The 56589-nt window shown below is 51.5% G+C and carries 55 protein-coding genes and 6 pseudogenes (1 of these 61 only partly in view); 26 read left to right on the top strand and 35 right to left on the bottom strand.

Annotated features, from left to right (window positions below; translation table 11 throughout):
* Both ftsH and rlmE read right to left on the bottom strand, forming a co-directional pair.
* Positions 1 to 1098 carry the 5' portion of an ATP-dependent zinc metalloprotease FtsH gene (gene ftsH, locus BFF42_RS13745; protein ID WP_001107475.1) on the bottom strand. The gene continues 837 nt to the left of window position 1, outside the view, so the window shows 1098 of its 1935 coding nt (coding positions 1–1098); the start codon lies at positions 1096 to 1098; the stop codon falls past the left edge of the window.
* A gap of 99 nt (positions 1099 to 1197) precedes the next feature.
* On the bottom strand, positions 1198 to 1827 hold the full coding sequence (gene rlmE / locus BFF42_RS13740; protein WP_000145975.1) for a 23S rRNA (uridine(2552)-2'-O)-methyltransferase RlmE: 630 nt from the start codon (positions 1825 to 1827) through the stop codon (positions 1198 to 1200).
* A 125-nt stretch (positions 1828 to 1952) separates the two neighbouring features.
* On the opposite strand from rlmE, the gene yhbY reads away from it, so the two are divergent.
* The gene (yhbY, locus tag BFF42_RS13735; RefSeq protein WP_001054420.1) at positions 1953 to 2246 is read left to right on the top strand and encodes a ribosome assembly RNA-binding protein YhbY; all 294 of its coding nucleotides are present in this window, start codon (positions 1953 to 1955) and stop codon (positions 2244 to 2246) included.
* A gap of 156 nt (positions 2247 to 2402) precedes the next feature.
* Here yhbY and greA read toward each other — a convergent pair whose 3' ends face one another.
* On the bottom strand, positions 2403 to 2879 hold the full coding sequence (gene greA / locus BFF42_RS13730) for a transcription elongation factor GreA (protein WP_001148001.1): 477 nt from the start codon (positions 2877 to 2879) through the stop codon (positions 2403 to 2405).
* 247 nt (positions 2880 to 3126) lie between these two features.
* On the opposite strand from greA, the gene dacB reads away from it, so the two are divergent.
* Positions 3127 to 4560 (top strand): serine-type D-Ala-D-Ala carboxypeptidase, encoded by a 1434-nt coding sequence (dacB, locus tag BFF42_RS13725; RefSeq protein ID WP_001212655.1) that lies wholly within the window; start codon positions 3127 to 3129, stop codon positions 4558 to 4560.
* Between the two features lie 39 nt (positions 4561 to 4599).
* On the opposite strand, the gene cgtA is transcribed toward dacB, so the two are convergent.
* The 4 genes from cgtA to rplU all read right to left on the bottom strand — a co-directional run bounded on the left by cgtA (position 4600) and on the right by rplU (position 7469).
* Positions 4600 to 5772 carry an Obg family GTPase CgtA gene (cgtA, locus tag BFF42_RS13720; protein ID WP_000673561.1) on the bottom strand — a complete coding sequence of 391 codons (1173 nt, stop codon included), beginning with the start codon at positions 5770 to 5772 and terminating at the stop codon, positions 4600 to 4602.
* A 15-nt stretch (positions 5773 to 5787) separates the two neighbouring features.
* A complete protein-coding gene (locus BFF42_RS13715; protein WP_000813016.1) occupies positions 5788 to 6753 on the bottom strand; it encodes a DMT family transporter in 966 nt (321 codons plus the stop codon).
* Positions 6754 to 6879: 126 nt separating this feature from the next.
* Positions 6880 to 7137, bottom strand: a complete 258-nt coding sequence (gene rpmA, locus BFF42_RS13710) for a 50S ribosomal protein L27 (RefSeq protein ID WP_000940595.1) — start codon at positions 7135 to 7137, stop codon at positions 6880 to 6882.
* 20 nt (positions 7138 to 7157) lie between these two features.
* The gene (rplU, locus tag BFF42_RS13705; protein WP_000271401.1) at positions 7158 to 7469 is read right to left on the bottom strand and encodes a 50S ribosomal protein L21; all 312 of its coding nucleotides are present in this window, start codon (positions 7467 to 7469) and stop codon (positions 7158 to 7160) included.
* 258 nt (positions 7470 to 7727) lie between these two features.
* Between rplU and ispB the strand changes: the two genes are divergently transcribed.
* Both ispB and sfsB read left to right on the top strand, forming a co-directional pair.
* On the top strand, positions 7728 to 8699 hold the full coding sequence (ispB, locus tag BFF42_RS13700; RefSeq protein WP_001047335.1) for an octaprenyl diphosphate synthase: 972 nt from the start codon (positions 7728 to 7730) through the stop codon (positions 8697 to 8699).
* A gap of 228 nt (positions 8700 to 8927) precedes the next feature.
* Complete coding sequence (gene sfsB, locus BFF42_RS13695; RefSeq protein ID WP_000445420.1) at positions 8928 to 9206, top strand: DNA-binding transcriptional regulator SfsB; 279 nt, start codon at positions 8928 to 8930, stop codon at positions 9204 to 9206.
* A 47-nt stretch (positions 9207 to 9253) separates the two neighbouring features.
* Here the strand turns inward: sfsB and murA are convergent, their stop codons facing one another.
* From murA to mlaF, 7 genes are all read right to left on the bottom strand, one after another.
* Positions 9254 to 10513, bottom strand: a complete 1260-nt coding sequence (murA, locus tag BFF42_RS13690) for a UDP-N-acetylglucosamine 1-carboxyvinyltransferase (protein WP_039060374.1) — start codon at positions 10511 to 10513, stop codon at positions 9254 to 9256.
* Positions 10514 to 10567: 54 nt separating this feature from the next.
* Positions 10568 to 10822 (bottom strand): BolA family iron metabolism protein IbaG, encoded by a 255-nt coding sequence (gene ibaG / locus BFF42_RS13685; protein ID WP_000429656.1) that lies wholly within the window; start codon positions 10820 to 10822, stop codon positions 10568 to 10570.
* Positions 10823 to 10981: 159 nt separating this feature from the next.
* On the bottom strand, positions 10982 to 11275 hold the full coding sequence (gene mlaB / locus BFF42_RS13680; RefSeq protein WP_000004488.1) for a lipid asymmetry maintenance protein MlaB: 294 nt from the start codon (positions 11273 to 11275) through the stop codon (positions 10982 to 10984).
* Positions 11275 to 11910: a phospholipid-binding protein MlaC gene (gene mlaC, locus BFF42_RS13675; RefSeq protein WP_000476487.1), complete on the bottom strand. Its 636-nt coding sequence runs from the start codon at positions 11908 to 11910 to the stop codon at positions 11275 to 11277. Before mlaC ends, mlaB begins: the two co-directional genes overlap by 1 nt.
* 18 nt (positions 11911 to 11928) lie before the next feature.
* Complete coding sequence (mlaD, locus tag BFF42_RS13670; RefSeq protein WP_001296448.1) at positions 11929 to 12480, bottom strand: outer membrane lipid asymmetry maintenance protein MlaD; 552 nt, start codon at positions 12478 to 12480, stop codon at positions 11929 to 11931.
* Between the two features lie 4 nt (positions 12481 to 12484).
* Positions 12485 to 13267, bottom strand: a complete 783-nt coding sequence (gene mlaE / locus BFF42_RS13665) for a lipid asymmetry maintenance ABC transporter permease subunit MlaE (RefSeq protein WP_000925795.1) — start codon at positions 13265 to 13267, stop codon at positions 12485 to 12487.
* A 7-nt stretch (positions 13268 to 13274) separates the two neighbouring features.
* Positions 13275 to 14084: a phospholipid ABC transporter ATP-binding protein MlaF gene (gene mlaF, locus BFF42_RS13660; protein ID WP_000438245.1), complete on the bottom strand. Its 810-nt coding sequence runs from the start codon at positions 14082 to 14084 to the stop codon at positions 13275 to 13277.
* Positions 14085 to 14293: 209 nt separating this feature from the next.
* Here mlaF and BFF42_RS13655 point away from each other — a divergent pair, with 209 nt between their 5' ends.
* From BFF42_RS13655 to yrbL, 12 genes and pseudogenes are all read left to right on the top strand, one after another.
* Positions 14294 to 15271, top strand: a complete 978-nt coding sequence (locus BFF42_RS13655) for a calcium/sodium antiporter (RefSeq protein ID WP_000922867.1) — start codon at positions 14294 to 14296, stop codon at positions 15269 to 15271.
* Positions 15272 to 15284: 13 nt separating this feature from the next.
* On the top strand, positions 15285 to 16271 hold the full coding sequence (gene kdsD / locus BFF42_RS13650; RefSeq protein WP_001295557.1) for an arabinose-5-phosphate isomerase KdsD: 987 nt from the start codon (positions 15285 to 15287) through the stop codon (positions 16269 to 16271).
* A 20-nt stretch (positions 16272 to 16291) separates the two neighbouring features.
* Positions 16292 to 16857, top strand: a pseudogene (gene kdsC, locus BFF42_RS13645) (3-deoxy-manno-octulosonate-8-phosphatase KdsC).
* A complete protein-coding gene (gene lptC, locus BFF42_RS13640; RefSeq protein WP_039059592.1) occupies positions 16854 to 17429 on the top strand; it encodes an LPS export ABC transporter periplasmic protein LptC in 576 nt (191 codons plus the stop codon). Before kdsC ends, lptC begins: the two are co-directional and overlap by 4 nt.
* Positions 17398 to 17955 (top strand): lipopolysaccharide ABC transporter substrate-binding protein LptA, encoded by a 558-nt coding sequence (lptA, locus tag BFF42_RS13635; protein WP_000669785.1) that lies wholly within the window; start codon positions 17398 to 17400, stop codon positions 17953 to 17955. Before lptC ends, lptA begins: the two co-directional genes overlap by 32 nt.
* Positions 17956 to 17961: 6 nt before the next feature.
* Positions 17962 to 18687, top strand: a complete 726-nt coding sequence (gene lptB / locus BFF42_RS13630) for an LPS export ABC transporter ATP-binding protein (protein WP_000224099.1) — start codon at positions 17962 to 17964, stop codon at positions 18685 to 18687.
* Between the two features lie 47 nt (positions 18688 to 18734).
* Positions 18735 to 20168 (top strand): RNA polymerase factor sigma-54, encoded by a 1434-nt coding sequence (gene rpoN / locus BFF42_RS13625; RefSeq protein WP_000809051.1) that lies wholly within the window; start codon positions 18735 to 18737, stop codon positions 20166 to 20168.
* A 22-nt stretch (positions 20169 to 20190) separates the two neighbouring features.
* Positions 20191 to 20478, top strand: a complete 288-nt coding sequence (gene hpf, locus BFF42_RS13620) for a ribosome hibernation promoting factor (protein ID WP_001176593.1) — start codon at positions 20191 to 20193, stop codon at positions 20476 to 20478.
* A 117-nt stretch (positions 20479 to 20595) separates the two neighbouring features.
* Complete coding sequence (ptsN, locus tag BFF42_RS13615) at positions 20596 to 21087, top strand: PTS IIA-like nitrogen regulatory protein PtsN (RefSeq protein WP_000183676.1); 492 nt, start codon at positions 20596 to 20598, stop codon at positions 21085 to 21087.
* Positions 21088 to 21132: 45 nt separating this feature from the next.
* Entirely contained in the window at positions 21133 to 21987 is an 855-nt protein-coding gene (gene rapZ, locus BFF42_RS13610) for an RNase adapter RapZ (RefSeq protein ID WP_039059591.1), read from the top strand.
* On the top strand, positions 21984 to 22256 hold the full coding sequence (gene npr / locus BFF42_RS13605; RefSeq protein ID WP_000216791.1) for a PTS phosphocarrier protein NPr: 273 nt from the start codon (positions 21984 to 21986) through the stop codon (positions 22254 to 22256). The genes rapZ and npr overlap by 4 nt, the downstream gene beginning before the upstream one ends.
* A 213-nt stretch (positions 22257 to 22469) precedes the next feature.
* Complete coding sequence (gene yrbL, locus BFF42_RS13600) at positions 22470 to 23120, top strand: PhoP regulatory network protein YrbL (RefSeq protein WP_039060373.1); 651 nt, start codon at positions 22470 to 22472, stop codon at positions 23118 to 23120.
* Here the strand turns inward: yrbL and mtgA are convergent.
* The 4 genes and pseudogenes from mtgA to mnmL all read right to left on the bottom strand — a co-directional run bounded on the left by mtgA (position 23117) and on the right by mnmL (position 28086).
* Positions 23117 to 23845, bottom strand: a pseudogene (gene mtgA / locus BFF42_RS13595) (monofunctional biosynthetic peptidoglycan transglycosylase). The gene yrbL and the pseudogene mtgA overlap by 4 nt on opposite strands.
* Positions 23842 to 24495: an isoprenoid biosynthesis glyoxalase ElbB gene (gene elbB / locus BFF42_RS13590; RefSeq protein WP_001299134.1), complete on the bottom strand. Its 654-nt coding sequence runs from the start codon at positions 24493 to 24495 to the stop codon at positions 23842 to 23844. Before elbB ends, mtgA begins: the two are co-directional and overlap by 4 nt.
* 229 nt (positions 24496 to 24724) lie before the next feature.
* A complete protein-coding gene (gene arcB, locus BFF42_RS13585) occupies positions 24725 to 27061 on the bottom strand; it encodes an aerobic respiration two-component sensor histidine kinase ArcB (protein WP_000809774.1) in 2337 nt (778 codons plus the stop codon).
* 95 nt (positions 27062 to 27156) lie between these two features.
* Complete coding sequence (gene mnmL, locus BFF42_RS13580; protein WP_012421360.1) at positions 27157 to 28086, bottom strand: tRNA modification radical SAM protein MnmL/YtqA; 930 nt, start codon at positions 28084 to 28086, stop codon at positions 27157 to 27159.
* 674 nt (positions 28087 to 28760) lie between these two features.
* On the opposite strand from mnmL, the gene gltB reads away from it, so the two are divergent.
* From gltB to BFF42_RS13560, 4 genes and pseudogenes are all read left to right on the top strand, one after another.
* Positions 28761 to 33221 (top strand): glutamate synthase large subunit, encoded by a 4461-nt coding sequence (gltB, locus tag BFF42_RS13575; protein ID WP_012421658.1) that lies wholly within the window; start codon positions 28761 to 28763, stop codon positions 33219 to 33221.
* Positions 33222 to 33233: 12 nt separating this feature from the next.
* Positions 33234 to 34652, top strand: a complete 1419-nt coding sequence (gene gltD, locus BFF42_RS13570) for a glutamate synthase subunit GltD (RefSeq protein ID WP_000081674.1) — start codon at positions 33234 to 33236, stop codon at positions 34650 to 34652.
* A gap of 183 nt (positions 34653 to 34835) precedes the next feature.
* Positions 34836 to 35240, top strand: a pseudogene (locus BFF42_RS13565) (DUF1016 N-terminal domain-containing protein); the annotation flags it as partial.
* Between the two features lie 91 nt (positions 35241 to 35331).
* Complete coding sequence (locus BFF42_RS13560; protein ID WP_000639208.1) at positions 35332 to 35637, top strand: transposase; 306 nt, start codon at positions 35332 to 35334, stop codon at positions 35635 to 35637.
* 75 nt (positions 35638 to 35712) lie between these two features.
* Here BFF42_RS13560 and nanQ read toward each other — a convergent pair whose 3' ends face one another.
* From nanQ to nanR, 6 genes are all read right to left on the bottom strand, one after another.
* A complete protein-coding gene (gene nanQ / locus BFF42_RS13555) occupies positions 35713 to 36177 on the bottom strand; it encodes an N-acetylneuraminate anomerase (RefSeq protein WP_000979883.1) in 465 nt (154 codons plus the stop codon).
* Positions 36174 to 37049, bottom strand: a complete 876-nt coding sequence (gene nanK / locus BFF42_RS13550) for an N-acetylmannosamine kinase (RefSeq protein ID WP_000209049.1) — start codon at positions 37047 to 37049, stop codon at positions 36174 to 36176. The genes nanQ and nanK overlap by 4 nt, the downstream gene beginning before the upstream one ends.
* Complete coding sequence (locus BFF42_RS13545) at positions 37046 to 37735, bottom strand: N-acetylmannosamine-6-phosphate 2-epimerase (RefSeq protein WP_000054239.1); 690 nt, start codon at positions 37733 to 37735, stop codon at positions 37046 to 37048. The genes nanK and BFF42_RS13545 overlap by 4 nt, the downstream gene beginning before the upstream one ends.
* A 47-nt stretch (positions 37736 to 37782) precedes the next feature.
* Positions 37783 to 39273 (bottom strand): sialic acid transporter NanT, encoded by a 1491-nt coding sequence (gene nanT / locus BFF42_RS13540; RefSeq protein WP_000108459.1) that lies wholly within the window; start codon positions 39271 to 39273, stop codon positions 37783 to 37785.
* Between the two features lie 108 nt (positions 39274 to 39381).
* Complete coding sequence (gene nanA / locus BFF42_RS13535) at positions 39382 to 40275, bottom strand: N-acetylneuraminate lyase (RefSeq protein WP_000224714.1); 894 nt, start codon at positions 40273 to 40275, stop codon at positions 39382 to 39384.
* Positions 40276 to 40396: 121 nt separating this feature from the next.
* A complete protein-coding gene (gene nanR / locus BFF42_RS13530; RefSeq protein WP_000523845.1) occupies positions 40397 to 41188 on the bottom strand; it encodes a transcriptional regulator NanR in 792 nt (263 codons plus the stop codon).
* 379 nt (positions 41189 to 41567) lie between these two features.
* Here nanR and dcuC point away from each other — a divergent pair.
* A pseudogene (gene dcuC, locus BFF42_RS13525) lies at positions 41568 to 42934 on the top strand (anaerobic C4-dicarboxylate transporter DcuC).
* 42 nt (positions 42935 to 42976) lie between these two features.
* On the opposite strand, the gene sspB reads toward dcuC, so the two are convergent.
* From sspB to zapE, 5 genes are all read right to left on the bottom strand, one after another.
* Complete coding sequence (sspB, locus tag BFF42_RS13520) at positions 42977 to 43474, bottom strand: ClpXP protease specificity-enhancing factor (RefSeq protein WP_000366130.1); 498 nt, start codon at positions 43472 to 43474, stop codon at positions 42977 to 42979.
* Between the two features lie 5 nt (positions 43475 to 43479).
* Positions 43480 to 44118, bottom strand: coding sequence for a stringent starvation protein SspA (gene sspA / locus BFF42_RS13515; RefSeq protein ID WP_000257293.1), 639 nt, complete (start codon positions 44116 to 44118; stop codon positions 43480 to 43482).
* A gap of 394 nt (positions 44119 to 44512) precedes the next feature.
* Positions 44513 to 44905, bottom strand: a complete 393-nt coding sequence (gene rpsI / locus BFF42_RS13510; RefSeq protein WP_000829818.1) for a 30S ribosomal protein S9 — start codon at positions 44903 to 44905, stop codon at positions 44513 to 44515.
* A gap of 15 nt (positions 44906 to 44920) precedes the next feature.
* Positions 44921 to 45349, bottom strand: a complete 429-nt coding sequence (gene rplM / locus BFF42_RS13505; RefSeq protein ID WP_004986574.1) for a 50S ribosomal protein L13 — start codon at positions 45347 to 45349, stop codon at positions 44921 to 44923.
* Positions 45350 to 45566: 217 nt separating this feature from the next.
* A complete protein-coding gene (gene zapE / locus BFF42_RS13500) occupies positions 45567 to 46694 on the bottom strand; it encodes a cell division protein ZapE (protein ID WP_001192305.1) in 1128 nt (375 codons plus the stop codon).
* Between the two features lie 193 nt (positions 46695 to 46887).
* On the opposite strand from zapE, the gene zapG reads away from it, so the two are divergent.
* The 3 genes from zapG (at position 46888) to degS (ending at position 49964) form a co-directional block, all read left to right on the top strand.
* Positions 46888 to 47286 carry a Z-ring associated protein ZapG gene (gene zapG, locus BFF42_RS13495; protein ID WP_001295270.1) on the top strand — a complete coding sequence of 133 codons (399 nt, stop codon included), beginning with the start codon at positions 46888 to 46890 and terminating at the stop codon, positions 47284 to 47286.
* Between the two features lie 153 nt (positions 47287 to 47439).
* The gene (degQ, locus tag BFF42_RS13490; RefSeq protein WP_146759046.1) at positions 47440 to 48807 is read left to right on the top strand and encodes a serine endoprotease DegQ; all 1368 of its coding nucleotides are present in this window, start codon (positions 47440 to 47442) and stop codon (positions 48805 to 48807) included.
* A gap of 89 nt (positions 48808 to 48896) precedes the next feature.
* Positions 48897 to 49964 (top strand): outer membrane-stress sensor serine endopeptidase DegS, encoded by a 1068-nt coding sequence (gene degS, locus BFF42_RS13485; RefSeq protein WP_000497730.1) that lies wholly within the window; start codon positions 48897 to 48899, stop codon positions 49962 to 49964.
* 62 nt (positions 49965 to 50026) lie between these two features.
* On the opposite strand, the gene mdh is transcribed toward degS, so the two are convergent.
* A complete protein-coding gene (gene mdh, locus BFF42_RS13480) occupies positions 50027 to 50965 on the bottom strand; it encodes a malate dehydrogenase (RefSeq protein WP_001295272.1) in 939 nt (312 codons plus the stop codon).
* Between the two features lie 434 nt (positions 50966 to 51399).
* Here mdh and argR point away from each other — a divergent pair, with 434 nt between their 5' ends.
* Positions 51400 to 51870 (top strand): transcriptional regulator ArgR, encoded by a 471-nt coding sequence (gene argR, locus BFF42_RS13475; RefSeq protein ID WP_001257846.1) that lies wholly within the window; start codon positions 51400 to 51402, stop codon positions 51868 to 51870.
* Positions 51871 to 52234: 364 nt separating this feature from the next.
* On the top strand, positions 52235 to 52498 hold the full coding sequence (gene yhcN / locus BFF42_RS13470; protein WP_000695690.1) for a peroxide/acid stress response protein YhcN: 264 nt from the start codon (positions 52235 to 52237) through the stop codon (positions 52496 to 52498).
* 54 nt (positions 52499 to 52552) lie between these two features.
* On the opposite strand, the gene BFF42_RS13465 is transcribed toward yhcN, so the two are convergent.
* The 5 genes and pseudogenes from BFF42_RS13465 to BFF42_RS13445 form a co-directional block, all read right to left on the bottom strand.
* Positions 52553 to 52825, bottom strand: coding sequence for a barstar family protein (locus BFF42_RS13465; protein ID WP_039060372.1), 273 nt, complete (start codon positions 52823 to 52825; stop codon positions 52553 to 52555).
* Positions 52826 to 52916: 91 nt separating this feature from the next.
* Positions 52917 to 54884, bottom strand: coding sequence for a p-hydroxybenzoic acid efflux pump subunit AaeB (gene aaeB, locus BFF42_RS13460; protein WP_000510974.1), 1968 nt, complete (start codon positions 54882 to 54884; stop codon positions 52917 to 52919).
* Positions 54885 to 54889: 5 nt separating this feature from the next.
* Positions 54890 to 55822: pseudogene (gene aaeA / locus BFF42_RS13455) on the bottom strand (p-hydroxybenzoic acid efflux pump subunit AaeA).
* Positions 55823 to 55829: 7 nt separating this feature from the next.
* A complete protein-coding gene (gene aaeX / locus BFF42_RS13450; RefSeq protein WP_000051841.1) occupies positions 55830 to 56033 on the bottom strand; it encodes a p-hydroxybenzoic acid efflux pump operon protein AaeX in 204 nt (67 codons plus the stop codon).
* A gap of 217 nt (positions 56034 to 56250) precedes the next feature.
* Positions 56251 to 56589 (bottom strand): annotated as a pseudogene (locus BFF42_RS13445) (IS1-like element IS1B family transposase); the annotation flags it as partial.

Genomic DNA, 56589 nt, shown 5'->3' with positions numbered 1-56589 from the left:
GTTTACCAGGTTCGCCAGGTCAGCACCGGAGAAACTAGGAGTACCACGGGCAATGATTGCCGCGTCGATATCGGGTGCCAATGGTACGCGACGCATGTGAACTTTCAGGATCTGCTCACGACCGCGAACATCTGGCAAGCCAACCACAACCTGACGGTCGAAACGGCCAGGACGCAGCAGGGCCGGGTCAAGAACGTCCGGACGGTTAGTCGCGGCGATAACGATGATACCTTCGTTACCTTCGAAGCCATCCATCTCAACCAGCATCTGGTTCAGAGTCTGTTCACGTTCATCGTGACCACCGCCCAGACCAGCGCCACGCTGGCGGCCTACGGCGTCGATTTCATCGATAAAGATGATGCACGGTGCCGCTTTCTTCGCCTGTTCGAACATGTCACGAACACGGGATGCACCCACACCGACGAACATTTCTACGAAGTCAGAACCGGAGATAGTAAAGAACGGAACTTTCGCTTCGCCTGCAATCGCTTTCGCCAGCAACGTTTTACCGGTACCCGGAGGACCGACCATCAGGACGCCTTTCGGGATCTTACCGCCGAGTTTCTGGAAGCGGCTCGGCTCGCGCAGATACTCTACCAGTTCAGCAACTTCTTCTTTTGCTTCGTCGCAGCCCGCAACGTCAGCAAAGGTCGTTTTGATCTGATCTTCCGTCAGCATGCGCGCTTTGCTCTTACCAAACGACATGGCACCTTTGCCACCGCCGCCCTGCATTTGACGCATGAAGAAGATCCAGACACCAATCAGCAACAGCATCGGGAACCAAGAGATGAAGATAGAAGCCAGCAGGCTTGGTTCTTCAGGCGGTTCACCGACAACCTTGACGTTCTTGGTCAACAGGTTATCCAGTAATTTCGGATCCTGAACCGGAATGTAAGTGGTATAACGGTTACTATCTTTCTTGGTAACGTTGATTTCACGTCCGTTGATACGCGCTTCACGAACCTGGTCGTTATTGACCTCTTGTAGGAAGGTAGAGTAATCCACCTTACGGCCATTAGACTCGCTGGGCCCAAAGCTCTGGAATACTGACATCAGCACAACGGCAATGACCAGCCAGAGTATTAGGTTTTTCGCCATGTCACTCAAGGGATTAACCTCTTATTACAACTGTGTTAAAAACAGCGTCAGGATACTCTATATCCAGCATCTTTCAAACTTTCGTCTGAAATCTCCCGGTTAGGGTTTACGCCCGGTCGCTACAATATACACTTCCCGCGAACGTGCACGAGAAGAGTCCGGCTTACGAACTTTGACCTTCGTAAACAGGGAGCGAATTTCCCTTAGATACTCATCGAAACCTTCGCCCTGGAACACCTTCACTACAAAACTGCCACCTGGCGCTAATACATCACGACACATTTCTAACGCCAGTTCCACCAGATACATGGCACGGGGGATATCCACCGCCGGTGTTCCGCTCATGTTTGGTGCCATATCGGACATGACAACCTGGACTTTGCTGTCGCCAACGCGCTCCAGCAGTGCTTTCATCACCAGTTCATCACGAAAATCGCCCTGAAGAAAGTCCACACCAACGATAGGATCCATAGGTAAAAGATCGCAAGCGATGATGCGGCCTTTGCCGCCAATTTGGGTGACCACATATTGTGACCAACCACCCGGAGCAGCACCAAGGTCGACAACCGTCATTCCCGGTTTAAAGAGTTTGTCACTTTGCTGTATTTCATCAAGTTTAAACCAGGCACGGGAACGTAACCCCTTTTTCTGTGCCTGTTGAACATATTTATCGCTAAAGTGTTCCTGAAGCCAGCGGCTGGAGCTGGCAGAACGCTTCTTACCTGTCATTTAACTTTCCCATGGGGATAACTCATCGTAACCAATTGCGTAAATTTTTACGCGCCTATTTGGTGATATATGGGAGATGGCGGTAGAATGACCCGTTTTCAATCCCAACGTAAGCAAAAAATACGATGAATCTGAGTACTAAACAAAAACAGCACCTGAAAGGTCTGGCACATCCGCTCAAGCCAGTTGTTCTGCTTGGCAGTAATGGTTTGACCGAAGGGGTGCTGGCCGAGATTGAACAAGCGTTAGAGCACCATGAACTCATCAAGGTGAAAATCGCCACCGAAGATCGCGAAACAAAAACCTTGATCGTGGAAGCTATCGTGCGCGAAACCGGCGCCTGTAATGTACAGGTCATCGGTAAAACGCTGGTGCTTTATCGCCCAACTAAAGAACGTAAAATCTCGCTGCCACGCTAAGATTATCCTAAAGTTACACACATTTGCTGTGTAAAACGAGGGGTTTTCCGCAGGCAGGAGAGCAAAATGCCACGCTCTGTTCGTTGATAAAAGGCCGCATAGCGGCCTTTTTCCTTTCTTTACAATACATCAACATCTTGATGTATTGGGTAATTCTTACAGGTATTCCACCTTAATTACTTCAAATTCTACTTCGCCGCCCGGCGTTTTGATGACCACAACATCATCTTCTTCTTTGCCGATCAGGCCACGAGCAATAGGCGAGTTTACAGAAATCAGGTTTTGTTTAAAGTCAGCTTCGTCATCGCCAACGATGCGATAAGTCTGTTCTTCGTCAGAATCCAGATTCAGCACCGTTACGGTAGCACCAAAAATAACGCGCCCATTGTTGGGCATTTTGGTGACATCAATCACCTGCGCGTTCGACAGCTTGGCTTCGATGTCTTTAATACGGCCTTCGCAGAAACCCTGCTGTTCACGAGCTGCGTGGTATTCGGCGTTTTCTTTCAGGTCGCCATGCTCACGCGCTTCCGCGATAGCAGCAATGATTTCAGGACGGCGCACAGATTTCAGAAAATCCAGCTCTTCGCGTAATTTTTCAGCGCCGCGTAAGGTCATCGGAATAGCTTGCATTTGTTATACCTCTTGAATATTCCTGATGGGGCAAGTCTTCACCCACCCCGGCTGTTCGGCCTGCCCGGCATAACTCCTCACCGGGACCAGAAGCAAAAAAATACCGACCCGGGTACAAGTCCCAGGTCAGCTACAATTCACATTTTGATAGTCATTTTACCCTGAAGTTCCCGAAGGGTCATCGTTTACTTTATAGGGCGTTGCGCCGTAGTATGACGGCTCGATTCCAGGTTGTTAGCGCGAGATTATGCGATTTTCCAGATTTATCATCGGATTGACCAGCTGTATAGCGTTCAGTGTTCAGGCCGCGAATGTTGATGAGTACGTTACTCAACTCCCCGCTGGTGCCAACCTTGCCCTGATGGTGCAAAAAGTCGGCGCGTCGGCCCCCGCTATTGATTACCACAGTCAGCAGATGGCGCTGCCCGCCAGTACGCAGAAAGTGATTACTGCGCTGGCGGCGTTGATTCAACTCGGCCCCGATTTTCGTTTCACCACGACGCTTGAAACCAAAGGCAATGTGGAAAACGGCGTACTTAAGGGTGACTTAGTGGCGCGATTTGGTGCCGATCCGACGTTAAAACGTCAGGATATTCGCAATATGGTCGCGACTTTGAAAAAATCTGGCGTCAACCAAATCGATGGCAATGTGTTGATAGATACCTCCATTTTCGCCAGCCACGATAAAGCCCCCGGCTGGCCATGGAATGACATGACACAATGCTTTAGCGCTCCGCCTGCCGCTGCCATAGTTGACCGCAACTGTTTCTCCGTCTCGCTCTACAGTGCCCCAAAACCTGGTGATATGGCTTTTATACGCGTGGCATCTTATTACCCCGTTACGATGTTCAGCCAGGTACGCACCCTCCCCCGAGGTTCTGCCGAAGCGCAATACTGCGAACTGGATGTCGTACCAGGCGACCTGAACCGCTTTACGCTGACGGGATGCCTGCCACAACGTTCTGAGCCGCTCCCGTTGGCTTTTGCCGTGCAGGATGGAGCCAGCTATGCCGGGGCAATTCTGAAAGATGAGTTAAAACAGGCAGGTATCACCTGGAGCGGAACACTGCTGCGCCAGACTCAGGTTAACGAACCTGGAACGGTAGTTGCCAGTAAACAGTCGGCCCCGTTGCACGATCTGCTTAAGATTATGCTGAAAAAGTCGGACAACATGATCGCCGATACGGTTTTCCGCATGATAGGCCATGCGCGCTTCAATGTGCCTGGAACATGGCGGGCCGGGTCGGACGCCGTGCGTCAGATCCTGCGCCAGCAAGCCGGTGTCGATATTGGAAACACCATTATTGCCGATGGTTCAGGGCTTTCGCGGCATAACCTGATTGCCCCCGCCACCATGATGCAGGTGTTGCAATACATTGCCCAACACGACAATGAACTTAACTTTATCTCCATGCTGCCGCTGGCGGGCTATGATGGCTCTTTGCAGTACCGTGCAGGTCTGCATCAGGCGGGCGTGGATGGAAAAGTCTCAGCGAAAACCGGTTCGTTGCAGGGGGTATATAACCTGGCGGGATTCATTACCACAGCGAGCGGGCAACGAATGGCGTTTGTACAATATCTTTCTGGCTATGCAGTAGAACCGGCGGATCAGCGTAATCGCCGTATTCCGTTAGTGCGTTTTGAAAGCCGTTTGTATAAAGATATTTATCAGAACAATTAGTCAAAAAGAAACCCCGGCACATGGCCGGGGTTTTGCTGATTAACGCTTGTAAATGAACTCAACGCCTTCTTCGTCGTCTTCGTCCCAGTCATCATCCCAGTCCTCATCATCCTCTTCAGCAATCTCTTCAAGCTGCTGGCGATGATAATCATCCCACATGAATTCGACTTTCTCTGGCTGTTTCGCTTCTTCAGCCTGCACGACCGGGTTTTCAATGATAAAGGTCATCACATCCCAGCAGAGATCTTTCACGCCCAGTCCACTCGCCGCAGAGATCAGATAATATTTATCTTCCCAGCCCAGCGCTTCAGCAATCGCTTTCGCTTTCTCTTCAGCTTCTGCCTTATCCAGCAGATCGATCTTATTGAACACTAACCAACGCGGTTTCGCCGCCAGATCCTGGCTGTATTTTTCCAGCTCGCTGATAATAATACGCGCGTTTTCAACCGGATCGGTGCCGTCAATCGGATCGATATCGATGAGGTGCAACAGGACGCGGCAACGTTCCAGGTGCTTCAGGAAGCGGATACCCAGACCTGCGCCTTCCGCAGCGCCTTCAATCAGTCCTGGAATATCGGCAACAACGAAGCTCTTTTCGTTGTCCATTCGTACCACACCCAGACTTGGCACCAGAGTGGTAAACGGATAATCCGCCACTTTCGGTTTAGCCGCCGATACCGCGCGAATAAAGGTCGATTTACCCGCGTTTGGCATCCCCAACATACCGACGTCAGCCAGCAGCATCAGCTCCAGCAGCAGCTCACGCTTATCACCCGGCGTACCGTTGGTTTTCTGCCGTGGTGTACGGTTAACGGACGATTTGAAACGGGTATTGCCCAGACCGTGCCAGCCGCCCTTAGCAACCAGCAGACGCTGACCGTGTTTAGTCATATCGCCCATGGTTTCACCAGTACCCTGGTCGATTACACGCGTACCTACCGGCACTTTAATCGTCACGTCTTTACCGCGCTTACCGGTACAATCGCGGCTTGCGCCGTTCTGACCGCGCTCTGCACGGAAAGATTTTTCAAAACGATAATCGATAAGCGTGTTCAGGTTTTCGTCGGCTTCCATCCATACGTCACCACCATCACCACCGTCGCCGCCATCCGGGCCGCCTTTCGGAATATACTTTTCGCGGCGGAAGCTCACGCAACCATTACCGCCATCACCTGCAACGACCAGAATCGATGCTTCATCAACAAACTTCATTTTATTCTCCGTAAATCATTCGCCTGCGCGGGGTTGCGATACCACCGTTGTATGCTTACGTAATCCGCCCCAAATACGATGACCAATGGTGGAATACATCGCGCCCGCAACCACGACAAACGCACCGAGATAACCTAAAAGGTTTAACATCGGTCTGGCGAAGAAATCGGGCCAGGCCAGTGATAAAAGATCTGAAAAAAACAGCGTAAACAGTGGGGTGAGCGTGATGATCGCGCTCACCTGCGCTGCCTGCCAGCGAGCCATCGCTTCCGCCAGGGCGCCATATCCTACCAATGTATTCAGTCCGCAAAAAATTAAACATGCGAGCTGCCAGTGGCTAAGCTGCGCTATCACTCCTGGCTTTGCCAGAGGGAAGAGCGCAATTGTACATAAAGTGTACAGCAAAAACAGGATCTGCGGTGAGGCCAGCCGACGCAATAAAACCTTTTGCGCCACGCCATAACTCACCCAAACCGTCGCCGCACCGACCCCAAAGATGACTCCCCAGGTGTAATCAGTGAGCTTTGTAAATATCTCGACCAGAGTGGTGTTAAAAAACATCACCAGGCCGCTCAGGAGCATCAATGCCCCTACAACCTGAGTGCTGCGCATTTTCTCTTTCAGGATAAATACGCTGGCAACCATCATGCCAACTGGCGAGAGTTGCCCAATCACCTGCGAAGCGGTCGGACTCAGGTATTGCAAGGATGAGCTGAACAGGATGAAGTTCCCAAACAGCCCGGCGGTCGCCACTGCCAACAAAATCAACCAGCGTAGCTTACGAAACACGCGTAATGGCGGCAACCTCTTCTTCACCGCAAGAATGGCACCCAGGCCAATACTCGCCATCAAGAAACGGTAAAACACGATTGTCGGAGGTTCCATCACCTCCAGCACCTGCTTCATTGCGATTGGCAACGCCCCCCAGCAAATTGCTGTGGTGAGCGCCAAAAGAATGCCAATGCCTGCCTGCTGCTTCATACCGTATTCCCTGCAAAGCGCATTTGCGGATTAACGTCGCACCATGCTCATTTTTACCGGTTATCGAATGTAAAAAGCCCCGCAACGTGTTGCGGGGCTTTCATCCGTTACCGGGACACGAAAAACTTATTCAGCTTCGATGCTGATAAATTTACGGTTTTTCGGGCCTTTAACTTCGAATTTCACTTTACCGTCTGCTTTAGCAAACAGAGTGTGGTCACGACCGCAACCTACGTTAGCGCCAGCGTGGAATTTGGTACCACGTTGACGAACGATGATGCTACCCGCCAGAACGGATTCGCCACCGAAACGCTTAACGCCCAAGCGTTTAGCTTCTGAATCGCGACCGTTACGTGTGGAGCCGCCAGCCTTTTTATGTGCCATTTGAAATCTCTCCTCAGGTCTTAGGCGCTGATGCCAGTAATTTTCACATCAGTGAACCACTGACGATGGCCCTGCTGCTTACGATAGTGTTTACGACGACGAAACTTAACGATTTTAACTTTCTCGCCACGACCGTGAGCAACAACTTCAGCTTTGATTACGCCGCCATCAACGAAAGGAACGCCGATTTTGACTTCTTCACCGTTTGCGATCATCAGCACTTCAGCGAACTCAACAGTTTCGCCAGTTGCGATGTCCAGCTTTTCCAGGCGAACGGTCTGACCTTCGCTTACTCGGTGTTGTTTACCACCACTTTGGAAAACCGCGTACATATAAAACTCCGCTTCCGCGCACACCTTTTCAATGATTCAGAGTGCGCTATAAATATTCACAATAGGGCGCGAATATTACGCAAAACGCACGCCTTTGACAAGTGCTACAGTCAATACACGAAGAAAAAAAACACAACTTGTACGGTAACGTTTATCTGTGCCATTTTTTCAGTACAATCACCCTATATTCCTAACCATAAACCCTAAGTTGCCTTTGTTCACAGTAAGGTAATCGGGGCGAAAAGCCCGGCTTTTGCGATGAATTTAGAAAAAATCAATGAGTTAACCGCGCAAGATATGGCGGGTGTTAATGCGGCAATCCTTGAGCAGCTTAATTCCGACGTCCAACTGATCAATCAGTTAGGCTATTACATCGTCAGCGGCGGCGGTAAACGTATTCGTCCGATGATTGCTGTACTGGCTGCACGAGCTGTTGGCTATGAGGGAAATGCGCATGTCACCATTGCTGCCCTGATCGAGTTTATCCACACGGCGACTCTGCTACACGACGACGTTGTGGATGAATCAGATATGCGCAGGGGTAAAGCTACCGCCAACGCTGCATTTGGCAATGCCGCCAGCGTGCTGGTAGGCGATTTTATTTATACCCGCGCGTTCCAGATGATGACCAGCCTCGGTTCACTCAAAGTGCTGGAAGTCATGTCAGAAGCTGTAAACGTCATCGCAGAAGGTGAAGTTCTGCAACTGATGAACGTTAACGATCCGGACATCACTGAAGAAAACTACATGCGCGTTATCTATAGTAAAACCGCGCGTCTGTTTGAGGCTGCCGCGCAGTGTTCCGGGATTCTGGCTGGCTGTACGCCGGAGGAGGAGAAAGGCCTGCAGGATTATGGGCGCTATCTCGGCACTGCTTTCCAGTTGATCGACGATTTACTCGATTACAATGCCGATGGCGAACAGTTAGGTAAAAACGTCGGCGACGATCTGAACGAAGGTAAACCGACGCTGCCGCTGCTGCATGCGATGCATCATGGCACACCAGAACAGGCACAGATGATCCGTACCGCCATCGAACAGGGTAACGGTCGCCATCTTCTGGAACCGGTTCTGGAAGCAATGAACGCTTGTGGATCTCTTGAATGGACGCGTCAGCGCGCCGAGGAAGAAGCAGACAAAGCCATCGCAGCGTTACAGGTGCTCCCGGACACCCCTTGGCGAGAAGCACTCATCGGCCTCGCGCACATCGCTGTTCAACGCGATCATTAATCCCCTCCCTTCATCCCGCGCAGTGCGCGGGATGATTCCAGTAAATTCCATAAAAACACTAATTCAGCGCTATAACACCTGAAAAAAAAGGGCGATGAATCTTTATATATTCTGAATATTCACACTCTTTACAGGAACTTTTTAGAGCAATAGGCCATCAGGAGTATAGTGATGCCCGACAGAAGAAGTGTTCTGAATGAAAGCGACTAACTTAAGGAGTGAGGAAAGATGGAAAGTAATTTCATTGACTGGCATCCCCCTGACATCATTGCAGGTTTGCGCAAGAAAGGAACGTCAATGGCGGCGGAATCTCGCAGAAATGGTTTGAGTTCCTCAACGCTGGCAAACGCATTATCGCGCCCATGGCCGAAAGGAGAGATGATTATTGCGAAAGCCCTGGGAACTGACCCCTGGGTTATCTGGCCATCACGCTACCATGATCCGCAGACCCATGAGTTTATCGACAGAACGCAGTTGATGCGTAGCTACACTAAACCGAAAAAATGAGTGGTCTGGCGGTAGCCCCGCGAACGGGGCTGCCAGCTCTCAGACGATTACTCGCCTTTCACACGCTTAATATTTGCACCTAAAGCGCGCAGTTTGTCTTCAATGCGTTCGTAGCCACGATCGATGTGATAAATACGATCAACCACCGTCGTCCCTTCCGCAATACAGCCAGCCAGCACCAGGCTTGCTGATGCACGCAGATCGGTTGCCATAACCTGTGCACCAGAAAGTTTTTCAACACCATGACAAATAACGGTATTGCTTTCGATTTCGGCATGCGCGCCCATACGGCTAAGCTCCGGCACATGCATAAAGCGGTTTTCAAAGACCGTTTCGGTGATGAATCCGGTCCCTTCTGCCACCAGGTTCAACAGCGTGAACTGGGCCTGCATATCGGTCGGGAATGCCGGATGCGGCGCGGTACGTACGTTAACAGTCTTCGGACGTTTGCCATGCATATCCAGGCTAATCCAGTCTTCGCCGACTTCGATGTCCGCTCCAGCGTCACGCAGTTTCGCCAGCACGGCGTCGAGAGTATCTGGCTGCGCGTTACGGCAGATAATTTTGCCGCGAGAAATCGCCGCCGCCACCAGGAAAGTACCGGTTTCGATACGATCCGGTAGCACGCGATAGACACCGCCGCCTAAACGTTCCACACCTTCGATGACGATACGATCGGTGCCCTGACCGCTAATTTTCGCACCCAGCGTAATCAGGAAGTTCGCGGTATCGACGATTTCCGGTTCACGCGCTGCGTTTTCAATAATCGTGGTACCTTCCGCCAGGGTTGCAGCACACATGATGGTCACCGTTGCGCCAACGCTGACTTTATCCATCACGATATGTGCGCCTTTCAGACGACCATCGACGGAAGCTTTAACGTAACCTTCTTCCAGTTTGATGGTCGCGCCTAATTGTTCGAGGCCAGAAATGTGTAGATCAACCGGACGCGCACCGATCGTACAACCGCCAGGCAGTGAAACTTGCCCCTGACCAAAGCGCGCTACCAGCGGCCCCAGTGCCCAGATAGAAGCACGCATGGTTTTAACCAGATCGTAAGGTGCGCAGAATACATTAACGTCGCGGGCATCAATATGCACAGAACCATTACGTTCTACTTTCGCACCCAGCTGACTTAGCAGCTTCATTGATGTATCGACGTCTTTCAGTTTCGGGACGTTCTGGATCTCTACCGGTTCTTCCGCCAGTAGAGCGGCAAAAAGGATAGGCAGAGCAGCATTTTTAGCGCCGGAAATTGTGACTTCGCCCTGGAGCTTCGTTGGCCCCTGAACACGAAATTTATCCATTTAGTTTGTTCTCAGTTAACAATTCATATCCGCTACCGGCGAATCGCCCATAGCTCAAAAGCCGTTCAGTTTGCGATCGCGCGCCCACTCCGCAGGGGTATACGCTTTGATCGACACAGCATGAATGCGGTTATCCGCAATATATTCCATCAGCGGGCCATAGACCGTCTGCTGTTTTTTAACCCGACTCATGCCGTCAAACAACTCACCCACGGCAATAACCTGAAAGTGGCTGCCATCGCCGGAAACGTGGACTTCCTGGAGGGAGAGAGCGTTCATCAACACGCTCTGAATTTCATTATTTTCCATGGGATCTTCAATCATCAGTTAATAAACCAGCGAAACATCTTAGAGCAAAGTTGCGCTGGCATAAATAAGCAAAAAGCCTCGCTGATAAATCAGACAAGGCTCGACTTGCAGGCAGGTTTGCCGGACAGGCGGTTAACGCCATATCCGGCCTGAAAAAATTTAACGAGGCAGAACATCAGCAGGCAAATTATACAATTTCGCCAGGGTATACACTTTGTCGTTTACCCCCTGAAGCGTCACATTGTTGCCCTGCTTTTTCGCCAGATCGATAAGATGGAGCAGCAGTGCCAGTCCCCCCGTATCCACGCGGGACACACGGCTAAGATCGATGCAGGTAATCCCCTTCACCGCTTCCTCACGCATTTCCCAAAGCGGTAGCAAAACGTCCTGATCCAGCTCTCCGGATAACGCCAGCGTGTCACCCGTCTGCATCCAGCTCAGTGACTCGCTCATTATTTTTTCTCTTCCAGAGTGATTTTCTGTTGAGAAATCGATTTCAGTTGCGCAGTCAGGCCGTCGATACCTTTGGTACGCAGCAGCGTTCCCCACTCGTTTTGTTTGGTGGTGATCATACTGACGCCTTCAGCAATCATGTCGTAAGCCTGCCAGTTGCCCGTCTGGGAGTTTTTACGCCACTGGAAGTCCAGACGCACCGGCGGGCGGCCATTCGGATCAATAATGGTAACGCGAATCGGCACAATGGTTTTATCGCCCAGCGGCTGTTCTGGCGCAATCTGATAGGTTTGACCGTGATACATCGCCAGCGCCTGACCGTAAGCCTGCTTCAGGTACTCACGGAAAGCGGCAAAGTAGGCTTCACGTTGAGCAGGGGTCGCACTCTTGTAATACTGGCCCAGCACCAGCGCACCGGCGTATTTCACCTGTACGTATGGCAGCAGTTCCTGATCAACAATGGTACGCAGATAATCCGGGTTGGCCCGAATTTGCGGTTGCTCATTCTTCAGGCGATCGAACGTTTTCTGCGCCGCCTCGTCCATCAGCTTATAAGGATTGGTCTGGTCTGCCGCGGTTGCCGCACTCAGCGGTGCAATCACCAGCAAAGCGACCATCATTAAACGTTTAAACATGCGTCGGTTCTCCTGAAATTATTTCGTTGTACCCACAGGTTCAGTGGTTTCATTATTACCTGGCGCAGCAGCTGGCGCATCGCCACTATTCTTATTGTCATCGCCTTTACTACCGTAAAGGAACTGACCAATGAGATCTTCCAGCACCATCGCAGACTTAGTGTCCTGAATTGTATCGCCATCCTTCAGGATAGCAGTCCCCAGTTCCGGGTCTTCAAAACCGACGTTTAATGCCAGATATTGTTCCCCCAGCAGGCCGGAAGTACGAATGCTCAGCGAACTGGTATCTGGAATGTGGTTATAACGTTGTTCAATTTCCAGCGTTACGCGTGGCAGATAGGTTTTCGGGTCCAGCGTAATATCCGCCACCCGGCCCACAACAACGCCACCAATACTGACCGGAGAGCGCGCTTTCAGGCCGCCAATGTTATCGAACGTCGCATAAAGCGTGTAGGTCGGTTCAGTACGTATGGACGTCACGTTCGCCGCCTTCAGGCAAACAAACAGAGCCGCCAGCAGTGCTGCTAATAAAAAGATACCCACCCAAATTTCATTTTTTTTCGTTTGCATGAACTCAATTCCCAAACATCAATGCGGTCAGCACAAAATCCAGCCCCAGAACAGCCAGAGACGAGTGGACAACGGTGCGAGTGGTTGCCCGGCTAATCCCGGCAGACGTCGGGATGGCGTCGTAGCCGTTAAACAACGAAATCCACGTCACCGTGATGGCGAACACCACGCTCTTAATCAGACAGTTGACCAGATCCATACGCCAGTCGACGGCATTTTGCATTGCCGACCAGAAGAACCCGCTATCAATGCCTTTCCAACTGACGCCGACCAGAGATCCGCCCCAGATCCCCACGGCGACGAAAATAACCGTCAACAGTGGTAATGAAATAACCCCAGCCCAGAAACGGGGAGAAATAACCCGACGCAGCGGATCCACCGCCATCATCTCCATACTGGAGAGTTGCTCTGTAGCGCGCATCAGGCCGATTTCTGCGGTTAGCGCCGAACCAGCACGCCCGGCAAACAACAACGCGGCAACCACCGGCCCCAGTTCACGCAGTAGCGATAACGCCACCAGCATACCCAGACTGGTTTCCGCACTATAAGTGGTCAGAACCAGATAACCTTGCAGCCCCAACACCATTCCGATGAACACGCCAGAAACCACAATAATCAGCATCGACAGGACGCCGACATTATAGAGCTGGCGCACCAGCAGCGGCGCATGTTTGCGAAATTCCGGTTTGCCGACCAGCGCATTGAATAACATTAACCCGGCCCGCCCGAACGTTCTCAGGGTTTTAATCCCTTTATGTCCGAGCGACGCCAGCGCATTTAACAGCATGAGTGGCTTAACTCCCTGGTAAAAGATCAGCGTGATAATCGCCGGCAGGATAGCGGAACGGAACAGGCCCGTCAGCTATCCCGTCCAGAAACTGACGTACGCGCGGATCAGGATTCGCCTGCAACGCCTGGGCACTGCCATGAGCGACAATTTTTTTGTCCGCCAGGATCCAGGCGTGATCCGCAATACTTAACACTTCCGGCACATCGTGAGAAACCACCACACAAGTCACGCCCAGCGCGCTGTTCAGCTCAGAAATCAGCTTCACCAGTACGCCCATGGTGATGGGATCTTGCCCAACAAAAGGTTCATCAAACATGATGAGATCCGGCTCCAGCGCAATCGCACGCGCCAGCGCTGCACGCCGCGCCATCCCACCGGAAAGTTCAGAAGGCATTAGTTTAGCCGCTCCACGCAGCCCCACGGCCTCCAGCTTCATCATCACCGTACTATGCAACAATGGCGCGGGAAGTTGGGTATGTTCGCGCAGTGGATAGGCGACGTTGTCAAATACGTTCATATCAGTGAACAACGCCCCGGACTGAAATAACATGCTCATCCGTTTGCGCACTGTATACAGGCGCGAACGAGACATCGCCGGAATATTCTCACCATCGAAAAGGATCTCACCATGATCTGGTGCGATTTGCCCGCCAATCAGACGGAGTAGCGTCGTTTTACCGATGCCCGATGGCCCCATGATCGCCGTGATCTTCCCTCGCGGCACGGTCAGGGAAATATTATCGAAGATGCAGCGATTGCCACGCGTAAAACTGACATCGCGCATATCGACTAAATTCGCCACAGACTGCTCCATAATTCACCCTTCGTCTTGCGTTGATTTTCTAAGCATGGCGCTCAATTTAACCTTGAACCCAACATATTTACAGAATATTACCCGCCGTGGTTAGCGAAAGCTGGCATTTGTTTTACTTTTTAGCCGCATAAAGTCAAAATTAAGAATCCGTTACGGCTTTCTGAAAATCTTCAGCGGACCGGCGAGTATACCTGAAGAAAGGACGTTAGATGCTTTTAGCTACGGCACTGTTAATTGTTGGTTTACTTTTGGTCGTTTACAGTGCCGACCGCCTGGTTTTTGCCGCGTCTATTCTTTGCCGAACCTTTGGCATCCCGCCGCTGATCATCGGCATGACGGTGGTCAGTATTGGTACATCGTTACCAGAAATCATCGTCTCGCTTGCCGCGTCTCTGCACGAACAACGCGATTTAGCCGTTGGTACAGCCCTCGGCTCAAACATTATCAATATTTTGCTGATCCTCGGTCTGGCTGCGCTGGTTCGTCCTTTTACCGTCCATTCCGATGTTCTGCGTCGTGAATTACCCTTAATGTTGTTGGTCAGCGTAGTGGCCGGTTCCGTACTCTATGACGGACAACTTAGTCGCAGCGATGGTATCTTTCTCCTCTTTCTGGCTGTGCTATGGCTGCTGTTCATTGTTAAACTTGCACGTCAGGCTGAACGTCAGGGGACTGACAGCCTGACCAGAGAGCAGCTTGCAGAGCTGCCGCGTGACGGCGGATTGCCCGTCGCGTTTTTATGGCTCGGCATTGCGCTTATCATCATGCCAGTGGCCACGCGGATGGTGGTTGATAACGCCACGGTGCTGGCGAATTACTTTGCCATCAGCGAGTTGACGATGGGTCTGACGGCAATTGCTATCGGAACCAGCCTGCCGGAACTGGCAACCGCAATAGCGGGGGGTCGCAAAGGTGAAAACGACATTGCTGTCGGAAATATCATTGGCGCAAACATTTTTAATATTGTCATCGTGTTGGGTTTACCCGCGCTGATAACGCCAGGAGAGATTGATCCATTGGCGTACAGTCGTGACTACAGCGTGATGTTGCTGGTGAGCATTATTTTTGCGTTGCTGTGCTGGCGGCGCTCCCCGCAACGGGGCCGTGGTGTAGGGGTATTATTAACTGGCGGATTTATCGTATGGCTGGCGATGTTGTACTGGTTATCGCCAATACTCGTTGAATAACTGGAAACGCATTATGTCGCACGTAGAGTTACAACCGGGTTTTGACTTTCAGCAAGCAGGTAAAGAAGTCCTGGCGATTGAACGTGAATGCCTGGCGGAGCTTGATCAATACATCAATCAGAATTTCACGCTTGCCTGTGAAAAGATGTTCTGGTGTAAAGGGAAAGTTGTCGTCATGGGGATGGGGAAATCGGGGCACATCGGGCGCAAAATGGCCGCAACGTTTGCCAGCACCGGTACACCTTCATTTTTCGTCCATCCTGGTGAAGCCGCGCATGGTGATTTAGGCATGGTCACCCCACAGGATGTGGTGATTGCTATCTCTAACTCAGGTGAATCCAGCGAAATCACGGCCTTAATTCCAGTGCTTAAGCGTCTTCACGTACCGTTAATCTGCATCACCGGTCGCCCGGAGAGCAGCATGGCGCGCGCCGCAGATGTGCATCTGTGTGTTAAAGTAGCGAAAGAAGCCTGTCCGTTAGGGCTGGCACCGACCAGCAGCACCACCGCCACGCTGGTTATGGGCGATGCCCTCGCTGTCGCGCTGTTAAAAGCACGCGGCTTTACTGCTGAAGATTTTGCGCTCTCACACCCAGGCGGCGCACTGGGTCGTAAACTTCTGCTGCGCGTAAACGATATTATGCATACGGGCGATGAGATCCCGCATGTTAAGAAAACGGCCAGTCTGCGTGACGCATTGCTGGAAGTTACCCGCAAAAATCTTGGTATGACTGTCATTTGCGATGACAATATGATGATTGAAGGCATCTTTACCGACGGTGATTTACGCCGTGTCTTCGATATGGGCGTGGATGTTCGTCAGTTAAGTATTGCCGATGTGATGACGCCGGGGGGAATACGCGTGCGCCCTGGCATTCTGGCCGTTGAGGCACTGAACTTAATGCAGTCCCGCCATATCACCTCCGTGATGGTTGCCGATGGCGACCATTTACTCGGTGTGTTACATATGCATGATTTACTGCGTGCAGGCGTAGTGTAAAGATTCAAGGATAAACAACAATGAGCAAAGCAGGTGCGTCGCTTGCGACCTGTTACGGCCCTGTCAGCGCCGACGTTATAGCAAAAGCAGAGAACATTCGTCTGCTGATCCTCGACGTTGATGGCGTACTGTCAGATGGCCTGATTTATATGGGCAATAACGGCGAAGAGCTGAAAGCGTTCAATGTTCGTGACGGTTATGGCATTCGTTGTGCGCTCACCTCTGATATTGAAGTCGCTATCATTACCGGGCGAAAGGCTAAACTGGTAGAAGATCGTTGTGCCACATTGGGGATCACTCACTTGTATCAGGGCAGTCAAACAAACTGATCGCCTTTAGCGATCTGCTGGAAAAACTGGCGATTGCCCCGGAAAATGTGGCTTATGTCGGCGATGATCTCATCGACTGGCCGGTAATGGAAAAAGTGGGTTTAAGCGTCGCCGTGGCCGATGCTCATCCACTGTTGATCCCGCGCGCCGATTATGTGACGCGCATTGCTGGCGGTTGTGGCGCAGTGCGAGAAGTTTGCGACTTATTACTCCTGGCGCAGGGCAAACTGGATGAAGCCAAAGGGCAATCGATATGAGTAAAGCCAGACGTTGGGTTATCATTGTGCTATCACTGGCGGTTCTGGTGATGATCGGCATTAATATGGCCGAAAAAGACGATACCGCCCAGGTGGTCGTCAACAACAATGATCCCACCTATAAAAGCGAGCATACGGACACGCTCGTCTATAACCCAGAAGGGGCACTAAGCTATCGATTGATTGCTCAACACGTTGAATATTATTCCGATCAGGCCGTTTCGTGGTTTACGCAGCCGGTACTTACCACGTTTGATAAGGATAAAATCCCGACATGGTCCGTAAAAGCAGATAAAGCCAAGCTGACCAATGACCGGATGCTCTATTTATATGGACACGTTGAAGTCAACGCACTTGTGCCGGACTCTCAACTTCGCAGAATCACGACGGATAACGCGCAGATCAATCTGGTGACGCAGGATGTTACCTCTGAAGACCTCGTCACGTTATACGGAACAACATTTAACTCCAGCGGTCTGAAAATTCGCGGCAACTTACGCAGCAAGAACGCCGAGCTGATTGAAAAGGTTAGAACATCCTATGAAATTCAAAACAAACAAACTCAGCCTTAATCTTGTGCTTGCCAGCTCACTTCTGGCCGCCAGCATTCCGGCATTTGCCGTAACCGGAGACACTGATCAGCCGATCCACATTGAATCGGACCAGCAATCTCTTGATATGCAAGGCAACGTGGTTACCTTTACCGGTAATGTCATCGTCACCCAGGGCACCATCAAAATTAATGCCGACAAAGTGGTCGTTACCCGTCCGGGCGGCGAACAAGGTAAAGAAGTGATTGACGGCTACGGTAAACCGGCAACGTTCTACCAGATGCAGGACAACGGTAAACCCGTTGAAGGTCATGCTTCCCAGATGCACTACGAACTGGCAAAAGATTTTGTCGTTCTGACGGGTAATGCTTATCTGCAGCAGGTCGATAGCAACATTAAGGGCGATAAGATCACTTACCTGGTGAAAGAGCAGAAAATGCAGGCTTTCAGCGACAAAGGCAAGCGCGTAACAACCGTTCTGGTGCCGTCGCAGCTGCAGGACAAAAACAACAAAGGCCAGACCCCGGCACAGAAGAAGGGTAATTAATTCGTTATGGCAACATTAACTGCAAAGAACCTTGCAAAAGCCTATAAAGGCCGTCGCGTGGTAGAAGACGTCAGCCTGACCGTCAACTCCGGGGAAATTGTCGGTCTGCTGGGGCCAAACGGTGCCGGTAAGACCACCACTTTCTATATGGTTGTTGGCATTGTGCCGCGCGATGCGGGCAACATCATTATTGATGATGACGATATCAGTCTGCTGCCTCTGCATGCACGCGCGCGCCGCGGTATCGGCTATCTGCCACAGGAAGCCTCCATTTTCCGTCGCCTCAGCGTTTACGATAACCTGATGGCGGTACTGCAAATTCGTGACGACTTGTCTGCTGAACAACGTGAAGACCGCGCGAACGAGCTGATGGAAGAGTTTCACATTGAGCACCTGCGTGACAGCATGGGGCAGTCACTCTCCGGGGGTGAACGTCGCCGTGTAGAAATTGCCCGCGCACTGGCTGCGAATCCGAAATTTATTCTACTCGACGAACCGTTTGCCGGGGTTGACCCGATCTCGGTTATCGACATTAAACGCATCATTGAACACCTGCGCGACAGCGGCCTGGGCGTACTGATCACTGACCACAACGTGCGTGAAACACTGGCGGTTTGTGAACGCGCTTATATCGTCAGTCAGGGGCATTTGATTGCCCACGGCACGCCTACAGAAATCTTACAAGACGAACACGTTAAGCGTGTATACCTTGGGGAAGACTTCAGACTCTGATAGGGTAGAAGTTTGCGACGTTTTAGCAGGAGAGTACGATTCTGAACATGAAGCAAGGTTTGCAACTCAGGCTTAGCCAACAACTGGCGATGACGCCACAGCTTCAACAGGCGATTCGTCTGTTGCAGTTGTCGACGCTGGAACTTCAGCAGGAGCTACAGCAGGCGCTGGAGAGTAATCCGCTGCTTGAGCAAATCGACACTCATGAAGAAATCGACACCCGCGAAACGCAAGACAGTGAAACGCTGGACACCGCCGACGCGCTCGAACAAAAAGAGATGCCGGAAGAGCTGCCGCTCGATGCCAGTTGGGACACCATTTACACCGCTGGTACACCATCCGGCACCAGCGGTGACTACATTGACGATGAGCTGCCGGTCTATCAGGGCGAAACGACGCAGACCTTGCAGGATTACCTGATGTGGCAGGTCGAGCTGACACCGTTTTCCGACACTGACCGCGCTATTGCTACCTCTATCGTCGATGCCGTTGATGACACCGGTTATCTGACTGTCCCGCTGGAAGATATTCTCGAAAGTATGGGCGATGAAGAGATCGACATCGACGAGGTTGAAGCCGTCCTTAAGCGGATCCAACGGTTTGATCCGGTCGGTGTAGCGGCAAAAGATCTGCGTGACTGCCTGCTAATCCAACTCTCCCAATTCGATAAAACCACGCCGTGGCTGGAAGAGGCCAGACTGATCATTAGCGATCATCTCGATCTGTTAGCCAATCACGACTTCCGCACTTTAATGCGCGTCACGCGTCTGAAAGAAGATGTGCTGAAAGAAGCCGTCAATCTGATCCAGTCGCTCGATCCGCGCCCCGGGCAGTCGATCCAGACTGGCGAACCTGAGTATGTCATTCCAGATGTGCTGGTGCGTAAGCATAACGGTCACTGGACGGTAGAACTCAACAGTGACAGCATTCCGCGTCTGCAAATCAACCAGCACTACGCCTCGATGTGCAATAACGCGCGCAACGATGGTGACAGCCAGTTTATCCGCAGCAATCTGCAGGATGCCAAATGGTTGATCAAGAGTCTGGAAAGCCGTAACGATACGCTACTGCGCGTGAGTCGCTGTATCGTTGAACAGCAGCAAGCCTTCTTTGAGCAAGGTGAAGAATATATGAAACCGATGGTACTGGCCGATATCGCCCAGGCTGTCGAAATGCATGAATCGACGATATCTCGCGTGACCACGCAAAAATACCTGCATAGTCCACGAGGCATTTTTGAACTGAAGTATTTCTTTTCCAGTCACGTCAATACCGAGGGCGGCGGCGAAGCTTCCTCCACGGCGATTCGTGCGCTGGTGAAGAAATTAATCGCGGCGGAAAACCCAGCGAAACCGTTGAGCGACAGCAAGTTAACCTCTTTGCTGTCGGAACAAGGTATCATGGTGGCACGCCGCACTGTTGCGAAGTACCGAGAGTCTTTATCCATTCCGCCGTCAAACCAGCGTAAACAGCTCGTTTGACCCAACCGATAAGGAAGACACTATGCAGCTCAACATTACCGGAAATCACGTCGAGATCACCGAGGCACTGCGCGAATTTGTTAGAGCCAAATTTGCCAAACTTGAGCAATATTTTGACCGAATCAACCAGGTCTATGTTGTTCTGAAAGTGGAGAAAGTCACCCACACCTCAGATGCAACACTGCATGTAAACGGTGGTGAAATTCATGCCAGCGCGGAAGGTCAGGACATGTACGCTGCCATTGATGGCTTAATTGATAAGCTGGCACGCCAGTTGACCAAACATAAAGATAAACTGAAACAACACTAATTGTCCGGGCAATTAGCATGTGCATGGCGGCCTGTTGTGCGGCACAACGGGCCATTTGTACGGTTAATGCTCCGAGCCTGTTCCACTGTTTGAGTGGGCAGGTTCTTAGGTGAAATTATGACAAATAATGATACAACTCTACAGCTTAGCAGTGTTCTTAACAGGGAATGTACGCGAAGCCGCGTTCACTGTCAGAGCAAAAAACGCGCCCTGGAAATCATCAGCGAGCTGGCGGCGAAACAACTTAGCCTGCCGCCTCAGGTGGTTTTTGAAGCTATCCTGACGCGGGAAAAAATGGGCAGTACCGGTATCGGCAATGGTATTGCCATTCCGCATGGCAAACTGGAAGAAGATACTCTGCGCGCCGTTGGCGTTTTCGTTCAGCTCGAAACGCCTATAGCTTTCGATGCCATCGACAACCAACCGGTGGACTTACTTTTTGCCCTGCTGGTGCCGGCAGACCAAACTAAAACGCACCTGCATACTCTGTCGCTGGTGGCGAAACGTCTGGCGGACAAAACCATCTGCCGCCGTTTACGCGCAGCCCAGAGCGATGAAGAGCTGTATCAAATCATTACGGATACCGAAGGTACTCCGGATGAAGCGTAGTTATTCGGTAATGTCTCTTTTAGACGTTGTGAGGAGAAACAGTACATGGTACTGATGATCGTCAGCGGACGTTCAGGTTCAGGTAAATCTGTCGCCCTGCGTGCGCTGGAAGATATGGGTTTTTACTGCGTGGATAACCTTCCCGTAGTGTTGTTACCCGATCTGGCTCGAAGCCTGGCCGATCGCGAGATTTCTGCCGCCGTCAGCATTGATGTTCGTAATATGCCGGAGTCACCAGAAATATTCGAACAGGCGATGAGTAACCTGCCTGACGCTTTCTCACCGCAACTCCTGTTCCTGGATGCCGACCGTAATACCTTAATTCGTCGTTACAGTGACACGCGCCGACTGCATCCGCTTTCCAGCAAAAACCTGTCGCTGGAAAGTGCTATCGACAAAGAAAGCGATTTGCTGGAGCCTCTGCGTTCGCGAGCGGATCTGATTGTCGATACCTCAGAAATGTCCGTTCACGAGCTGGCTGAAATGCTGCGTACCCGTCTGCTGGGTAAACGTGAACGCGAACTGACCATGGTCTTTGAGTCTTTCGGCTTCAAACACGGTATCCCTATCGATGCAGATTACGTCTTTGACGTGCGCTTCTTGCCGAACCCGCACTGGGATCCGAAACTGCGTCCAATGACAGGTCTTGATAAACCTGTCGCCGCGTTCCTCGACCGCCACACAGAAGTACACAATTTTATCTACCAGACGCGAAGCTATCTTGAGCTATGGTTACCTATGCTGGAAACCAACAACCGTAGCTACTTGACGGTCGCCATTGGTTGTACCGGCGGGAAGCACCGTTCGGTGTATATTGCAGAGCAACTGGCAGACTACTTCCGCTCGCGCGGTAAAAACGTCCAGTCACGCCATCGTACGCTGGAAAAACGTAAACCATGACCGTCAAGCAAACTGTTGAAATCACAAACAAGCTGGGCATGCATGCCCGGCCTGCAATGAAGCTGTTTGAATTAATGCAGGGTTTTGACGCTGAAGTGCTGTTACGTAATGACGAAGGCACCGAGGCCGAAGCCAACAGCGTTATTGCGCTGCTGATGTTGGATTCTGCCAAAGGACGGCAGATTGAAGTTGAAGCGACCGGCCCACAGGAAGAGGAAGCACTGGCCGCCGTTATCGCCCTCTTTAACTCTGGTTTTGATGAAGATTAATCTTCATCACTTTGACATACAACTCCCTTCAAACTCCCCCCGACAATAAGAAAATCACGTACTGAAATCGTTCTCAATCAACGTCATTTGTACATTTTGTGCGCTTTTCACTTTCAGAAGAACCTTAAGAAAACCTTAAGAGGCATTGTTTAGGTTTTGTTTAAGTTAATCGACCATACTGGAGATCGTCAGAAAATATTTCCAGGAGATGGCATGATTCGCTTATCTGAACAAAGTCCCCTGGGCACCGGAAGACATCGGAAATGTTATGCGCATCCGGAAGATGCCCAACGCTGTATCAAGATTGTCTACCATCGTGGCGATGGTGGCGATGGTGGCGATGGTGGCGATAAAGAGATCCGCCGTGAGTTAAAGTACTACGCGCATCTTGGTCGCCGGTTAAAAGACTGGAGTGGAATACCGCGCTATCACGGTACCGTTGAGACGGATTGCGGAACCGGTTATGTCTACGATGTGATTGCAGATTTTGACGGCAAACCCTCCATTACGCTGACCGAATTTGCTGAACAATGCCGTTACGAAGAAGACATTGCACAACTGCGCCAGCGACTGAAACAGCTGAAGCGTTATTTGCAGGATAACCGTATCGTGACGATGTCGCTGAAGCCGCAGAATATCCTCTGTCACCACATCAGTGAGTCAGAGGTTATCCCGGTCGTCTGCGACAACATTGGTGAAAGCACATTGATTCCACTGGCGACCTGGTCGAAGTGGTGTTGTCTGCGTAAGCAAGAGCGGTTATGGAAACGATTTATCGCCCAACCGGCGCTGGCTATTGCCCTGCAGAAAGATCTGCAACCTCGTGAGAGCAAAACGCTGGCCCTCACTTCGCGCGAAGCTTAATCCAGCTGGTGTTGTTGCATAAACGGCTCACCGCCTAACTGATACATCTGCCGTAAAATCCACGCCTGACGGCTACGCACGTAGCCCGATGGCGAGGAGACTTTGAAACGAAGTGGATTAGGTAATACAGCTGCCAGTAATGCAGCTTCCGACCGGGTAAGTTTGCTCGCGGGTTTGTGGAAATAACGTTGTGCCGCAGCTTCGACGCCAAACACACCGTCGCCAAATTCGGCGATATTCAGGTAAACCGTCAGGATACGCTTTTTGCTCCAGACTATTTCTATCCCCAGCGTTAATCCAGCTTCCAGCCCTTTTCGTACCCAGCTACGCCCATCCCATAAAAAGAGATTTTTGGCCGTCTGCTGAGAAATCGTTGAAGCACCGCGAATACAGTTTTCATTGCGCTCGTTGTGCGCCAGGGCTTTCTCAATGGAAGCGACATCAAAGCCCCAGTGCTCAGGAAATTTCTGATCTTCTGCGGCAATCACCGCCAGTCCCATCCACGGCGAGATTTGATCCATACTGACCCAGTCAGAATGTGCCACGTAACGAAAATTGCCATGCAGCTAGGCGCTGACCTGTCGCTCGACCATTACCGCTGAGAAGGGAACAGGCGCAACACTAAACAACGCGATGCCCCCGCCCCAGAAAACGGCGAGGACAACCATTAACCGCAAAAGAAAACGGCGAACGAAACTAAACACCGTTAAGCGGCTTTTACTCATTCAGCCAGAACCAGCACGCGGGAAACCAGCTTATCAATGCCGCTCGCCGCTTCTGCAATGTTCTGCGCCAGCATATATGCTGGGGTGGTGACAATCTTATTGTCTTCATCAACCACGATATCATCGACAGGACAGGGCACATGCTCCGCGCCCATCTCTTCCAGCACTTCTGCGGTATCGATATCAGTACCGATGGTCAAACGCAGCGGGAAATCGAAAATTTTCGGCAGCATCGCCGGGGCAATACACATAAAACCAAGCGGTTTTCCGGCCTGATGCATCGCTTGTGCCAGCGCCTTTAATTCACGGTCAACGGTGCATTCGCTACCAAGAGTGGCAAAATTGCTTAAATTCTTCGCCGCGCCAAACCCCCCCGGCACAATCAACGCATCCAGTTCAGCGGCATCGGCCTGGGCCAGAGGACGGATTTCACCGCGCGTTATTCGTGCCGCTTCAATCAGCACGTTGCGCGTTTCCGTCATCGCTTCGCCAGTTAAATGGTTGATAACATCAACCTGCTGCTTATCCGGTGCAAAGCAGACCGCCTGCGCACCGCTGCGTGAAATAGCTAACAACGTCAACACCGCTTCATGAATTTCAGAACCGTCATAGACGCCGCATCCGCTCAGAATTACGCCAATTTTCTTCATTGTGATCATCCTTTCGCAATTGACTGAAACACATTAATTTTTTTAATAAAAATGGTACGCATCACACATTTAACTGATTCATGTAACAAATCATTTAAGTTTTGCTATCTTAACTGCGTGCGGCCTGAAAAACAGTGCTGTGCCCTTGTAACTCATCATAATAATTTACGGCGCAGCCAAGATTTCCCTGGTGTTGGCGCAGTATTCGCGCACCCCGGTCTAGCCGGGGTCATTTTTTAGTGGCTTTTGCCACCCACGCTTTCAGCACTTCTACGTCGTGACGCCACTCTTCTTTCATCTCTTCAATCCATTCACCGACGTTATCTTCCCAGGCAGGAAGGTCAGGAGACTGAATTTGCTGACCCAGCTGTTGCAGATGGCGTAACCCCACTGACCCCGCCGCACCTTTAATTTTATGTCCTTCCTCAACAATGCCTTTTTTATCCTGCGCCGTCAGATTCGACTCCAGCACGCTGACATAGCCCGGCATCATCTTCTCAAACACCGCTAACCCGTCGGTGATCAGCTTCGGTCCTACAAGTTCGAGATACTGTTCCAGCATGGGAATATCGAGCAATGCTTCTGATTTACTGTTCTCTTCTGTCGTCACCGTACTCTCCTCATCATCCTGGGTATCCCAGAATTTCTTGATCATCGCGGTTAGCGCCGGAACCGAAAGCGGCTTACTCAGCACATCATCCATTCCAGCATTGAGGTACTCTTGTTTGTCTTTCAGCACGTTAGCGGTTAAGGCCACCAGCGGCGGTAAATCCTCGCGCGGATAACGCTTCGTCAGTTCACGAGAGATATCCAGCCCGGTCATATCTGGCAACTGAATATCCAGCAACACCAGGTCGTATTCGCCCGGTTTAAACATCTCCAGCGCCGCCTTGCCGGTCATGGCGACATCAACGCTGTTACCTAATTTTTCCAGCACAGAACGCGCAACAATCACGTTCAGTTCAATGTCTTCCACCAGCAGCACATTCAGCGCCGGTAAAGGCATATCGTCTTCATCAAACGCATCATCGACCTCTTCTGCTACCGACGGTGCGTGGATCGTCAACGTAAAGGTTGAACCTTTGCCCTGTTCGCTGGTAACCGTAATATCGCCGCCCATATTTTTCGCCAGACGACGAGAAACGGCCAGACCAATACCGGTGCCGGTGGCAGGTTTACCGCCATGACTGTCTTTCACCTGGTAATACATGGCGAAAATTTTATCCAGCTCATCCTGCGGAATGCCGATACCAGAGTCTTCCACTTCAAAATGCAGCATATCGCCTTCATCGTAGCGCACGCGCACGGTAACCTGGCCTTGCTGGGTGAATTTGACGGCGTTACTGATGAGGTTCCACAGGATCTGCCGTAAACGCGTCCCGTCGGTAATGACCTGATGCGGTAATGGCAGCGTCGGCTCCAGGTTAAAGCGCAATCCTTTTTGTTGCGCCTGCAATGCGGAGAGATTTTCCAGATCGGCAAGGAAGCTGGTGAAATCAACCGGTTGATTATCAAGCTGGACCTTGCGCCGTTCCATCTTATCCATGTCGATAATATCGTTAAAGATATTCCCCAGCGTGACGGCCGAAACATGGATGGTCTTGAGATATTTTTCCTGCTCGGCGGTGAGTTCGGTATCCAGCAGAATGCGGCTCAGACCGACGATACCGTTCAGCGGTGTACGCAATTCGTGACTGATGGTGGAGATAAACGTCGTTTTGTCGCGGCTGGCCCGTTCAAGCGCATCCTGATACCGCTTACGCTCGGTAATGTCGCGACCAAAGCCCATCAAACCGTGACGTTTACCCACGCGGTCGTAGTACGGCACTTTACGGATTTCAAAGCAGGCTTTGCGCCCGTCCGGGTAATCCAGCCACTGTTCATAGGTCAGTGACACATTATGACGGAACACTTTTTCATCGGTTTCAATGACTTTTGCGGCGGCTTCCGGTGAGTAAACATCAGCAGGTTTCAGGTGAACCAGTTGTTTTTCGCTTTTTCCGGTCAGCAGCTCCATCGCGCGGTTACAGCCGGAAAACTCTTTATCTTCGTTACGATAAAAAACCAGGTCGGGTGAAGCATCAAGGAAGGAACGTAAGAATGAGGATTGCTGCTCGAGCTGAATTTGTGTCTCTTCGCGCTCTTTGATTTCAATTTTCAGTTGGCCGAAGGTTTCCTGCAGTTCTGCTTCCGCTTTTTCACGAACGGCAATTTCCTGATTTAGCTGGGCAATATTATCTTTTAACTGAACGTTGAGGCTCAAATCGCGCTCGCGCATCTCCTCCAGTTTTTGCACCAGCCGTGACAGACGTTGTCGTGACTCCTCCAGTTGCTCGACGACCACCGATAGAAAGTAGACCGCCCACGGCGTAATCAGCAAACCAAAGAAGATAGAACGAATAACATCAATGCTTTCGACCTGACCATGCAGCACCATGGTTACCGCCATTTGTACCACAATGGCAAGAACGACGAGGGCCAGCGCCAGCAACATTGAGAAGCGCACCAGACCTAACTTCATCATCAGGTCAACATAATACTGCGCCAGCAGACGAATTTGCTTCATTAGGGAATTCCTTCACGACAACCTGCCCCAATAATACCCAATTCTGACAGTTACGTTATAAATTGTGTGAGAAATGCGGAATTCCCCTCAACGACCTACTCCGTTGGAGGTAGCCACGGACGTCCCAGCGCCGATCCCTGTACGCCATGTTCATTCAGATAGCGATCCAGCTCGACCATTCCCGTCCATCGATTTTCGCACCACAGCGGAGCAAGCAGCGTCGGGCGACGGGCGCTGGCGGAAATGCGGTGGTAGATCACTTCCGGTGGCGTATGGCGAATCATTTCTCCGGCAGTGAGCGTGTAATCCTCCTGTTCAATACCGTTCAAACGCCCCGCTTCCCAGGCTTTCGCCATAATGCTGCCTTTCACAATATGCAGCGGATGCAGCTTTATGCCGTCCACGCCGGTTTCAACCACTCGCTCCAGCGTTTGCAAACATTCAGCCTGCCCTTCGCCAGGCAGGCCGACAATTAAGTGGGAACACACCTTCAGCCCGCGCTGACGTGCCAGCTGGGTTGTACGCTGATAACAGGCAAAATCATGGCCGCGGTTGATGCGATGCAGTGTTTTGTCGTGGGCGGTTTGTAGCCCCAGCTCCAGCCACACTTCGTAACCCTGGTCCTTATATTCGCAAAGCAGATCCAGCACCGCATCCGGCACGCAGTCCGGGCGGGTACCAACACACAAACCGACAATATTGGCCTGGCTCACCGCCTGCTGATACATAGAACGCAGCACCTGAACTTCCGCAAAGGTGCTAGTATACGCCTGAAAGTAGGCCAGATAGCGTTTAGCGCGGTTAACTAAATTCGCCTGGTGCGCCAGTTGCTCGGCAATGGAACGATGCTGCTGCGCTTCATCGGCAAACGAGGCAACATTACAGAATGTGCAGCCACCACGCCCGATGGTACCGTCACGGTTAGGGCAGCTAAAACCGCCGTGCAGCGTCAGCTTATGCACCTTTTGCCCATAACGACGGGTGAGATCACCACCAAACATATTGACTAATTTCTGTAACTGCATAATCTGATAGACCGCGCCTTGAAAAGAGGCCAAAGCCTGCCATTTTTAGCTCAATTCGGCGATGACCTGGATCAATCGTCCCGGCCTGCTTTTATCAACTGCATAATCAATCAAAATTACCGAAGTTTCATGCATAATCACATAAATCACTTTTGCTTATCTTGTGTCAGATTTTTTTATCTCCTTATGGATTTTAGGCAAAAACAGTAGCATGAAACGTCATTACCAATTAAGGCAGTATAAAATGCTGGTTTTATCGTCAGTTCAAGGCAGGATAAGGGTTAACACGCCTTTATGACAGTCAGGAATTGACTGTTTCTCTAACGACTTCCCTTTTAGCCTTAAAGATAAAATTCATTTTAATTTCAGTCACTTAATAAAGAATTTTGCGCTAAAGCACATTTCTGTACCAATAAGCTTGCCATTTGACCTGTATCAGCTTTCCCGATAAGTTGGAAATCCGCTGGAAGCTTTCTGGATGAGCAGCCTGCTCATCATATTTATGCAGTAATTGAGATCCCCTCTTCACCGTATTAACCGATGCGAAAAGGACAACAAGGGGGCGAATGCGAGGCGCGCGTATGACACGCAACCCCCGTCGCCACGCTCTTTCTGTGCCCGTGCGCAGCGGTTCGGAAGTGGGGTTCCCGCAGAGCCTGGGGGAGGTTCACGATATGTTGTACGATAAATCCCTTGAGAGGGATAACTGTGGTTTCGGCCTGATCGCCCACATAGAAGGCGAACCTAGCCACAAGGTAGTGCGTACTGCAATACACGCACTGGCCCGCATGCAGCACCGTGGCGCGATTCTCGCCGATGGTAAAACCGGTGACGGTTGCGGCTTGCTGTTACAAAAACCGGATCGCTTTTTTCGCATCGTTGCGCAGGAGCGCGGCTGGCGTTTAGCAAAAAACTACGCTGTCGGGATGCTCTTCCTGAATAAAGATCCTGAACTCGCGGCTGCCGCACGCCGCATCGTTGAAGAAGAGCTGCAACGCGAAACCTTGTCGATTGTGGGCTGGCGTGATGTCCCCACTAACGAAGGCGTGCTGGGTGAAATCGCCCTCTCCTCTCTGCCCCGCATTGAGCAAATTTTCGTTAACGCTCCGGCAGGCTGGCGTCCGCGGGATATGGAGCGCCGTCTGTTTATCGCCCGCCGCCGCATTGAAAAGCGTCTCGAAGCCGACAAAGACTTCTACGTCTGTAGCCTGTCGAATCTGGTGAACATCTATAAAGGTCTGTGTATGCCGGCGGATCTGCCGCGCTTTTATCTGGATCTTGCGGACCTGCGTCTGGAATCGGCCATCTGCCTGTTCCACCAGCGCTTCTCCACTAACACCGTACCGCGCTGGCCGCTGGCGCAGCCGTTCCGCTACCTGGCGCATAACGGTGAAATCAACACCATCACCGGTAACCGCCAATGGGCGCGTGCGCGTACCTATAAATTCCAGACGCCGCTTATCCCTGATCTGCACGACGCCGCACCGTTCGTCAACGAAACCGGCTCTGACTCCAGTTCGATGGATAACATGCTGGAACTGCTGCTGGCAGGCGGGATGGATATCATCCGCGCCATGCGTCTGTTAGTGCCACCCGCCTGGCAGAACAACCCGGATATGGACCCGGAACTGCGTGCCTTCTTTGACTTTAACTCCATGCATATGGAGCCGTGGGATGGCCCGGCGGGCATCGTGATGTCCGACGGTCGTTTTGCCGCCTGTAACCTCGACCGTAACGGTCTGCGTCCGGCGCGCTACGTCATCACCAAAGATAAGCTCATCACCTGCGCCTCTGAAGTCGGTATCTGGGATTACCAGCCTGACGAAGTGGTCGAAAAAGGCCGCGTCGGGCCAGGCGAACTGATGGTTATCGACACCCGCAGTGGGCGTATTCTGCACTCGGCAGAAACCGATGACGATCTGAAAAGCCGCCATCCATATAAAGAGTGGATGGAGAAAAACGTCCGCCGACTGGTACCGTTTGAAGATCTGCCCGATGAAGAAGTGGGTAGCCGCGAACTGGACGACGACACGCTTGCCAGCTACCAGAAACAGTTTAACTACAGCGCGGAAGAGCTGGACTCCGTAATTCGCGTACTGGGCGAAAACGGTCAGGAAGCGGTCGGTTCGATGGGCGATGATACCCCATTCGCCGTGCTCTCCAGTCAGCCGCGCATTATTTACGACTACTTCCGCCAGCAGTTTGCCCAGGTGACTAACCCGCCAATCGACCCGCTGCGTGAAGCGCATGTTATGTCGCTCGCCACCAGTATCGGTCGTGAAATGAACGTCTTTTGCGAAGCAGAGGGCCAGGCGCACCGTTTAAGCTTTAAATCGCCGATTCTGCTCTACTCCGATTTCAAACAGCTCACGACGATGAAAGAGGAGCACTACCGCGCAGATACGCTGGATATCACCTTTGACGTCACTAAAACCACGCTCGAAGCGACAGTCAAAGAGCTGTGCGACAAAGCCGAAAAAATGGTACGTAGCGGCACCGTGCTGCTGGTGCTCTCCGACCGGAATATCGCTAAAGATCGCCTGCCGGTTCCAGCCCCGATGGCGGTTGGCGCGATCCAGACCCGTCTGGTCGATCAAAGCCTGCGTTGCGATGCCAACATCATCGTCGAAACCGCCAGCGCCCGCGATCCGCACCACTTCGCCGTGTTGCTGGGCTTCGGCGCGACGGCTATTTATCCATACCTTGCCTATGAAACGCTGGGCCGCCTGGTAGACACCCATGCGATTGCCAAAGATTATCGTACCGTGATGCTCAACTACCGTAACGGCATCAACAAAGGCTTGTACAAAATCATGTCCAAAATGGGCATCTCCACCATCGCCTCTTACCGCTGCTCGAAACTGTTTGAAGCGGTCGGTCTGCACGATGATGTAGTGGGCCTGTGCTTCCAGGGGACGGTCAGCCGCATTGGTGGGGCGAGCTTTGAAGACTTCCAGCAGGATCTGCTGAACCTGTCGAAACGTGCCTGGCTGGCGCGTAAGCCCATCAGCCAGGGCGGCCTGCTGAAATACGTCCACGGCGGCGAATACCACGCTTACAACCCGGACGTGGTGCGCACGCTGCAACAGGCGGTACAAAGCGGCGAGTACAGCGACTATCAGGAATACGCGAAGCTGGTTAATGAGCGTCCGGCAACCACGCTGCGCGATCTGCTGGCAATTACGCCGGGTGAAAACGCGGTCAACATTGCTGATGTTGAACCGGCAAGCGAACTGTTTAAACGCTTTGATACCGCCGCGATGTCTATCGGCGCGTTAAGCCCGGAAGCCCACGAGGCGCTGGCGGAAGCGATGAATAGCATCGGCGGTAACTCGAACTCCGGTGAAGGCGGCGAAGACCCGGCGCGCTATGGCACTAACAAAGTGTCGCGCATCAAGCAGGTGGCTTCTGGTCGCTTCGGCGTTACTCCGGCGTATCTGGTCAATGCCGACGTCATTCAGATTAAAGTCGCCCAGGGCGCGAAGCCGGGCGAAGGCGGTCAGTTGCCGGGTGACAAAGTCACTCCTTACATCGCCAAACTGCGCTATTCGGTGCCCGGAGTGACGCTGATCTCCCCGCCGCCGCACCACGATATCTACTCTATCGAGGACTTAGCGCAGCTCATTTTCGACCTCAAGCAGGTTAACCCGAAAGCGATGATCTCCGTGAAGCTGGTTTCCGAACCGGGCGTAGGCACCATCGCGACTGGTGTGGCAAAAGCTTATGCCGATTTAATCACCATCGCAGGCTATGACGGTGGCACCGGCGCAAGCCCGCTGTCGTCAGTGAAATACGCAGGTTGCCCGTGGGAGCTGGGGCTTGTTGAAACCCAGCAGGCGCTGGTTGCCAATGGTCTGCGTCATAAGATCCGTTTGCAGGTCGATGGCGGCCTGAAAACCGGTGTTGATATCATCAAAGCGGCGATTCTCGGCGCAGAAAGCTTCGGCTTCGGCACTGGCCCAATGGTCGCGCTCGGCTGTAAATATCTGCGTATTTGCCACCTGAACAACTGCGCAACGGGTGTGGCAACTCAGGATGACAAACTGCGTAAGAATCACTATCACGGCCTGCCGTTCAAGGTGACGAATTACTTTGAGTTTATCGCCCGTGAAACCCGCGAGCTGATGGCACAGCTGGGGGTAACGCGGCTGGTGGATCTGATTGGTCGCACCGACCTGCTGAAAGAGCTGGACGGTTTCACCGCCAAACAGCAGAAACTGGCGCTGTCGAAGCTGCTGGAGACCGCCGAACCGCATCTAGGTAAGGCACTCTACTGCACCGAAAACAACCCGCCGTTTGATAACGGCCTGCTGAACGCGCAGTTGCTGCAACAGGCGAAACCGTTTGTCGATGGACGCCAGAGCAAAACCTTCTGGTTCGATATCCGCAATACCGATCGCTCCGTGGGCGCGTCGCTTTCAGGCTATATCGCCCAGACGCACGGCGATCAGGGGCTGGCAGCCGATCCTATCAAAGCGTACTTCAACGGCACCGCAGGCCAGAGTTTCGGTGTATGGAACGCGGGCGGCGTGGAACTGTACCTGACCGGGGATGCCAACGACTATGTCGGTAAAGGCATGGCGGGCGGCTTAATCGCCATTCGTCCTCCGGTTGGTTCCGCCTTCCGCAGCCATGAAGCAAGTATTATCGGCAACACCTGCCTGTATGGCGCGACCGGTGGTCGTCTGTATGCCGCAGGCCGCGCGGGTGAACGTTTCGGCGTGCGGAACTCCGGTGCTATCACCGTGGTAGAAGGCATTGGCGACAACGGCTGTGAATATATGACGGGCGGTATTGTCTGTATTCTGGGTAAAACCGGCGTTAACTTCGGTGCGGGCATGACCGGCGGCTTCGCTTACGTTCTCGATGAAAGCGGTGATTTCCGCAAACGCGTTAACCCGGAACTGGTCGAGGTCTTAAACGTTGACGATCTGGCGATCCATGAAGAGCATCTGCGCGGTCTTATCACCGAGCATGTTCAGCATACTGGCTCTCAGCGCGGTGAAGAGATTCTGGCGAACTGGTCAACCTTCGCCACTAAATTTGCGCTGGTTAAACCGAAGTCCAGTGATGTAAAAGCACTGCTGGGTCACCGTAGTCGTAGCGCAGCAGAGTTGCGCGTGCAGGCGCAGTAAGGGGTAGCAACAATGAGTCAGAATGTTTATCAATTTATCGACCTGCAGCGCGTTGATCCGCCTAAGAAACCGCTGAAGATCCGCAAAATTGAGTTTGTTGAAATTTACGAGCCGTTTTCCGAAGGCCAGGCCAAAGCGCAGGCTGACCGCTGCCTGTCGTGCGGCAACCCATACTGCGAGTGGAAATGTCCGGTACACAACTACATCCCGAACTGGCTGAAGCTCGCCAACGAGGGGCGTATTTTTGAAGCGGCGGAACTGTCGCACCAGACCAACACCCTGCCGGAAGTTTGCGGACGAGTCTGCCCGCAAGACCGTCTGTGCGAAGGTTCCTGCACTCTGAACGATGAGTTTGGCGCGGTGACCATCGGCAACATTGAGCGTTATATCAATGATAAAGCGTTCGAAATGGGCTGGCGTCCGGATATGTCCGGCGTGAAGCAAACCGGTAAAAAAGTGGCGATTATCGGCGCAGGCCCGGCAGGTCTGGCGTGTGCGGATGTCCTGACGCGTAACGGCGTAAAAGCCGTTGTCTTCGACCGTCATCCAGAAATTGGCGGGCTGCTGACCTTCGGTATTCCGGCCTTCAAGCTGGAAAAAGAGGTAATGACGCGTCGCCGTGAAATCTTCACCGGCATGGGTATTGAATTCAAACTCAATACCGAAGTGGGCCGCGACGTGCAGCTGGACGATCTGCTGAGTGATTACGATGCCGTCTTCCTTGGCGTCGGGACTTATCAGTCAATGCGCGGCGGGCTGGAAAACGAAGACGCCGATGGCGTGTACGCAGCGCTGCCGTTCCTTATCGCCAACACCAAACAGTTAATGGGCTTTGGTGAAACCCGCGACGAACCGTTCGTCAGCATGGAAGGCAAACGCGTGGTGGTCCTTGGCGGTGGCGACACTGCGATGGACTGCGTGCGTACGTCCGTGCGCCAGGGAGCGAAGCACGTTACCTGTGCCTATCGTCGTGATGAAGAGAACATGCCGGGTTCCCGCCGCGAAGTGAAAAACGCGCGGGAAGAAGGCGTAGAGTTCAAATTCAACGTCCAGCCACTGGGGATTGAAGTGAACGGTAACGGCAAAGTCAGCGGCGTAAAAATGGTACGTACCGAAATGGGCGAACCGGATGCCAAAGGCCGTCGCCGCGCGGAGATCGTTGCAGGTTCCGAACATATCGTTCCGGCAGATGCAGTGATCATGGCGTTTGGTTTCCGTCCACACAACATGGAATGGCTGGCAAAACACAGCGTCGAGCTGGATTCACAAGGCCGCATCATCGCCCCGGAAGGCAGCGACAACGCCTTCCAGACCAGCAACCCGAAAATCTTTGCTGGCGGCGATATCGTCCGTGGTTCCGATCTGGTGGTAACCGCTATTGCCGAAGGTCGTAAGGCGGCAGACGGTATTATGAACTGGCTGGAAGTTTAAGCTCTGTCCCAGCGCCGCCTCCTCAGAAAAGAGTCGGCGCTGAAATTCTCCTTTCTTTCTGGAAAGCGCCTCGCATAATCTGAAGAAAACCAATGTAATACGCTCATCTGGATTGTTACCGGTAGATGCCCGGCGTATAGCTGATTCCATTATTCAACGCAGCGCCATATAAAGGGACAGATAATGGAATCGCTCTCAGAGAGAACCTCAACAGGCTACCAGCAAATCCACGACGGTATTATTCACCTGGTCGATAGCGCCCGGACGGAAACGGTACGTAGCGTTAACGCGCTGATGACCGCGACATACTGGGAAATTGGCCGACGAATTGTCGAATTTGAACAAGGTGGCGAGGCAAGGGCTGCGTATGGTGCGCAGCTAATCAAGCGACTATCAAAGGATTTAAGTCTAAGGTATAAGCGTGGGTTCTCTGCAAAAAACTTACGCCAAATGAGGCTTTTTTACCTCTTTTTTCAACATGTTGAAATTCGCCAGACAGTGTCTGGCGAATTAACACCATTGGGAATTCCGCAGACACCATCTGCAGAATTCCCATCGGCAAAGATTTGGCAGACGCTGTCTGCCAAATTGAGAGGCTGTTTGATATTTCCACAGCTTTTGTATTGCATCTCCTATTTTCGGTTTGTATATTCATGCAAATAAACGAAGGAAAGTTGCCATGATTTACATTGAACAGCTTGAATTAATCCATAAAAGTGGTGATGTGTTGTATCCAGTAAAAATAACCAGAAAATCATCAGGAAAAACTGCCTTCCATCTTGTTCCATTCGGCTTAAATAAGACTCACGACCTTCTAGAGGTGGAAGATGCTTCAGAAGCAATTCGGCTGGTGATTGATGAACGTCATTCCATTCGCTGCAGTACACTTACAGCAACTATTACGAATAAAAAGGGCAAGCGAATTAAGCGGACAGGTATATACAGTATCAAGGGTGTTAACATAAAAGAATACAACGTCAGGTAATGGCACAGAGCGGTCCGTCAGTTCAGGTTTGGCTCTGTGCCAAAGATGGGTCAGGTCACACCTGATCTAATAAATTTAAGCCATTAAATCAGCCTTAACCTTCACCACCACCTTTTTAATCTCACCCGGCTCGCCGACAACGCATCCTGGTTTATGCGGTTCACTTGGCATAAACACGGCGAACATTCCCGGTTTTAAGATGATGGCTTGCTCGTTATCAATGGTGCTGCAAAGCTGATAATCATCCTCATGGTGGAACTCTTCACACTGGCGCGCAGTGCCTGCCATGCCAAACAGAATCCGTTCCTCACCGTTTAATAACAGCTGGATATCAATGTATTGCTCGTGCAATTCCGCTTTTTTCTCGACGGGCGATTGAGTGTTAAACGTCATGACATTCATAAAGATATTGTCGCCCTGTAATTCGTAACGACCCGGCGCTTTTTCTTGCGGTCTGGCAGCTAATGCCAGCGTTAACGCGTCCTGTAACGCAGGATGTAACCCAGCAGACGGTAATGACTGTACTTCACCCATCATCATAATTTTTCTCCCTGGGCCAACAGCGCAGCCCCAAGTAAACCTGCATCGTGGCGGTAGTGCGCCGCCAGTAAATCAACATGAAATGCCGCTGGCTCCTGCGCCAGATACGTTTTCACCAACGCCAGATACCCTTCTGCCAGACCAACGCTGCCACCGACCACCACGCACTGGCAATCAGTTGTGGCTTTAATATCAGCGATCAGCCTTGCCAGCACATGTGCGGAGCGGTGAATCAGTTGCTGCGCCTGCTCGTCGCCCTGCCCGGCGCGTGTGAAAATAGTTCTCGCATCCGCGCCCATGAGTTCACCTTGCGCTGCCGCTGCAATACCGCGACCAGAAGCAATCGCTTCCACGCAACCTGTGCGTCCACAGCCGCAGACTGGGCCGTGTGGATCGGCAAGCGTATGCCCGATGTGCCCCGCCAGACCGCTAGGGCCGGTAAGCAGTTTACCGCCGCTCACTACACCGCCGCCGACGCCAGTGGAAACGGTGATAAACACCATATCGGTTATATCGCCTTCCAGCGCCTGATACTCTGCCCATGCTGCGGCCTGCGCGTCGTTAATGGCAATGGTCGGCAAATTGGAAAGTTGTTCCAGCGTTTTGACTAACGGAAAGTGTAGCAATCCACCAAGATTATGCGGATTCAGCGCCAGCAAGCTGCCGTCGCGAATAATTCCGGTTGAAGCGATGGCAACCTGCTGCGCATGAGCTTGCAACGGGGCGACTAACGCGGCTAAGGCATCACGCAACGCCTGCGGAGTCTGGCTGGCTGGTGTCGGAAGTTCTCGGCGATCGCGGATCTGCCCGTCAGCGCCAATCAGCGCGGCGGCAAGTTTAGTACCGCCGATATCAATCGCCAACGTGGTCATAGCACCGCCTTTTTCATCGCTGTGTTGTACCACTGACAAATGTGTTCAAGACGCGTAATGGCAGAACCGACCGTCACCGCCCACGCGCCGTGGCGCATCGCATCTGCCGCCTGAGCAGGCGTGTTGTAACGCCCTTCGGCAATCACCCGACATCCGGCGTCGCTCAACGTTTTCACCAGCGCCAGATCCGGCTCTTCTGGCGTTTCAGGCGTGGTATAGCCAGAAAGCGTAGTGCCAATAATTTCGGCTCCCAGCTTTTGGCATGCCAGGCCGTCTTCCGGCGTTGAGCAGTCGGTCATCGCCAGTAAACCGTGATGGTGAATACGTGCCAGCAGCGTTTCAACAGGCACCGGACGCGGGCGGTCGGTGCCGTCAATGGCGATAATGTCCGCGCCCGCCTGCGCCAGCGCATCAACATCTTCAATATAGGCCGTGATGCGTACCGGAGAATCCTCCAGATCGCGTTTCACAATTCCAATAATCGGCACGCTCACCACCGCACGCGTGGCTTGCAGATTTGCCACACCTTCAATGCGAATGGCAACCGCGCCCGCCTGTTCTGCCGCTAATGCCATGGCAGCGACGATTTCGGGTTTATCGAGCGGGCTGTCCGGAACCGGCTGGCAGGAGACAATCAGGCCACCGTTAGCAGCGATTTTTTGATCCAGTTGTGCAAGTAACGACATACATCTTCCCTTAGCGAAAGGCCCGGTACAGAGACCGGGCAACAGGATTAACTTTTGGTTTTGACTAAATCGTTTTTGGCGCTGCCAAATGGCACGGCACCGCTAAATGGTTTGCCGTCGATAGCGTCATGAGTACGCAATGCTTCCGGGCGCAGCCAACGCTGAACGCGGGAAGGCATATCCAGACCAATCAGCAGGATCACCACAAATGTCAGACTGAACGATAGCGATGCCAGCGCAGTACCCAGATCCAGACGTTGAGCGATCAACGCGCCGATGATTGGGGCCAGTGCGCCGCCCAATGCGCCAACGTTGTAGGTAAAGCCCAAGCCCGCTGCACGCTGGTCGGTATCGAAATAACCGCCAATCAGTTTCGGTAAGATCCCGGCGATCCCTTGTCCAAGCATTTGCTGGAAGAACAGTAACAGACCGAGCACCCAGACGTTTGCGCCGCCAATCGCAAATACCGGAATAATCAACAGCTGCGAGGCCAACAGGCTACAAACGTAGGCTTTGCGGGTTCCCAGCCAGTCACCGAGGAAGCCGCCGACACAGCACCCCACCGCAGCCCCAAAGCCGCTAAAGAACAGCACATTGGCGACAGTATGCGGGTTATAAGCCAGATCGGTTTTCAGATACGTTGGCAGCAGCGCCTGAATCGGCCATGAGTAGAGGAAAGCAAACAACACGACCACCATCAGCATTACGCCCGTTGGCCAGCGTTTACCCGTACTTTGCACCATAAAGCTGATAAAGATTGCGGCGCATAACAGCCCAAGAACAGCGACGATCGCGGCATTTTGCAGGTTACCGGCGAAGCAAAACCACAGCGCAGTAGCCGCCGCCAGTGTCATTACGATATTGGCAATGCGATGTTCACCACGGTAGAGAATATCTACCATCGTGCGTACTGGTGCTTTACCTGCATGTTTCTCTTTCCAGTCTTCCGCTTCCGGGATGTTTTTACGCAGCCAGAGAGCAAAGATGATAGGCAAAATGCCGATAAAGAACAGCGCACGCCAGCCCCAGACCGGAACCACCAGGCTATAGACCTGAGCGGCAACGACGGCCCCCACAGAGAAGCCTGAAATCAGAAAACCACTGGCTTTGTTACGCAGATGTTTTGGCCAGCTTTCAATGACATAGGTGGCGCTGGAACCGTATTCACCCGCCATCCCCATGCCGATGACCAGACGCGCGATAAACATGGTGATGTAGCCTGGCGCAAAGCCGCAGGCCAGCGTCCCGGCCGAGAAGAGAACGATGCTGGTGACCATTGCCAGACGACGCCCGTAGCGGTCACCCATAGCGCCGAGCATCAGGCCGCCGAACCAGCGAGAGATAAAGGCTGCGGAGATCAGACTTGCCGCCTGCACCGTCGTCAGCCCGAATTCGCCCTGTACTTCGGTGAGTACCAGGGCGATTAAAACGAAATCAAAACCGTCAAGCAGATATCCCAACCAGGCAGCGGAAAATGCGCGCCATTGTGCACGGTTGAGATGGCGATACCACGGGATATTCTGGGTTGTAGTACTCATTGTGAGTCTCCCGCGGTGGGCGATGCCCACACGCTTTGGTATAAAAATTGTAGGGTACAGATGCGTTTATTTCCCCTCACCCGGTAGGGGCGAGCGAGGGGAAACAACTCACCCGCGCTCTTGCATCAACTGCTGGGCCAGCGCCTTCAGTTCTGGCAGATATTTTTCATCTACCGGTCCAAACGGTTTGCGGCACAGCGGCACAGAAACGACATCCATATAATGGAGGACAGTTTTCAGGCCGCGGAATACGCCCGTTTTGATCAGTAAATCAATGACTTTATTGCATTCAGTTTGCAGTTTCTGCGCGGTCTGGATATCGCCTTCTTTCAGCGCCTTAACGATCCCCTGATAGCGCCAGCCCATGATGTTGTAGGTACTACCGATACCACCATCAGCGCCCGCCAGCAGACCAGAGGCGAAGATTTCGTCGTAACCGTTATAGAGCACAAGATCAGGATGTTCACGACGGATCTGCTCCATCTGATAGAGATCGCCAGAGGTCTGTTTCAGCGCACCTACGCCAGGCAATGTAACAAGTGTGTTGATCTGATCCAGGGTCAGTTTTACCCCACTCAGGGCTGGAATGTTGTACACCACCATCGGCAAACCATCCGCCGAATCAATAATTGCCCGATAGTGATCGCAGTGTTCTTCAAAGCTGAAAGGATAGTAGAACGGCGTGACGGCGGAGACGGCATCGAAGCCATAACGTTTAGCCGATGCCGCAAGTTGTTGGCTTTCGGCGGTGCTGACGCAACCGACGTGGGCGATGAGTTTAATCTTACCTTTCGCCTCTTCGGCGACGATTTCCAGTACCTGTTCACGCTCGGAAAGGCTTTGTACAAAGGCCTCGCCGGTCGAACCACCCACGTATAAACCGTCGATGCCCTGCTGAATATTGAACTGAACCAGGCGACGCAGACTCGCTTTATCCAGCGCTTGTTGTTGGTCAAAAGGAGTCAGGAGTGCAGCCATTACGCCACGTAAATTCGTTGCCATAAATACCTCTGAAGTGATGCTTGTCTGATAAACGATATACCTTTATACCTGTTATACCAGATCAATTAAGCAACACCCCATACAGAAAGCTTATAATGCGATCTGCTTCACTAAAGTGGCATTATTTCTTTTTGTTGGTGGTCTGACCGAAAGCGTGCCAGGTAGCAGAGACGCTGTTGAGATGCGATTGCAACGCACGATCGGCTTCGTCAGGATCATGACGGCGGATCGCATCAACGATCGCAATATGCTGTTGATAACTAACGTTGTTATGTTCGTGTAGTGCCTGATCGGTAACCGTTGGGCGTGCGGCAATAAGCCAGTCGAGCAGGGCAACGTGGATCGCCATGAAGATTGGGTTACCGGGGATCTCCGCCAGCACGCGGTGGAAATCAACGTCTGAACGAATGAATGCCGCGTTGTTATCCAGCGACTGACTGTTGATTTCCAGTGCTTTTGCCAGCAAATCGATTTGCTCATCGGTGGCATGTTCAGCCGCATAGCGCACCAGACTGGATTCAAAGAACAGACGTAATTGTTCGAAATGGGCAATCCCACCGGGATGAGAAAGGAAATCTTTCGCCATGCCGGAAAGCTCACCGATGATAGTGTCCGCAGAAGGACGCGAGACGCGAGCGCGTTCGCCGTTGTTTATTTGCACCAGACCTTTGCGTTTTAACGCTGCCAGCGCTTCACGCACCGAAGGACGCCCGACGTTAAAGAACGCCATCAGTTCGCGTTCAGACGGTAATTGTTCACCTTCGCCAAATTCACGACGGCGGATCATCTGTTCCAGCTCTTCTTCCACCATTTCGGAGAGTTTTTTACGCGCCAGCGGGCGGCTACGCAAGTTGCGACCAATTGCAGGTGAAGAATCTTCGGTTTGCGAATCAAATGCGTTCATAAGGCCCATTCTGTAAGGTCAGTGTGATTAACATCATCAGTGACATCCTATCACAGGATTGAAAGTAGGGGAAAATGGCAGGTTTTTCTCTTTGTGCCTCATCATTACCATAATTAACGGAATAATTAACTATTGCGAAAAATTAATGTGACGCAGATAAAAACATCCCGTTTGAATTATTTATAAGACTATTCACGAGCATTATGAATATTATGAATGCGTTCTTGCAAAATAATCATAAGCGCATATTTTTTAATGAAAAATTACCTCACTTACAATTAAAAACACGACATCCGCACCATAAATAGACTTGCAAAAAATATAACATCATTGTTTTCAATCTGCCGTTTATGGGATTGACCGTTTTCTTTTGACACGGAGTTCAACAATGTTCGGCATAATTATATCTGTCATCGTATTAATTACGATGGGCTATTTGATCCTGAAAAACTACAAACCTCAGGTGGTGCTGGCTGCCGCAGGTATCTTCCTGATGATGTGCGGTGTCTGGTTAGGGTTCGGTGGTGTACTCGATCCCGCCAAAAGCAGCGGCTACTTGATCGTCGATATTTATAATGAAATCCTGCGCATGCTGTCCAACCGCATTGCCGGATTGGGGCTATCGATTATGGCGGTGGGCGGTATGCCCGCTACATGGAGCGCATAGGGGCCAGTCGCGCGATGGTGAGCTTGTTAAGCCGCCCGTTAAAACTCATTCGCTCACCGTATATTATTCTGTCGGCAACTTACGTCATCGGTCAAATCATGGCGCAGTTTATTACCAGCGCCTCCGGTCTGGGTATGTTGCTGATGGTCACCTTATTTCCGACACTGGTGAGTCTGGGAGTAAGTCGTCTCTCTGCGGTGGCGGTTATCGCAACCACAATGTCCATTGAGTGGGGAATTCTGGAAACGAACTCCATTTTTGCAGCCCAGGTCGCGGGAATGAAAATTGCCACTTACTTCTTCCACTACCAGCTTCCGGTCGCCTCTTACGTCATTATCTCGGTGGCGATCTCCCACTTTTTCGTGCAACGCGCTTTTGACAAAAAAGATAAAAATATCAATCACGAACAAGCAGAGCAAAAAGCTCTCGATAATGTCCCGCCGCTCTATTACGCCATTTTACCTGTGATGCCGTTAATCCTGATGCTCGGCTCGCTGTTCCTCGCCCACGTCGGGCTGATGCAGTCAGAACTGCATCTGGTGGTGGTGATGTTACTGAGTTTGACGGTGACGATGTTTGTTGAGTTCTTCCGCAAGCATAACTTGCGCGAAACAATGGACGATGTGCAGGCGTTTTTTGACGGCATGGGTACGCAGTTTGCCAACGTGGTAACGCTGGTGGTCGCGGGTGAAATATTTGCGAAAGGCTTAACGACGATTGGCACTGTCGATGCGGTTATCAGGGGTGCGGAGCATTCTGGTCTGGGCGGTATTGGCGTGATGATTATTATGGCGCTGGTCATTGCCATTTGTGCCATTGTGATGGGCTCTGGCAATGCGCCGTTTATGTCATTTGCCAGTCTTATTCCGAATATCGCAGCCGGACTACATGTACCAGCGGTTGTAATGATTATGCCGATGCATTTTGCCACGACGCTAGCGCGCGCGGTTTCGCCGATTACTGCGGTGGTGGTCGTTACGTCAGGAATTGCAGGCGTTTCGCCTTTTGCGGTGGTGAAGCGAACAGCGATCCCCATGGCAGTCGGTTTCGTGGTGAATATGATTGCCACAATCACGCTATTTTATTAAGCCATTAAAAGACAAAACAGGCCACCAGGGCCTGTTTTTGTATTACTTCACAACGCGTAATGTCGGTCGACCACCGCGTGGTGGCTGCGGAGGTTCATCGTCAGGATGAGTGTCATCATCGTGATCTGGCTTGTCGCCATCAATAACCGACATAACGGTTTCGTTGTCTGCCGATGCCTCTTCATCATTCATGATGCTGGTATCTTCATCGTAGGCAGCTTCAGGCTCAAACATTGTGCCTGCGCCATTTTCACGGGCGTAGATAGCCAGCACGGCAGCCAGCGGCACAGAAACCTGACGCGGAATGCCGCCAAAGCGCGCGTTAAAGCGCACCTCATCATTCGCCAGTTCCAGATTGCCGACAGCACGCGGCGCAATGTTGAGTACGATTTGCCCGTCACGCGCATATTCCATAGGAACCTGCACGCCAGGGAGCGTCACATCCACCACCAGGTGCGGCGTGAGCTGGTTATCCAGCAACCACTCATAGAATGCACGCAGCAGATAGGGACGACGTGGTGTTAGCTGTGACAAATCCATACAGATTAACTCCGGCCCAGACGCATTTCACGTTCTGCTTCAGTTAAAGAAGCAAGGAAAGAGTCACGCTCAAAGACGCGGGTCATATAGCCTTTCAGCTCTTTCGCACCCGGGCCGCTGAACTCGATGCCCAGTTGCGGCAGACGCCACAGCAGCGGAGCAAGATAGCAATCGACCAGGCTGAACTCATCGCTCAGGAAGTACGGCTTCTGACCGAAGACCGGCGCAATCGCCAGCAGTTCTTCGCGCAGTTGCTTACGTGCGGCATCTGCTTCAGAAGCTGAACCGTTGATGATGGTGTTCATCAGCGTGTACCAGTCTTTTTCGATGCGATGCATGTACAGACGGCTTTCACCGCGAGCTACCGGGTAAACAGGCATCAGTGGCGGATGCGGGAAACGCTCATCCAGATATTCCATAATGATGCGAGATTCCCACAGGGTCAGCTCACGATCCACCAGGGTCGGAACGCTCTGATTCGGGTTGAGGTCAATCAGATCCTGAGGCGGATTGTCCTTTTCCACGTGTTCGATCTCGAAACTTACACCTTTCTCAGCCAGCACAATGCGGACCTGATGGCTATAGATGTCAGTAGGACCGGAAAACAGCGTCATTACCGAACGTTTGTTGGCAGCGACAGCCATGAAAACCTCCAGGTATAGTCAGAATTTTTACTGCTACCAGCCACCAGGTGGCCAGTCAGAAGTTGTGTTACCCAGTAAGGAACGACTCTCTTTGTTCGAAAATCAAACAAAAAATGAGCAATACCCGACATTTGGGCAGAAAATTGGATGATAGTTTACCAGATTTTGCGACCTTTGTGGTGAGTCGATGCCGGAAATGGGGAAAAAGAGATGCGCTTTAGTCTGAAATAGTTGACTTAGTCCCTTATTGGCGATGTGGTTTTTGTTTTACCTGTCTGTCAGGTGGCAGCAAAAAGCAACTTTCCAGTTTTTACGCTGATTCAGATTTTAGCTATAAAAAAACCCGCCGAAGCGGGTTTTTTCGAAAATTGTTTTCTGCCGGAGCAGAAGCCAATTAACGTTTGGAGAACTGCGGACGACGACGTGCTTTACGCAGACCGACTTTCTTACGTTCAACCTGACGAGCGTCACGAGTAACGAAGCCAGCTTTACGCAGTTCAGAACGCAGGGACTCGTCGTATTCCATCAGAGCGCGGGTGATACCGTGACGGATCGCACCAGCCTGACCAGAGATACCACCACCTTTAACGGTGATGTACAGGTCCAGTTTCTCAACCATGTCGACCAGTTCCAGCGGCTGACGAACTACCATGCGGGCAGTTTCACGACCGAAGTACTGTTCCAGAGAACGTTGGTTGATTACGATTTTACCGTTGCCCGGTTTGATGAAAACGCGAGCTGCGGAACTTTTGCGGCGACCAGTGCCGTAGTATTGATTTTCAGCCATTGCCTATAATCCCGATTAGATGTCAAGAACTTGCGGTTGCTGTGCCGCGTGGTTGTGCTCGTTACCCGCGTAAACTTTCAGTTTACGGAACATAGCACGACCCAGCGGGCCTTTTGGCAACATGCCTTTAACCGCGATTTCAATCACACGCTCAGGACGGCGAGCAATCATCTCTTCAAAGGTCGCTTGTTTGATACCACCGATGTGGCCGGTGTGGTGATAGTACACTTTGTCAGTACACTTGTTGCCGGTTACAGCAACTTTGTCAGCGTTCAGAACGATGATGTAATCACCGGTATCTACGTGCGGAGTGTATTCCGCTTTGTGCTTACCGCGCAGGCGACGAGCCAGTTCAGTAGCCAGACGGCCCAGAGTTTTACCGGTCGCGTCAACAACATACCAGTCGCGTTTTACGGTTTCTGGTTTAGCTGTAAAAGTTTTCATTAAAAGCTTACCCAATAAATAGTTACACGTTGGTGAACACCCAAACGTCTTCAATTGTTGAGGTTCACACGACAAAGTCCGGCAAACCTACCCCTTCGAATAGCCTATGCCAGCACACAAAAAGTTTTGGGAAAAAACTTTCTTGTAACGTGGGGTCGCAGGATTATAGAGAAGTCGGGGTCAAAGATCGACCCCTTTTTGTGATTTGTGACAGGTTTTAACCCGCCAAATGCTCGCGCTTCAGATACTCTTCGCTTTGCATCTCTTGCAGACGTGACAGGCAACGCTGGAACTCAAACTTCAGCCGATCGCCCTGATAAATTTCATACAGCGGCACTTCTGCACTCACCACTAATTTGACATGGCGCTCGTAAAACTCATCCACCAGCGCAATAAAGCGCCGCGCTTCGCTCTCCATCAACCGCGTCATAACTGGTACATCAAACAACATGACCGTATGAAAGAGGCGTGAGAGCGCAATATAGTCATGCTGGCTGCGGGCATCGACACACAAGGTGGTAAAAGAGACAGCAAGCGTCTGATTCTCAGCGCCCATTGTCGCCAGCGGTCGATGGTTGATTTCTAACGTCGGTGAATTTTCGCGTTTCGCTCCCGCCAGCGCCAACCATAGTTTATCCATTTGTGCCCGGGTTTCATCGTGGAGTGGCGAAAGCCACAGATGCGCCTGAGTGAGTGTACGCAGTCGATAATCAACACCAGCGTCCACGTTCATTACATCACAATGCTGTTTAATGGCATCGATTGCAGGCAGAAAACGCGCACGTTGCAAGCCATTTCGATAAAGTTCGTCCGGCGGAATATTTGACGTCGCTACCAGGGTAATACCGCGGGCGAACAGGGCTTTCATCAGACCGCCAAGTAGCATGGCGTCGGTAATATCAGAAACAAAAAATTCGTCAAAACAGAGCACGTCAGTTTCGGCTTTAAAGCGATCGGCAATAATTTCCAGCGGATCGGTCTGCCCCTGTAAGGCAGTTAGCTCTTCGTGCACCCGCAGCATAAAACGGTGAAAGTGCAGGCGCTGTTTCCGCTCTCCCGGCAGGCTTTGATAGAAAAGGTCCATCAGCCAGGTTTTCCCGCGTCCTACACCGCCCCACATATATAAGCCACGCACTGGCGTATGCTTTGTGTCTTCGCGTTTACCCCACAGCTTACCGACCCGCGCCATTAGCCCACTCGTCCTGGGGGCTGGTGGCCTGCTATTGATGAGTTCTTGATAAATAATTTCCAGGCGGCTGACGGCCTCTTTTTGAACGTCGTCGGGTTGATGGCTGCCTTCATTGAGCGCCTTCAGGTATTGCGATGTTGGGGTAACGCTTTGCATGATCTTATTATTATTCCTTGAATAATCGGTGCGCCGTTGTTCACGGTTGACGAAAAAAAGGCCGTTCTACACTACGCGATATGCAGTCGGGATTCCACTTCTGTGGAATTAACGGTTATAGTGGCATAATCAGCCGCAGGCATGGAGCCTGAAGCCAACACCCTACGGAAACAAAAGACAACGGGAGATGTTCATGACCTGGGAATATGCGCTAATTGGGTTAGTCGTCGGCATCATTATTGGTGCTGTGGCCATGCGTTTTGGTAATCGTAAACTACGCCAGCAACAGGCGTTGCAGTACGAACTGGAAAAGAATAAAGCTGAACTGGACGAGTATCGCGAAGAGCTGGTTAGCCACTTTGCCCGCAGCGCGGAATTACTGGATACCATGGCGCACGACTATCGCCAGCTGTATCAGCACATGGCGAAAAGCTCCAGCAGCCTGCTGCCGGAACTGTCTGCTGAAGCAAACCCGTTCCGTAATCGTCTGGCAGAGTCTGAAGCCAGCAACGATCAGGCACCGGTGCAGATGCCTCGCGACTATTCTGAAGGTGCATCCGGCCTGCTGCGTACTGGCGCGAAGCGCGACTAATTTATTTTTCGGGCGCAGCCATTGCGCCCTCCTCTTCTCTCCCTCCCCGACTATCATTTAATCTGGTGTCTCATTGTTAGCCGTCTGAAAATTCAATAACATCAAACTGTTTTGAATCTCTTTTCTTATCATTCAGGTACGAGAGCAGGAATAATGAAAAAACAAACCCAGCTGTTGAGTGCATTAGCGTTAAGTGTCGGGTTAACTCTCTCGGCGTCATTTCAGGCCGTCGCGTCGATTCCAGGCCAGGTTGCCGATCAGGCCCCTCTCCCCAGTCTGGCTCCAATGCTGGAAAAAGTGCTTCCGGCAGTGGTGAGCGTACGGGTGGAAGGAACGGCCAGTCAGGGACAGAAAATCCCGGAAGAATTCAAAAAGTTTTTTGGTGATGATTTACCGGATCAACCTGCACAACCCTTCGAAGGTTTAGGTTCCGGTGTCATCATCAACGCCAGTAAAGGCTATGTGCTGACCAACAACCATGTGATTAATCAGGCACAGAAAATCAGTATTCAGCTCAATGATGGGCGCGAGTTTGATGCCAAACTGATTGGTAGCGATGACCAGAGCGATATCGCCCTGTTACAAATTCAAAACCCGAGCAAATTAACGCAAATCGCTATTGCCGACTCCGATAAATTGCGCGTCGGTGATTTTGCCGTAGCGGTCGGTAACCCATTTGGCCTTGGGCAAACCGCCACCTCTGGCATTGTTTCCGCATTAGGCCGCAGCGGGTTGAATCTTGAAGGTCTGGAAAACTTTATCCAGACAGATGCTTCCATTAACCGCGGTAACTCCGGCGGTGCACTATTAAACCTTAACGGTGAGTTAATTGGCATCAACACTGCAATCCTTGCGCCTGGCGGCGGGAGCGTCGGGATTGGATTTGCCATCCCCAGTAATATGGCGCGAACACTGGCGCAGCAGCTTATCGACTTTGGTGAAATCAAACGCGGTTTGTTAGGCATCAAAGGCACCGAGATGAGTGCCGATATCGCCAAAGCCTTCAACCTTGACGTGCAGCGTGGCGCGTTTGTCAGCGAAGTGTTGCCAGGTTCTGGCTCGGCAAAAGCGGGCGTCAAAGCGGGCGATATTATTACCAGCCTCAACGGCAAACCGCTGAATAGCTTTGCTGAGTTGCGCTCTCGTATCGCGACTACAGAGCCGGGCACGAAAGTGAAGCTTGGCCTGCTGCGTAACGGCAAACCACTGGAAGTAGAAGTGACGCTTGATACCAGCACCTCTTCGTCGGCCAGCGCTGAAATGATCACGCCAGCGCTGGAAGGTGCAACGTTGAGCGATGGTCAGCTAAAAGATGGCGGCAAAGGTATTAAGATCGATGAAGTTGTCAAAGGAAGCCCAGCTGTTCAGGCAGGCTTGCAAAAAGACGATGTGATCATTGGCGTCAACCGCGATCGGGTGAACTCGATTGCTGAAATGCGTAAAGTGCTGGCGGCAAAACCGGCCATCATCGCCCTGCAAATTGTACGCGGCAATGAAAGCATCTATCTGCTGATGCGTTAATGTCGTAAACCGGGCATCAGGCTTACGTGTGATGTCCGGTTAACTCGTGGTATGCTGCTGCCGTTCCCTTTTTTAATGACGCCTCCATCATGTTTGTGAAGCTCTTACGTTCCGTTGCGATTGGATTAATTGTCGGCGCTATTCTGCTGGTTGCCATGCCTTCGCTGCGCAGCCTTAACCCGCTTTCCACTCCGCAATTTGACAGTACCGATGAGACGCCTGCCAGCTATAATCTGGCGGTTCGCCGCGCCGCGCCAGCGGTGGTTAACGTTTACAACCGTGGTGTGAACACCAACTCTCACAACCAGCTTGAGATCCGCACCCTGGGATCCGGTGTAATCATGGATCAACGCGGTTATATCATCACCAATAAACACGTCATCAACGACGCCGATCAGATCATCGTCGCCTTACAGGATGGACGTGTATTTGAAGCATTGCTGGTGGGATCTGACTCTCTAACCGATCTGGCGGTACTTAAAATTAATGCCACTGGCGGTTTACCTACCATTCCAATTAATGCACGTCGCGTACCGCACATTGGCGACGTAGTACTGGCGATCGGTAACCCGTACAACCTCGGGCAGACCATTACCCAAGGGATTATTAGTGCCACGGGTCGAATCGGTCTGAACCCTACCGGGCGGCAAAACTTCCTACAAACCGATGCTTCCATTAACCACGGTAACTCTGGTGGCGCGCTGGTGAACTCGCTGGGAGAACTGATGGGCATTAACACGCTGTCGTTTGATAAGAGTAACGATGGCGAAACGCCGGAAGGTATCGGCTTTGCGATTCCTTTCCAGTTAGCAACCAAAATTATGGATAAGCTGATCCGCGATGGGCGCGTGATCCGCGGCTACATTGGCATTGGTGGACGTGAGATCGCACCACTGCACGCGCAGAGCGGTGGTATAGATCAACTGCAAGGGATCGTGGTTAATGAAGTGTCACCTGACGGCCCGGCGGCGAATGCGGGTATTCAGGTCAACGATCTGATTATTTCGGTGGATAACAAACCGGCCATCTCTGCTCTGGAGACGATGGATCAGGTGGCAGAAATTCGCCCTGGTTCGGTGATCCCGGTTGTAGTGATGCGTGATGATAAGCAGTTAACGCTGCAGGTCACCATTCAGGAATATCCGGCAACCAATTAAGTCGAGTGCTCAAAACAAAAAACCGGAGTCTGTGCTCCGGTTTTTTATTATTCGCTAATCAATTACTTATTAACGAACTCTTCGCCCAGGGCGATATCTTTCTTGAGCGTATCCAGCATACCTTCCAGCGCGTTCTGTTCAAATGCGCTCAGGGTACCGATAGATTTACGCTCTTCCACGCCGTTTTTACCCAGCAGCAGCGGTTGAGAGAAGAAACGGGCGTACTGACCGTCGCCTTCAACGTAGGCACATTCGACAACGCCTTGTTCGCCCTGCAGTGCACGAACCAGAGACAGACCAAAACGTGCAGCTGCCTGGCCCATAGACAGGGTTGCAGACCCGCCACCGGCTTTCGCTTCAACCACCTCAGTACCCGCGTTCTGGATACGTTTGGTCAGATCAGCCACTTCCTGCTCGGTAAAACTAACGCCAGGAACCTGTGACAGCAGCGGCAGAATGGTAACACCAGAGTGACCGCCAATAACCGGCACTTCAACTTCGCCTGGCTGTTTGCCTTTCAGTTCCGCAACAAAGGTGTTGGAACGAATGATATCCAGCGTGGTAACGCCGAACAGTTTGTTTTTGTCATAAACACCGGCTTTTTTCAGCACTTCAGCAGCAATTGCAACTGTGGTGTTAACCGGGTTAGTGATAATACCAATGCACGCTTTCGGGCAGGTTTTCGCAACTTGCTGTACCAGGTTTTTCACGATGCCGGCGTTAACGTTAAACAGGTCGGAACGATCCATACCCGGTTTACGCGCTACACCTGCAGAGATAAGAACGACATCTGCGCCTTCCAGCGCCGGAGTCGCATCTTCACCAGAAAAACCTTTGATTTTCACAGCAGTAGGGATATGGCTCAGATCGACAGCCACACCGGGAGTCACTGGAGCGATATCATACAGAGAGAGTTCTGAACCTGAAGGCAGTTGGGTTTTTAACAGTAGTGCAAGCGCCTGGCCAATACCGCCAGCAGCGCCGAGGACTGCGACTTTCATCCTAAACTCCTTATTATATTGATAAACTAAGATATGTTGCTCCGCTGCCGCGACCTTAATCCACAAAATTGCCGTTTACAATGACCACATATCAAGAATGTGTAGTCACGCAAGTTTAGCGTTTATGCATTTAATTGCCGTAATCAGGAACCTAACTTACGTAATTAACAGTCGCTTATGCATTAGCGCAACATTCCAACAGGTGGTGACAATATACCCTACCGTTCAGCCAAAACAACATCAATTTGATAACAATTAATTTACTTTTAAGCAGAATTTGCATGCCGTGACGCAGGCATGTTTCTCAATAACGAAATTTGATAAAATCCCGCTCTTTCATAACATTATTTCAGCCTTCTTCAGGGCTGACTGTTTGCATAAAAATTCATCTGTATGCACAATAATGTTGTATCAACCACCATATCGGGTGACTTATGCGAAGCTCGGCTAAGCAAGAAGAACTAGTTAAAGCATTTAAAGCATTACTTAAAGAAGAGAAATTTAGCTCCCAGGGCGAAATCGTCGCCGCGTTGCAGGAGCAAGGCTTTGACAATATTAATCAGTCTAAAGTCTCGCGGATGTTGACCAAGTTTGGTGCTGTACGTACACGCAATGCCAAAATGGAAATGGTTTACTGCCTGCCAGCTGAACTGGGTGTACCAACCACCTCCAGTCCATTGAAGAATCTGGTGCTGGATATCGACTACAACGATGCAGTTGTCGTGATTCATACCAGCCCTGGCGCGGCGCAGTTAATTGCTCGCCTGCTGGACTCACTGGGCAAAGCAGAAGGTATTCTGGGCACCATCGCTGGCGATGACACCATCTTTACCACCCCTGCTAACGGTTTCACCGTCAAAGACCTGTACGAAGCGATTTTAGAGCTGTTCGACCAGGAGCTTTAATCTCTGCCCCGTCGCTTCTGGCGGCGGGGAAAATGTTGCTTATCCCTCTCAACCCCCTGCTTTCCCCTGCGATTAATTTAACGAATAGTGCGTTTTACTGCGACATGTCATTCACATAATGAATACATACGGTAAAAAAAGCACATTATGCAAAATTCATTATCTAATTGAAAATACTAGAATTAAAAATAAATGACCGTGTTTTTAATTCTTTTTTGTTATTAAAATTCACATTTTCAACACTTAGTATCAACTGAAACAGTTAGCATGGTATTAATTAGTTCAATAATTAGTATGTGCTTGATTTTGTGATATGGGTCACGAAACAAAGGCCCAGCTAAAAGATTATGTCGAGGTAAAAATCATGAAAATCAAAACCACTGTAGCTGCATTAAGCGTACTTTCTGTTCTCTCTTTCGGTGCATTCGCTGCCGACTCCATTGATGCTGCACAAGCACAAAATCGTGAAGCAATCGGGACCGTATCCGTAAGTGGTGTGGCGTCTTCGCCAATGGATATGCGTGAAATGCTGAACAAAAAAGCGGAAGAGAAAGGCGCAACGGCCTACCAGATTACTGAAGCTCGTAGCGGTGACACCTGGCACGCTACGGCTGAACTGTACAAATAAACCCTCATCGTCTTGTCCGACGATATTGCCCCCGGTTCGGGGGCTTTTTTTGCGCTAATGACGAACATTAAAACGCAAATGCCCTTCCAGCTCTTTCTCTGCCTCATCAAATAGCAATATTAACGCGCCAAAACGGCGACGCGTTTTCTCTCCCAGATGAACAAATTCAATCTCAAGTGGTAGCGGCAGGACATCGTTCATTAACACATCCCATAGTGAGTCGAGATCGCGTACCTTATCTTTCGCCAGACCAAAGGTTTGGCTAAAGTCACGATAAAAATCCTCCTGACTCTCAATCTCATCAAAATCAAAGGTATAAATATTCATCTATTGCCACCGTCACGTTTCGCGGCGAGTTCTGCCGTGCATCGCTAAGTATAGCCATGAAAAAACCGACACTTTTGGCGTCGGTTTTGACCTAACTATCGGTCAACGCATGTTGATACTTATGGAGCATACCCGCCAGCCGATGAACCGGTTCCGTCACCTGCGGTGGCGCTTGCCAGATGCGTAGCTTTTCCTGGTAGATTTCAAGTTCTTCCAGCAACTGGCCAAAGTACCGACGACGTTTATCATCGCTACGGGCAGATATCACATGGTCTGCTGTGCGGCGCATTTGTCGGTGAAACGCCGATAAATCCTCGTTAACCGGGATCGGCGCATCACGCAGGCGCTGGTGCGCGATAATCATCGTCAGCGCCAGGCGAAATTTCGGCAAATCCCCTGGGAACTTATTCATCAGCAAAAACAGCTGCTGATAAAGTGCCGGGAGGTGGTTCTCTTTACGACGTGCCACATTGGTAGTCATCGCGGAAACAGCGGCAGAAACAAACTGATTAAGCAGTACACGTCCGGTCCTGTCGCGCGATTTATCCCGCACAAGCAAAATAACGGTGAACGCGAGCACACAGCCGACGATTTGCCCTAATGCGCTGTCGAGAAACTGACTGAAATGGAAAGTCATCGGGTTATCCAGCACGATAATATTTATGGTGCTGGCCAGCGCCCCCATCGAGCCCAGTCGCCGTTGCTGTACTTCTATACCGAGGAAAAATCCCAGCACTGCCAGGCTAATACACAGCAGCAACATGCTCTGTTGGGTATTAGGGATAATCACCAAAAAGTAGAGCAGCCCTAACGGCAGCGCGGCCAGCGTCCCGTAGATAAAGTCGATCGCCACCATGCGTGGATTCGGCAAACGCATTGCCAGTGACGTCACTACCGCAATCATCACCATTGCACCACTGCCGGAAGTCCAGCCCGTCCACAGCCAGAAAAGCGTGCCCAGAATGCAGGAAAGTGTGGTTCGCCAGAAGTTAACCATCGCATGATGACGTTCGGCTGACTCTACTTTGACTTCCGGTTCGCCTTGCAGGATCTCTTCTTCGGTGGCGTTGATTTTTGTGTTACTGATAACGCCGCGCTTGAGAAGCTGATAACGCGTTGCCGCCGCGACCCAGCTATAAATGGTGACAGGCGTTTCCCGTTCCCCGGTCCAGGCGATAACTCTCCGCAGGCGTTTGAGCTGCTTGTGGACGTCCTGCGCGGTTTCTACCGGCGTGTCAAAAAATTCGCGGAAAGTATCAGTGATCAATTCCGGGCGCGTATTCTGAATAAGATAAGTTTCGCAGGATTGGGTAATCAGCGTCAGCGATAGCGTATTGATCGCTTTTAAACGTCGATTGGCCCGCGCCCAGCGGGAAGATTCCATATTCAGGTTGCTGCGCATGCCTTGTAGCGCCGTGGTGCGTCGCACCAGGTCGCCCCAGGCTTTATCGACAACTTCACCATCGCCATGCTTGATACAGAGTTGCATTAATTGATATTGCGCGACCAGCAAACTTTCCAGCTCTCGATCCACTTCTTGTTTGATCGATCGCGGAGAAAAGAGCAAATCCGCCATAATCGCACACACAATACCGATAACGATCTCGCTACAACGTTCGACGGCAAACTGCGGCGTAAGCAATGGTTCCGGCTGAATGGTGATCACAATGATCAGCGCGGTATAACCGGCCAGCCCCCACGCGTACGAGTTTTCTATTCGTACCAGCGAGGATATCCAGGTACAAAAACCGGCCCAGATACAGCACACCAGAATCATCAATAATGGTGCGCGGATCATCGCAATGATGATCACCAGTCCGGCAATACAGCCAATAAATGTGCCGATGATGCGCAAAAAGCCACGATAACGAATAGCGCCAGAATACGGTTCACCTCCCGCAGCAAAGGCCGGACCGGCGGCAACAATCGCCGCTGTCAGTACCGCCCAGCGTGGCGTTTCCAGCTGGAAGTGAAAGCCAACAAACAGCGCCAGTACAATGGCGGTCGCCAGTTTTACCGCAAAGCGAATATGTTGGTTAGCAATGGAGAAAATACCCATCGTGATTAACCAAACTCACGCAGGCGATGGGCCATTTTACGGAAGAACGAATCCTGGCTTTCGTCGCGATCTTGTTTGCCAGTGACCACCACTGTAGCAGTGGTGCCCGCAGGCCAGATGTTCTCTTGCTGGTTGTCGAGACGAATACGAACCGGAACACGTTGCGCAAGACGCACCCATTCAAGGTTAGAGTCTATAGTCGCCATCCCTTTGTCGTCACGCGTGCTGCTGGCGTTGGTGACCCCTGCGGCAACACTATCAACAGTCCCTTTCAGCACTTTGTTACTGCCAAGCGGCGTGATCTCTGCACGATACCCCGGACGCACCCCTTCCAGCTTAGTTTCTTCCATATAGGCCAGTACATAGAAGGAGTTCTGTTTCACCAGCGCAACCGCCGTTGATCCTCGAGTAATAAACTCACCGGTATAGACGTTGAGGTTGGTCACCCAGCCATCTGCTGGCGCGCGGATCACCGTGCGTTCAAGATCCAGTTTTGCCAGATCGCGGGTCGCCTGCGCTTTCGCTAACTGATGCAGAACCGTTTGTAGTACGTTGTTAGCCTGGTCGATCTCTTCGCGAGACATCGCCTGCACACCGAGACGGTTACGACGTCCGGCCTCCTGGCGTTTCTCCTGTGCCAGTACCTGATAATAAGCAACATCGGCTTGCGCTTCCTCAAGCGCCTTTTGATAGCGCGGCTGGTCGATGGTGAACAGTATCTGTCCTTTTTTCACCAGCTGGTTATCATGAACATTCACCTGGGTAATGAGTCCAGAAACGTCCGGCGCGATCGCAATGACGTCAGCGCTAAAGCGCGCGTCACGCGTCCAGGGGGATTCGGTGTAATAGACCTAGGCATTAAAAATTGCGATGAAGGCCAGAATGACTAATACGACCGTGATGGCCGTACGGGAGAATTTTCTTATTAGTGTTTTCACTTCAACCTCAAACGAACAGTCGCGATATCAAATAAAACAAGCAGCAATAGAGCGCGGTGTTGAACAACGCCGGATGCCAGACAAAGTCGTAGATACCTGTTGGCACAAGTACCCGGCGCACCAGCCAGAAAATCGCCAGTGATAAAAGCAATTCAAAAAATATCGGTGGGAAGGACAGCCCAAACACCACGATAACGGGAAACAGACTCATGTTGACCTTGGTTGTATAGAGAGAGCAGGCGTTATTATTTTCAGCATCTGTCGCCGCAGAGAAGGGCATGGAAAGCCGGGCGAGAGCAACATTGCTGTAGATTGATATTTAATATATTAGCGTAACTGTTATGCTATTATCTATATTAGACTGGCCCCCTGAATCTCCAGACAACCAGTATCACTTAAATAAGTGATAGTCTGGTAATGACTCCAACTTATTGATAGTGTTTTATGTTCAGATAATGCCCGATGACTTTGTCATGCAGCTCCACCGATTTTGAGAACGACAGCGACTTCCGTCCCAGCCGTGCCAGGTGCTGCCTCAGATTCAGGTTATGCCGCTCAATTCGCTGCGTATATCGCTTGCTGATTACGTGCAGCTTTCCCTTCAGGCGGGATTCATACAGTGGCCAGCCATCCGTCATCCATATCACCACGTCAAAGGGTGACAGCAAGCTCATAAGACGCCCCAGCGTCGCCATAGTGCGTTCACCGAATACGTGCGCAACAACCGTCTTCCGGAGCCTGTCATACGCGTAAAACAGCCAGCGCTG

Origin of the sequence: Shigella sp. FC1661 (genome assembly GCF_001712525.1) — a bacterium.
GTDB classification, from domain to species: domain Bacteria; phylum Pseudomonadota; class Gammaproteobacteria; order Enterobacterales; family Enterobacteriaceae; genus Escherichia; species Escherichia coli.
The sequence above is the reverse complement of the archived record's forward strand: the minus strand, read 5'-3'. Positions and strand labels throughout refer to the sequence as shown.

What these genes read in the sequence shown, in the direction of transcription:
- aaeB (WP_000510974.1), bottom strand. Translation starts at nt 54,884, where the DNA reads ATGGGTATTTTCTCCATTGCTAACCAACATATTCGCTTTGCGGTAAAA.
- rapZ (WP_039059591.1), top strand. Translation starts at nt 21,133, where the DNA reads ATGGTACTGATGATCGTCAGCGGACGTTCAGGTTCAGGTAAATCTGTC.
- sspA (WP_000257293.1), bottom strand. Translation starts at nt 44,118, where the DNA reads ATGGCTGTCGCTGCCAACAAACGTTCGGTAATGACGCTGTTTTCCGGT.
- mlaF (WP_000438245.1), bottom strand. Translation starts at nt 14,084, where the DNA reads ATGGAGCAGTCTGTGGCGAATTTAGTCGATATGCGCGATGTCAGTTTT.
- BFF42_RS13715 (WP_000813016.1), bottom strand. Translation starts at nt 6,753, where the DNA reads ATGAAGCAGCAGGCAGGCATTGGCATTCTTTTGGCGCTCACCACAGCA.
- rlmE (WP_000145975.1), bottom strand. Translation starts at nt 1,827, where the DNA reads ATGACAGGTAAGAAGCGTTCTGCCAGCTCCAGCCGCTGGCTTCAGGAA.
- BFF42_RS13655 (WP_000922867.1), top strand. Translation starts at nt 14,294, where the DNA reads ATGCTTTTAGCTACGGCACTGTTAATTGTTGGTTTACTTTTGGTCGTT.
- hpf (WP_001176593.1), top strand. Translation starts at nt 20,191, where the DNA reads ATGCAGCTCAACATTACCGGAAATCACGTCGAGATCACCGAGGCACTG.
- argR (WP_001257846.1), top strand. Translation starts at nt 51,400, where the DNA reads ATGCGAAGCTCGGCTAAGCAAGAAGAACTAGTTAAAGCATTTAAAGCA.
- rpmA (WP_000940595.1), bottom strand. Translation starts at nt 7,137, where the DNA reads ATGGCACATAAAAAGGCTGGCGGCTCCACACGTAACGGTCGCGATTCA.
- ptsN (WP_000183676.1), top strand. Translation starts at nt 20,596, where the DNA reads ATGACAAATAATGATACAACTCTACAGCTTAGCAGTGTTCTTAACAGG.
- mlaE (WP_000925795.1), bottom strand. Translation starts at nt 13,267, where the DNA reads ATGCTGTTAAATGCGCTGGCGTCGCTCGGACATAAAGGGATTAAAACC.
- sfsB (WP_000445420.1), top strand. Translation starts at nt 8,928, where the DNA reads ATGGAAAGTAATTTCATTGACTGGCATCCCCCTGACATCATTGCAGGT.
- gltD (WP_000081674.1), top strand. Translation starts at nt 33,234, where the DNA reads ATGAGTCAGAATGTTTATCAATTTATCGACCTGCAGCGCGTTGATCCG.
- mlaB (WP_000004488.1), bottom strand. Translation starts at nt 11,275, where the DNA reads ATGAGCGAGTCACTGAGCTGGATGCAGACGGGTGACACGCTGGCGTTA.
- zapE (WP_001192305.1), bottom strand. Translation starts at nt 46,694, where the DNA reads ATGCAAAGCGTTACCCCAACATCGCAATACCTGAAGGCGCTCAATGAA.
- lptA (WP_000669785.1), top strand. Translation starts at nt 17,398, where the DNA reads ATGAAATTCAAAACAAACAAACTCAGCCTTAATCTTGTGCTTGCCAGC.
- degS (WP_000497730.1), top strand. Translation starts at nt 48,897, where the DNA reads ATGTTTGTGAAGCTCTTACGTTCCGTTGCGATTGGATTAATTGTCGGC.
- ispB (WP_001047335.1), top strand. Translation starts at nt 7,728, where the DNA reads ATGAATTTAGAAAAAATCAATGAGTTAACCGCGCAAGATATGGCGGGT.
- npr (WP_000216791.1), top strand. Translation starts at nt 21,984, where the DNA reads ATGACCGTCAAGCAAACTGTTGAAATCACAAACAAGCTGGGCATGCAT.
- rpsI (WP_000829818.1), bottom strand. Translation starts at nt 44,905, where the DNA reads ATGGCTGAAAATCAATACTACGGCACTGGTCGCCGCAAAAGTTCCGCA.
- cgtA (WP_000673561.1), bottom strand. Translation starts at nt 5,772, where the DNA reads ATGAAGTTTGTTGATGAAGCATCGATTCTGGTCGTTGCAGGTGATGGC.
- BFF42_RS13545 (WP_000054239.1), bottom strand. Translation starts at nt 37,735, where the DNA reads ATGTCGTTACTTGCACAACTGGATCAAAAAATCGCTGCTAACGGTGGC.
- yhbY (WP_001054420.1), top strand. Translation starts at nt 1,953, where the DNA reads ATGAATCTGAGTACTAAACAAAAACAGCACCTGAAAGGTCTGGCACAT.
- degQ (WP_146759046.1), top strand. Translation starts at nt 47,440, where the DNA reads ATGAAAAAACAAACCCAGCTGTTGAGTGCATTAGCGTTAAGTGTCGGG.
- nanQ (WP_000979883.1), bottom strand. Translation starts at nt 36,177, where the DNA reads ATGATGATGGGTGAAGTACAGTCATTACCGTCTGCTGGGTTACATCCT.
- ibaG (WP_000429656.1), bottom strand. Translation starts at nt 10,822, where the DNA reads ATGGAAAATAATGAAATTCAGAGCGTGTTGATGAACGCTCTCTCCCTC.
- greA (WP_001148001.1), bottom strand. Translation starts at nt 2,879, where the DNA reads ATGCAAGCTATTCCGATGACCTTACGCGGCGCTGAAAAATTACGCGAA.
- yhcN (WP_000695690.1), top strand. Translation starts at nt 52,235, where the DNA reads ATGAAAATCAAAACCACTGTAGCTGCATTAAGCGTACTTTCTGTTCTC.
- lptC (WP_039059592.1), top strand. Translation starts at nt 16,854, where the DNA reads ATGAGTAAAGCCAGACGTTGGGTTATCATTGTGCTATCACTGGCGGTT.
- rpoN (WP_000809051.1), top strand. Translation starts at nt 18,735, where the DNA reads ATGAAGCAAGGTTTGCAACTCAGGCTTAGCCAACAACTGGCGATGACG.
- nanT (WP_000108459.1), bottom strand. Translation starts at nt 39,273, where the DNA reads ATGAGTACTACAACCCAGAATATCCCGTGGTATCGCCATCTCAACCGT.
- mlaD (WP_001296448.1), bottom strand. Translation starts at nt 12,480, where the DNA reads ATGCAAACGAAAAAAAATGAAATTTGGGTGGGTATCTTTTTATTAGCA.
- mnmL (WP_012421360.1), bottom strand. Translation starts at nt 28,086, where the DNA reads ATGCAGTTACAGAAATTAGTCAATATGTTTGGTGGTGATCTCACCCGT.
- aaeX (WP_000051841.1), bottom strand. Translation starts at nt 56,033, where the DNA reads ATGAGTCTGTTTCCCGTTATCGTGGTGTTTGGGCTGTCCTTCCCACCG.
- zapG (WP_001295270.1), top strand. Translation starts at nt 46,888, where the DNA reads ATGACCTGGGAATATGCGCTAATTGGGTTAGTCGTCGGCATCATTATT.
- nanA (WP_000224714.1), bottom strand. Translation starts at nt 40,275, where the DNA reads ATGGCAACGAATTTACGTGGCGTAATGGCTGCACTCCTGACTCCTTTT.
- dacB (WP_001212655.1), top strand. Translation starts at nt 3,127, where the DNA reads ATGCGATTTTCCAGATTTATCATCGGATTGACCAGCTGTATAGCGTTC.
- mlaC (WP_000476487.1), bottom strand. Translation starts at nt 11,910, where the DNA reads ATGTTTAAACGTTTAATGATGGTCGCTTTGCTGGTGATTGCACCGCTG.
- rplM (WP_004986574.1), bottom strand. Translation starts at nt 45,349, where the DNA reads ATGAAAACTTTTACAGCTAAACCAGAAACCGTAAAACGCGACTGGTAT.
- BFF42_RS13465 (WP_039060372.1), bottom strand. Translation starts at nt 52,825, where the DNA reads ATGAATATTTATACCTTTGATTTTGATGAGATTGAGAGTCAGGAGGAT.
- nanR (WP_000523845.1), bottom strand. Translation starts at nt 41,188, where the DNA reads ATGGGCCTTATGAACGCATTTGATTCGCAAACCGAAGATTCTTCACCT.
- nanK (WP_000209049.1), bottom strand. Translation starts at nt 37,049, where the DNA reads ATGACCACGTTGGCGATTGATATCGGCGGTACTAAACTTGCCGCCGCG.
- murA (WP_039060374.1), bottom strand. Translation starts at nt 10,513, where the DNA reads ATGGATAAATTTCGTGTTCAGGGGCCAACGAAGCTCCAGGGCGAAGTC.
- kdsD (WP_001295557.1), top strand. Translation starts at nt 15,285, where the DNA reads ATGTCGCACGTAGAGTTACAACCGGGTTTTGACTTTCAGCAAGCAGGT.
- sspB (WP_000366130.1), bottom strand. Translation starts at nt 43,474, where the DNA reads ATGGATTTGTCACAGCTAACACCACGTCGTCCCTATCTGCTGCGTGCA.
- gltB (WP_012421658.1), top strand. Translation starts at nt 28,761, where the DNA reads ATGTTGTACGATAAATCCCTTGAGAGGGATAACTGTGGTTTCGGCCTG.
- elbB (WP_001299134.1), bottom strand. Translation starts at nt 24,495, where the DNA reads ATGAAGAAAATTGGCGTAATTCTGAGCGGATGCGGCGTCTATGACGGT.
- arcB (WP_000809774.1), bottom strand. Translation starts at nt 27,061, where the DNA reads ATGAAGCAAATTCGTCTGCTGGCGCAGTATTATGTTGACCTGATGATG.
- BFF42_RS13560 (WP_000639208.1), top strand. Translation starts at nt 35,332, where the DNA reads ATGATTTACATTGAACAGCTTGAATTAATCCATAAAAGTGGTGATGTG.
- rplU (WP_000271401.1), bottom strand. Translation starts at nt 7,469, where the DNA reads ATGTACGCGGTTTTCCAAAGTGGTGGTAAACAACACCGAGTAAGCGAA.
- mdh (WP_001295272.1), bottom strand. Translation starts at nt 50,965, where the DNA reads ATGAAAGTCGCAGTCCTCGGCGCTGCTGGCGGTATTGGCCAGGCGCTT.
- yrbL (WP_039060373.1), top strand. Translation starts at nt 22,470, where the DNA reads ATGATTCGCTTATCTGAACAAAGTCCCCTGGGCACCGGAAGACATCGG.
- lptB (WP_000224099.1), top strand. Translation starts at nt 17,962, where the DNA reads ATGGCAACATTAACTGCAAAGAACCTTGCAAAAGCCTATAAAGGCCGT.